Here is a 57,356-nt window from a genome sequence, read left to right as displayed (position 1 = left end):
AGCTCAGCGAGCCGCTGACGCAAATCGCCGTGGCCTCACCCAAGTACCTGAAACTGCGCGGCGCCCCACTCAAACCTGTGGAACTGCTGCAACACAGTTGCGTGAATTGGCGGCGCTCGGGCGAGGCCGGTTTGTACAAGTGGCGCTTTCAGAATGGCGAGACGCCGTTTGAGCTGAGCGTGAAAGGCTCGCTGGTGGTCAGCGATTGCGCGGTGGCCTTGCAATCGGCGGTCGATGGCCTTGGCATCACGGTGTGGATTCGTGAATGGATCAAGGCCGAGCTCGACAACGGCAAACTGGTGCCGCTGCTGGAAGAATGGGCGACGCCCTTCCCCAGTTTTTACCTGTACTACCCCAGCAACAAGCAGATGTCTTCGGCGCTGCAGGCGTTTATCGGGGCATTGCGATCAGCTCACTGAACGAAGCAAGCATGAGTCGCACAGCGCGACTCATGCTCAGGCACATCAACCTACCTGCACCGCGCCCTGACCGATTCGCTCGGCGCCGCCGCCATACAGCACCGCCTTCACTGCCAGCACGATGAACGCCAGCACGGCGCAGATCAGCCCGCACCAGATTGTACCCGGCAGGCCATAGGCTTCGATGAACAGGCCGCCTATCCAGGCGCCGACGGCGATACCACCGTTGGCGGCGGAGACGTACAGGCTGGTGGCAAACGATTGGGCTTCGGGCGCGGCGGTGGTCAGCCACATCTGCGTGATGACCATGCCGCTGGTATGAATCGCACCCCAGAGGAACACGATCACCACCATCGAGCCGATCGACGCACTGCCGAAGGCGTACAGCACCAGGTAGGCCAGGCTCAACAGGATCGGGAACATCAGCACGGTTTTCACCAGGTTGCCTGAGAGCAGCCTGCCGGCGTAGAGATTGCCCAACACCCCGCCGACACCAAACAGCACCAGCATCGCGCTGATGCTGTCGTTGTCCATGCCGGTCTGGTTTTTCAGGTACTCGGCGGCATAGCTGTACACGGCGAACTTGGTCATGAACACCAGCACCGTCGCGACAATCGCCAGCCACACCGCCGGCTTGCGCAGGATGGACAACTGGCTGCCAAAGGATTCCGGGGCGTTGTGCTGACGCGGCAGACGCAGCAACAGGCCGACGGCGGCGAGCAGGGTCGCCACGGCGCAGAACAGGATCGACACTTCATAGGAGAAACGCCCCGCCAGCCAGGCGGTCAGCGGCACACCAAACACCAGGCCCAGGGTCGTACCGATGAACGCCACGGTGGTCGCGTGGGTGGCGCGCTCTTTGGGATAAAGCGAAATCGCTGCCGCGAAAGCTGCGGAGAAAAACACCGGGTGCAGCATCGCCGGCAAAATGCGCAGCGCCATCAACGTCGAATAGTTCGGCGCGTAGGCGGAAAACACGCTGCACAAGGAAAAACACAAGAGCGCTGCGACCAGCACTTTCTTGCGGTTGAAGCGTGAAAACACCAGCACCAGAAACGGGCCGAACAAGGCAACGATGATGGCGAACAGGCTCATCAACAGCCCAGCCTGGGCCACCGTCACCTGAAATCGCTCAACGATCAGTGGCAGGATGCCGACGACGCCCAGCTCCAGCGTATACAGGCCAAACAGGCCCAGAATGATGAACGGCATGACGCTCATCGGGTTGGGTGAACGGGTCATCTGGATGTCATTCCTTGCAGGAAAAAAAGCGGGCAAGGCCTTACGGCGCTTGCCCGAAGAAAATGGCGGTCAGGCGATCAAGCCTTGGCGAAGTCGATCACGACCTTGCCGAATGCACCGCGGTAAACGTGGGCGAAGGCTTGCGGCACTTCAGTGAAGGCGTACGTGGCATCGATGACCGGCTTGATCCCGTGATGATCGATCATGCGCACCATGTCTTCCATGGCACGGCGTGGGCCGACTGCAACGGCGACGATCGACGCCCGGCTGCCCAGCAGCGGCATGATCGAGGTGCGCACTTCGTCGGATTCGAGCAAGCCGATGATCGACACGCGACCACCAGGAACGACCGCTTGCAGGGAGCGACCGAGGTTATCGCCACCGGCCATTTCCAGTACATGGTCGGCGCCACGGCCGTCGGTCATCTCCAGCACGGCGGTGTGCCAGTCCGGGGTTGTGCTGCGATTGATGCCGTGGGTGGCGCCGAGCTTGATGGCGTGGGCGATTTTTTCATCGCTGCTGCTGGTAACGATGACCTTGGCACCGCTGGCGGCAGCCAACTGCACGGCGAACAGCGAGACGCCCCCCGTGCCCTGCACCACCACGGTTTGCCCGGCGTGCAAATGCCCTAGTTCGATGAGTGCCATCCACGCCGTCAGTGCGGCAATCGGCAAGGTGCTGGCTTCGACGGCACTGAGGTTTTTCGGTGCACGCACACACCACTCTGCCCGTGTCACGACGTATTGAGCGAGCATGCCCTGGATCGGACCACCCTGGGTCGGCATCTCGGCCCAGGTCTTGGGATTACCATCGATCCAGTTTGTAATGTAGGTCGACAGCACACGCTCCCCGACTTTGAAGCGTGTCACGCCCTCACCCACCGCGACGACAATGCCGGCCATGTCGGAGGCTGGCGAGAACGGGAATTGCAGCGTCGCGGTCATGCCGTTTTCGACCACCTGGGTATCCCGGTAGTTCAACGACACCGCTTCGATTTTGACCAGGATTTCCCCGGCCTTCGGTTGTGGACGGGCGGTATTGACCAGGCTCAGGTTGTCCAGGCCAAACGCGGAAATTTCCCAGCGATTCATTACTTCAGTCATGGCGGCTATCTCGGGCAGGTATCAGTGATGCCTATCTTAGGGACCGTCATGCAGTGGATTAAGTAGGTGAGCGTTCCGTTATCTACGGAACTTTTGTTCCGTAATTCCCGCACATTGCCTGCGGGACATTGCGAAAAAACCGGTTAACATCAGGCATCGTGCATCCGTCATCGAGAGCCAGAATGGACAGCCTTAACACCCTGAATGTTTTCGTGTCCGTGGCCGAAACCCGCAGCTTCGTGGCCACCGCTCGCCTGATGGGTGTCTCGGCCTCGGCCATTGGCAAAAGCATCGTGCGCCTGGAAGAGCGGTTCGGCGTCAGGCTGTTCAACCGCAGCACACGCAGCGTGACCCTGACCGAGGAAGGCCACCGGTTCCTTGAGCGCAGCCAGCGCATCCTTGCGGAAATAGAAGCCGCCGAGGCCGAGTTTTCCCAGACCAGCACCCTGCCCCGTGGCCGTTTGAAAATCAGCCTGCCGCTGGTCAGTGACCCGTTTATTCCGACGCTGGCGCGGTTTCGCATTGCCTACCCCTCTATCGAGCTTGACCTGACGTTCGACGACCGGCGTGTCGAGGTGATAGAGGAAGGTTACGACGCGGTGTTGCGCAGCGGTGAGCTGCCCGATTCGAGCCTGACGGCACGGCACCTTGGCGACTACCAGATGATCCTGGCTGGCGCGCCAGACTACTTCCAGCGCCATGGCATCCCGGAACAGCCAACGGATCTGTTGCGCCATACCTGCATCCAGTTTCGTTTTCCCAATACCGGCAAACTGCAGGTCTGGCCGATCCGCCGCAACGACCAGGAACTCGATTTGCAACTGCCTACCTCAGTGGTGTGCAACAACCTCGAGGCCCGGGTCGGCTTTGCGGTCCAGGGTGTCGGTATCGCCTACCTGCCCGACTTCGCCATTCGCCAATGGCTCGACTGCGGCAAGCTGGTGAGCGTACTCACGGACTGCTCGGAGACGGGCACGTTCCAGATCATGTGGCCTTCGGGCAAGCACCCCTCGCCGAAGCTGCGGGTGTTTATCGACTTTCTGAAGGAACAGCTGTTTCCGGCTGCCTGACACCAATCATTGCTCAACACCGCTATCCCTGTGGGAGCGAGCTTGCTCGCGATGGCAGTGTGTCAATCAACTCAAGTGCCGAATGAGACATTGCAATCGCGAGCAAGCTCGCTCCTACGGGACTTGTGAGCAGGCACACCCTGAAAATGAAACACATCGTGTAACAACTAAAGTCGGCGACACTGACCAACGGAACCGGAAAATTAAGTTTCGACTAAGGTTGCCTCTTTATTGTTCGACGCTTTCGGGCAGTCGAGCATTTCGCAGATGGGCAACGTCGAGCAAGTCATCAAACCGCGTTTCAGCATTGTGCTGGTCAATTACAAAACCCACGACCTGACGAAGATCTGCCTCGACCTGCTGCACGACCACGTGACCAAGGCCGGCATTCCGGTGTGGGTGGTGGACAACGACTCGGCCGATGCCAGCGTCGAATACCTGCGCAGCCTCGACTGGATCAACCTGATCGAGCGCGAATCACCGGGCAAGGAATTGGGCCATATCGCCCACGGCAAAGCCCTGGACATGGCCCTGGCGCGGATCAACACCGACTACCTGTTCCTGATGCACACCGACACCTTCGTTTTCGACGCCCGGGTGTTCGCGATGATGATGGACTACTGCGAACGGGACGCGAAAGTGGTCGCCGTCGGCTGCACCGAGCAACTCAACCGTGGCCTGGTGCGAACCGCCTGGCGCTTCAGTTCACGCTTTGCAAAACACCACGTGCGGCGCATGAAACAGTCGCTCGGCCTGCGCTCGAAAGACCCCAAGCCGTACCGGGAAGTCCACCTCAAGAGCTTCTGCACCCTGTGGAACACCAAACGCATGAAGCAACAGGGCCTGCACTTCCAGCTCGACGACCGCGTACCCGGCTACACCCTGCAAGACCGCATGATCGATCTGGGCTACAAAGTGGTGTTCCTCTCCCCCGGCAAGATCTTCAAATACCTGGACCACATCCAGTCCGGCACCGTGTCTGCCGCTGGCGGGTATGGCGAGAATCACCGTCGTACCAAGATGTACGAGGATATTCTCAAGCGCTTTGACGGGATGAAGTCGTCGACGTCCTGATCGGATTCCCGGAGCCAAACATCCTGCTTGGGAGCCAGCCTGCTCCTGTCAAAACAAAAAGCCCACTGACCGAGCCCGGTTCAGGGGGCTTTTTGCATCGGACTACCGGGTGATGCCCAGCTCACTGATGCAGAATGAAGGACGCCAGACCTTGCAGCTCCTCCGGGCTCAACTGAGCGAACGGCGGCATTGGGATTTCCCCCCACTTGCCGCTACCGCCCTGTTGAATGCTGGCGATGACCTTGGCCTGCGCCTGCGGGTCACTGGCATATTTGGCCGCCACATCGTGATAGGCCGGACCGACGACCTTGTGATCCACTGCGTGGCACGCCAGACAGCCGTTGTTCTGCAGCAATGTCATTGGCTCAGCCTTGGCGACAGTTGCCGCCGGCACCGGATTTGAAGCGGCCTGCACATCGGCATCGCTCGCCTTGGCACTGCCATAGGTCGTCGCGAGGTAGGCACCGATGATGGTCACATCCTGATCGCTGATCGGCGCGCCGTACACGTGCTGCATCTTGCTCGCCTCCCCGGTCCACTGCGCCAGGCTCATGCCCGGCGGCTGATAGTTGATGTAGTCGGCGGAGTGGCAGGTGGAGCATTTCTGTTGGGCCAATGGATAGCCCGGCAGCGAACTGGGTTTGAACGCCGCCGTTTCCGCCGGCAAGGTGATCGACAGCGGCGCGGCGCCTGCCATGCCCACCAGGCAAAACTGTGCCGCGCAGGCCAGCTGCATCATGCGTTTAACAAGGTTCATGCAAGGCTCCTCAGGCGACCGTAACGTGCAGGGTTTCGACGACGTGGCGGCGATAACCACCGGGGTTCCAATCGGCTTGCAACGGTTGCGTCTCGCCCGCGGTGTTGCTGGCTCGCACCATCAAGGGCGTGGCGCCCTTGCTGGTAAAGCTGACCGGCAGCGACCATTCACGGAAAGAGAAGCGCCCAAGGTCATCCCCCAGCGTGGCTTCGCGCCAGCTCTTGCCGTTGTCGATGGACAGCTCCACCTTGTTGACCCCGGCCCCTCCATCGAAGGCAATGCCCTTGAGCAGCACTGATTTGTTCAACGGCAAGACCGCGCCGTGTTTAACGCTGGTGATGAAACTGCGCACTGGCAATTTGGAGATCGGCAGGGTTTTCGCCGGCGTCGTGCCGGGGGCGACGCAGAAACAGTCGTTATCCGGAACCCGATAACCTTTAGCCATGAAGAAGCCGTCGAACGTATGGTCGAGCACTTCGATCTCGCTCAGGTGCTTGACCCAATAAGTGCCGAAGTAACCGGGCACCACCAGGCGAATCGGGTAGCCATTGAGGAAAGGCAGGTCGGTACCGTTCATCGACCAGGCAATCATCGGCTCACCGTCCATGGCGTGGCTGATGTCCAGCGCCTTGATGAACTCCGGCGTGCTCGGCAGCACCGGCTTGTCCAGCCCACGGAACGTCACTTGCTGTGCCTGGGCCTTGACCCCGGCCTTTTCCAGGACTGCCTTGAGCGGCACCCCTATCCAGCGAGCATTACCCATGGAACCATTGCCCAATTGCGCGCCGAACACACGGGGCATCGAGAAGCCGCGGCTGTTACCTGAGCACTGATTGACCGCGACCACTTCTACCGGCGCTGCGAGTGCCTTGAGTTCGGCGAGGGACAATGACAACGGCGAATTGACCGCGCCCTTGATCGTCAGGCGGTAAGTGTCGGGGTCAATGCTGGTGGGGAAATTGGCCAGGTGGTAACGCACGAAAAAGGCGTCATTGGGCGTGATCGGCCCTTCGTTGAACACCGTAAACGGCGTCTCCAGGTGTGGCGGACGGGTGGTCACCAAGGTCAATGGACGCTTCTGCGGGTATTGCACCAGCGGCCGCGGGCCTGCGGCAAAGGTCACTTCTTCAGCGCCGTCATCGGCCTCACTGGCGGCGCGGGCAAGATTGGCCAAAGGCGATGCCGCCAATGCCAGGGTGAACGCATCACGCAGCACTCGGCGGCGGCTCGGCGTGCTGTTACCTACAAAACTGAACTTCATCTTGCGCTCTCTATTGATTGTTTTATCGAGATGCAACTGACAGGGCGCCATTAGGGGCGCAGACGCACAGGACTCCATGTACCGTTGCGGTTTTGCTTCACGGTTCGACTTCGCACAACGAGCCAGTATCGTCACCCGCCAGCGGGCGGCTTTTCATTGAGCGTCAATGACTTTGCATTTGATGACAGCAGGTTTCGCACGAATGCTGACCGACACCTGTAGGAGCCAGCATGCTGGCGATGGACTCAAAGGCCCCGCGTTCCTTCAGGCTTTACTCATCATCGTTAACCACCATCGCCAGCATGCTGGCTCCTACAGCCCAACAAAAAGCCCACTGACCGTCTCCGGTTCAGTGGGCTTCTTCGTGTCAGGCGTCGGGTTACAGCGCCATGTCACTCGCCGCATTCGCCTTTGGCGCTTTGGCGTCGGTATCGACGGTCACTGGCTTCACGGCCGGAGGCAGCACTGCCGGTGGAGGGGTCAGCTCCAGCACCTTGGCGGTGTAGGCCCATTCCTGTGCCACTTTCTCCGGGCTCACGTTCAGTTGGGTGCCGTAGCTCGGTACGATCTGGTGCAGTTTTTCCTGCCACTCAGGGCTCGCGACCTTGTCCTTGAAGACCTTCTGCAGCACGGTCAGCATGATCGGTGCAGCGGTCGAAGCGCCTGGGGAGGCGCCCAGCAGGCCGGCGATGGTGCCGTCCTGTGCGGCGACGATTTCGGTGCCCAGTTTCAACACGCCACCGGCGGCTTCATCACGCTTGATGATCTGCACGCGCTGGCCGGCTTGCCACAGGCGCCAGTCTTCGGCCTTGGCGTTCGGGAAGTATTCCTTCAGGGCGTTCATCCGATCTTCGTCAGACAGCATCAACTGGCCTGCCAGGTACTCCACCAGCGGGTATTCCTTGATGCCGACCTTGGTCATTGGCCACACGTTGTGCGTGGTAGTGGTGGTCAGCAGGTCCAGGTACGAACCTTCTTTCAGGAACTTGGTGCTGAAGGTGGCGAATGGGCCAAACAGGATCACGCGCTTGCCGTCCAGCACGCGGGTGTCCAGGTGCGGAACCGACATCGGCGGTGCGCCAACGGAGGCTTTGCCGTAGGCCTTGGCCAGGTGTTGCTCGGCGATGGTCGGGTTCTCGGTCACCAGGAACGAGCCGCCCACCGGGAAGCCGGCGTATTCCTTGGCTTCAGGGATACCGGACTTCTGCAGCAGGTGCAGGGCACCGCCGCCGGCGCCGATGAACACGAACTTGGCGTCGGTTTCAGACTTGCTGCCGTCTTTCAGGTTCTTGTAGCTGACGCGCCAGCTGCCGTCGGCGTTCTTGCTGATGTCCTGCACTTCGCTGGACAGCTTCAGGTCGAACTTCGGCGTGGTTTGCAGGTGCGCAACGAACTGACGGGTGATTTCACCGAAGTTCACGTCGGTGCCGATCGGGCTCCAGGTGGCGGCGACTTTCTGGCTAGGATCACGCCCTTCCATCATCAGCGGCACCCACTGCTTGATCACAGCCGGGTCTTCGGAGTACTGCATGCCGGCGAACAGCGGACTCGCCTGCAGGGCTTCGTAGCGCTTTTTCAGGAACTTGATGTTGTCATCGCCCCACACGAAGCTCATGTGCGGCGTGGAGTTGATGAACGAACGCGGGTTCTTCAGCACGCCTTGCTGAACCTGCCAGGCCCAGAATTGACGAGAGATCTGGAACGCTTCGTTGATTTCAACGGCCTTCGGGATCGACACGTTGCCCTTGTCGTCTTCCGGCGTGTAGTTCAGTTCAGCCAGGGCGGAGTGACCGGTACCGGCGTTGTTCCAGCCGTTGGAGCTTTCCAGGGCGACGCCATCGAGGCGCTCGACCATTTCCATCGACATGCCAGGTTCCAGCTCGTTGAGCCAGACACCCAGGGTGGCACTCATGATGCCGCCGCCAATCAGCAGGACATCGACTTTCTTCGCTTCGGCCTGGGCTGTCGAGATCCCCATCGACAAGGCCAGCCCGAGCAAGGCTGTGTTCACTTTCTTAAACATCTGTAGCACCTAATGATAAAACGCAATCCGCCCCTTGTTCCTCGCGCCCGCTGCCTCATGTTTCACGGCAGTCACGGGTGGCGGTACTCGAGAATCGCAGGGTGGGCACACAAGGCCGACGAACCGCATCGACCTCCGTTTAATGTCCCTTCTGAACTGACTTTTTATCTTTATTGGCTTCAGCTACTTGAGCGACAGTGATCCGGTTTGCACGCCTGCGGGGCCTGCAAACTGAATAGGTCAAACCAAGTTGGCGCGAAGAATATCACGTAGTGGCAAACCCGCGCGTCTGTTGCTGACTCACAAGTCCCGGGGCAGGCTCCCAGCGCCTCTATACTCATGCTGTTTAATCCCAAGAGTGTGTGAGGATGTGTCATGAGCGACAAAGACGATCTGCGCAAATACTCCTCCGAGGTCATCGACGGTGTCGAAGCCGCCCCCGCCCGCGCCATGCTGCGAGCCGTGGGGTTCACCGACGAAGACTTCAAGAAACCGCAAATCGGCATCGCCTCGACCTGGGCCATGGTCACCCCCTGCAACATGCACATCGACAAGCTGGCGCTTGAAGCGGAGAAAGGTGCGAATGCGGCGGGCGCCAAAGGGGTGATTTTCAACACCATCACCATTTCCGACGGCATCGCCAACGGCACCGAAGGCATGAAGTACTCGCTGGTCTCGCGGGAAGTGATTGCCGACTCCATCGAAATGGTGGTCGGTTGCGAAGGCTTTGATGGCCTGGTCACCATTGGCGGCTGCGACAAGAACATGCCCGGCTGTCTGATCGGCATGGCGCGGCTCAATCGTCCGTCGATCTTCGTCTACGGCGGCACCATTCGCCCGGGTGCCGGGCACACTGACATCATTTCCGTGTTCGAAGCCGTGGGCCAGCATGCCCGAGGCGATATCAACGAGATCCAGGTCAGGCAGATCGAAGAAGTGGCCATCCCCGGCCCCGGTTCCTGTGGTGGCATGTACACCGCCAACACCATGGCCTCGGCCATCGAGGCGCTGGGCATGAGTTTGCCCGGTTCCAGCTCCCAGGACGCGATTGGTGGCGACAAGGCGTCGGACAGTTATCGTGCCGGGCAACAGGTCATGGAGCTGCTGAAACTCGACCTCAAGCCGCGGGACATCATGACCCGCAAGGCCTTTGAAAACGCCATACGCGTGGTGATCGCCCTCGCCGGCTCGACCAACGCCGTGCTGCACCTGCTGGCCATGGCCAACGCGGTGGATGTCGAGCTGACCCTGGATGATTTCGTTGAGCTCGGCAAGATCTCTCCGGTGGTCGCCGACCTGCGCCCCAGTGGCAACTACATGATGAGTGAGCTGGTGGCCATCGGCGGCATACAACCATTGATGAAGCGCATGCTCGATGCCGGGATGTTGCACGGAGATGTGCTGACCGTCACAGGCAAGACCCTGGCGGAGAACCTGCAAAACGTGCCCGATTATCCGCCGGGCCAGGACGTCATCCTGCCGTTCGACCGCCCGGTCAAGCAGGACTCGCACCTGGTCATTCTGCGCGGCAACCTCTCGCCCACCGGCGCAGTGGCGAAGATTACCGGCAAGGAAGGCTTGCGTTTCGAAGGCACGGCACGGGTCTATCACGGAGAGGAAGGCGCGCTGGCCGGGATCCTCAACGGCGAAGTGCAGCCCGGTGAGGTGATCGTGATCCGCTACGAGGGGCCCAAGGGTGGCCCGGGCATGCGCGAGATGCTCTCGCCAACCTCGGCGGTCATGGGCAAGGGCTTGGGCAAGGACGTGGCATTGATCACCGACGGGCGTTTTTCCGGCGGCTCCCATGGTTTTGTGGTCGGGCATATCACACCCGAGGCTTTTGAGGGCGGGCCCATTGCGCTGATCGAGAACGGCGACCGGATCATCATCGATGCACAAACCCGGCAAATCAGCGTGGACGTGACGGATGCTGTGCTCGCCGAGCGCAAGTCGCGCTGGGTGCGGCCGCAGCCCAAGTACAGGCGCGGGGTGTTGGCCAAGTATGCGAAGACCGTGTCCAGTGCGTCTGAGGGGGCGGTGACGGACAAGTATCTTTAGGCTGCGAGGGATGGGTTGTCTGAACCATGGCCATCGTCGGAACGCCGCCCGGAGCAAGCTCGCTCCCACAGGTTTCACAGGCGCTCACAAATTTTGTGGACAACCCCAATCCCTGTGGGAGCGAGCTTGCTCGCGATGACGGAGTGTCGGCAACAGGGATTATGAAAATCGCCGCCCCGAACAAACCCGCTCCCATAGGGATCTGTGCTGATCAGCCACCCTTCCACTCCCGCGGACTCAATCCGGTCTTGCGCCGAAACGCCCGGGCCAGCGCCGAGGGACTTTCGTAGCCAACCTCCTCTGCAATCAGCGCAATCGGCCGCCCCTCGCGCAGGCGCTTCTGCGCCAGGCTGATGCGCCAGCTCACCAGGTAATCCACCGGTGTCTGCCCGACCACCCGGCGAAAGTGTTCGGCGAAGCTGGCTCGCGACATGTTCGCCGCCACTGAAAGCTCGGCCACGCTCCAGGCCTTGGCCGGGGTTTCGTGCATCAGGCTCATAGGCCGCGACAGTCGCGCATCGGCCAGCCCGGCCATCATCCCCGGTTGCTGACCACGGGTACTGAGGATGTGCCGCAGCAGCAGAATCACCAGCAACTCGAACAAGCGGTCCATCACCGCCTCACGCCCGCACGAACCCTCGAACGCTTCGTTGAACAACCACTCCAGCGTCCCGGCCAGAGCCGGAATCTCATCGAGCTTGAGCACCAGATACTCCGGCAACGCCGCTGCCAGGGCATTGCCCGCGCCACCATCGAAATCCAGGGTCGCGCAGACCAACTGCGTGTCAGAGGTGTCAGTCGCGAACATCCGATGGTGATACGGCCGGGGGAAAAAGATCAGGGTCGGCTCGGTCAGGCGCATGTCCGGCCCATCGTTCAGCCGAAGCATCAGCTCACCCCGCTGAAGCAGGTGCAGATGCCCGCTGGCCTGACGACCGTCGTAATCGGCGGTGCCGCAAAAGGTGCCGCTGTGGAAGGTGCCGGCATTGACGCCGAAGTGATTGAGCAAGGTGGACAGGCGATCCATGACGATCTCTCGGTAGCAGATCTGGACGATCTGTCGCATATCATCGACGCTATGCACCCAATACGCCAGTGCCTTTGCCTAACATGAGCTCCGTATCCAGCGCATACCGCGCTGCACACCACGGAGTTACACCATGACCCGCATTGCCCCGATCAGCCTGGAACACGCCACCGACGCCACCCGCCCGCTGCTGGAAGGCGTGCAGAAGAAAATCGGCTTTCTGCCCAACCTGTTCAAGGTATTGGCCCGCTCCCCGGTAGCGCTGACCACCTATCTGCAAGCCTCGGCAACGCTGGCCAAAACCACCCTGAATGCCACGGAAAAAGAAGCGGTGTACCTCGCCACTTCGCAAGTCAACGGCTGCGACTACTGCCTGGCGGCCCACACTTTTTTCGCCGGCAAGGTCGGCCTCTCGGCCCAGGACATCCTCAGCGCACGCCACGGCGAACTGAATGCGATTGCCGCCCTCGCCCGGCAGATCACTGAAAGCCGTGGTCATTTGAGCGCCGAGCAGATCGCCGCCGCCCGTGCCGCCGGCATCGATGACGGCAAGATCATCGAAGTCGTCGCCCTTGTCGCCACGCAGACGCTGACCAACTACCTCAACAACCTCGCGTTGACCGAGATCGACTTCCCGGCCATCGACGCCTGAATCACCTGAACAACGGAGTACCCGACATGAGCACCGTCACCCTGTACACCACCGACACCTGCCCTTACTGCCGCAACGCCAAGGCCCTGCTGGCGAGCAAAGGTGCGTTGACCCATGAGATCAACATCGACCGCGAGCCCGGCAAACTGCAGGAAATGCTTGAACGCAGTGGCCGCCGCAGCGTGCCGCAGATCTTCATCGGCGACACCCACATCGGCGGCTTTGATGACCTGGCGAAGCTGGATCGCCAGGGTGGATTGATGTCGATGCTGGCCTGAACCGGTCAGGTATTGGTCTTCAACCGGGTCCACAACCGCGTGCTCAACCGCGCGATGGCGGCGGGCAGGTCTTCGACGGTGAACAGCTTGTCCATCACGCTTTTCGGCGGATAAATCGCCAGGTCCTGCTTCACCGCCGGATCGACCAAGGCATCCGCCGCACTGTTGGGGTTGGCGTAGTGAATGCTGTTGCTGATGTTGGCGATCACCTTCGGTTCCAGCAGGTAGTTCATGTAGGCGTAGCCGTTCTTCTCGTGGGGCGCGTTTTTCGGCATGACCACCATGTCGAGCCACAGAGTGGAACCCTCATCCGGGATCGAGTAGGCAATATCGATCCCGTTTTTCGCTTCCTTCGCGCTGGCTGCCGCCTGCACGATGTCGCCGTTGAAGCCGATCACCGCACAGACATTGCCGTTGGCCAGGTCGCTGATGTACTTGGACGCATGGAAGTACTGGATGTAAGGGCGGATCTTCATCAGCGCCTGTTCGGCCTTGGCGTAGTCGGCCGGTTCATGGCTGTGGGGTGGCAGACCCAGGTAGTTGAGGGTGATCGGCATGATCTGGGTCGGGTTGTCGATGATCGCCACCCCGCACTCGCTGAGCTTCTTGATGTTGTTCTCGTCGAAGAACAGCTTCCACGAATGGGTGACGTCGGTGGTGCCGAAAATCGCCTTGATCTTCTCGACGTTGTAACCGATACCCGCCGTGCCCCACATGTAAGGGAAGCCGTACTGGTTGCCCGGGTCGTTGACCTCAAGCTTTTTCAGCAGCGCCGGGTCGAGGTTCTTCCAGTTCGGCAGCTGGCTTCTGTCGAGCTTCTGGATCGCGCCGGCCTTGATCAGGCGCGAGAGGAAATGGTTCGACGGGCTGACCACGTCATAACCGGTGTTGCCGGTCATCAGTTTCGACTCCAGCACTTCGTTGCTATCGTGGATGTCGTAGGTCGCCTTGATCCCGGTGGCCTTGGTGAAGCTGGGCAGGGTGTCGTCGGCGATGTAGCCGTTCCAGTTGGAGATGTTCACCGTTTCATCGGCGTAAGCGACGCCGGAACAGGCCGAGAACAGGGCCACAAGGGAAAGCATGGGGACGCGCATGTTGAATCACCTTCGATGGGAAGTGCTGTTGTTCTTGTCGTGAGGTTCGGTTTTTCAGACTTCGGTTCGGGCCCGGACGCTTTCCACGCGCATACGCAGCATGGCACCGATGTCGAGCAGCGGCTTGGGCGGCAGCCAGCCGGGTTGGGCGCGCTCGATGACCGAGTGCAGCAAGGGTGACTTCCGCCCCGAAGCCAGCTCCGCGAGCAAGCGCCCCCACAACGTGCCCCGGGCGACGCCCGAGCCGTTGCAGCCGGCCACGGCGTACACGCCCTCCTCGACCTTGGCGAAATAAGGCTGGCCGGAGCGCGAGGCACTCAAGTGGCCGGTCCAGCTGTATTCGATGTCCTGCTCGCCGAGCATCGGAAAGCGCCGTTGCAGGCCCAGCACATGGTGGCGACGGCGATCCGCAAGCTCGCTCAATGACAAATCCCGGGCGCGATATTCGGCGGTGTTGCGGATCATCACCCGGCGATCCGGGGTCAGGCGTACCGTGGCGCCCAGCGGGCGCGTGGACAGCACGCCCCAGGGTGCCGGCGCGCCGAGGCTGTGGTATTCGGCGTCGCTGAGGGGCCGGGTGAGGCTGGCGCTCAGTTCCATGGCAAAGGTGCCGCTGTCGTCGATGCCGGCGCGGGGGATGAAGGCGTTCAGACAGACCAGGACATGCCTGGCCTCGATGCAACCGTTCTGGCTGCGGGCACTTATTCGGCCGTCACTCAGGCGTTGCAGCCCGCTAATGTCGGTGTTTTCGTAGACCGTGACTTTCTCTGGCAAGGCATCGAGCAATCCCTTCACGTATTTGGCCGGTTGCAGCAAGGCATTGCCGTTACCGCACCAGAGGCCGGCTTGATAGTGCCGGGTGCCGAGCTTCTCGGCCAACGCCGCGCCCTGCAAAAACACCGCGCTGGCGCCCACCGCGCGCAAGGTCTGCAATTTGGCCTCGACCTGGCTGAGCTTGCGCGGGTCGCTGACGGCGAAGAAATAGCCCGACTCCCTGAAGTCGCACTCGATGCCGAGCCGGGCTATCTGCTTGCGCACTTCGTCGGCTGCCGCGCGACCGATGGCCGTGTCCGTTTCATAGCCAGCAAAGCCGCCGCTGCCAAGCAGCTCACTGGTGGCGGGATGTTCGTGGGCCACCACAAACCCTGAGTTACGCGCCGAAGCGCCCTGGGCCGCACGCTGCCGGTCGACCACTGTTATGCGGGCTTGCGGATGCAGGTCGGCCAACGCATGGGCCGCACTGAGGCCGGTGATACCGCCACCGATCACCAGCCAGTCGGCCTGCTTTGTGCCCTTGAGCGGATCGCGCACGGGGGAACACCCCGCTTGCGCGATCCAGCCACAGATATTTTCCATGCCTCACCTCATCTTGTTGTTCTGCGACCGGCCACCGCGCATGCGCTATTTTCATGACAGCTTTGCGTGGCAGGTAGCGATGGTTAGAATCTAATGAGCAAATCCATCACCATCCAACGTTATTAATTCATCGAGGCATTCCGAAAACGCATGGACAAGATTCGTCATGTGCCGTCGCTACAAGGGCTGCAAGCCTTGGTGGAAGTGGCTGAATCAGGCAGCTTCACTCAGGCTGCTCTCAAGCTGTGCCTGACCCAAAGCGCGGTGAGCCGGCAGATACAGCAACTGGAAAGCCATTTCGGCGTGGCCCTGTTCGTGCGCAGCAGCCGCAGCATTCAATTGACCCCGGAGGGCGAACAGGTGCTGGCCAGTGCCCGCGCCATCCTCGATCAACTGCGCAGCCTTGAAGACCGGCTGGCCCCGCAACAGCGCCCGTTCCGCATCCGCATGCACGTGTCGCTGGCAGTACGCTGGTTGCTGCCAAGGCTGAGCGAGTTCTATCGCCATCACCCGGACGTGTCGCTGTCGATCGAGACGGTTGCGACCGAAGTGGTGGAGCCGGCCAGCGACAGCGATGCCTACATCCTCTATCTGCCGCAGCCGTCCGCTGCGCCGGATTGCCTGACCCTGTTCGAGGAAGCCCTGGTGCCGGTATGCGCCCCGGGTTTGGGCAGCGCAGAACGACCACTGGCATCGCTGGATGACCTGTCGGGATTTGCCCTGCTGCATCGCTCCAGTGACCAGAACGACTGGAGGCACTGGTTGAATGCCCACGGTGGCAAGTCGCTGGCGGACTACCGGCACATTCCCTTCAACCTCGACGAACTGGCCCTCGACGCCGCCGCCCGTGGCCTGGGCGTGGCCATGACCGACCTGACGCTGGCCGGTGAGTCGATCGAGCGCGGTGTGCTGGTCGTGCCGTTTGGCGAACCGTTGAAGACCCGCGGCATCTACTCGCTGTGCCTGCAACCCTCCGCCGCCGCGCACCCGGCCTGCGCGGCAGTGATGCAGTGGTTCACAGGGCAGGCCTCGCACTAACCCCATCAACCCTGTGGGAGCGAGCTTGCTCGCGATGACGGAGTAACAGCCAGCTAATGGGCCAACTGACACACCGCTATCGCGAGGAAGCTCGCTCCCACAGGGGCATCGGCTGTCCTGCGTGCTTTCATTACAGCTTTGTAATCGAGTTGTTGGTCGGCTGTCCGGATCCACCCGTTAGCCTGAGCTCACTGTCAGGCAATCGACCGGCAGCCACCTGAAGAGAGAGACTCGACATGAAACTGTTCATGCTTGGATTTGCCGCCCTGCTCGCCACCGGTTCAGCCTTTGCCGCCAACGATGCCAACACCTCGGTCATCCACGACAAGGACGGCTTCTACGTTCCCGTGGACGTCGCCAAAGTCGTGTCCATGACCGATCTCACCGGGCAATGCGGTGTGGTGCCGGCACAGTTCAAATACATCGATCACCAGGGTCGCCAGCACGAACTGGACTACCAGGTCGAAGGCACCAGTTGCCTGGGCGAGAACTGAGCCGGTGCCGGTATTCGTCGTGGATCGGGCTACACTAGCGCCATTGATTTGTCCCCGTAGCCCGACCGATCCAGGCACCACTCCATGAACATTCTCGTCGTCGAAGATGAACCCAAGGCCGGCAACTACCTACTCAACGGCTTGCAGGAACTGGGCTACACCGTGAACCTCGCCCGCGACGGCATCGATGGCTTGCACCTGGCCCTGGAACACGACTTCGACGTGATCGTACTCGACGTCATGATGCCGAAAATGGATGGCTGGGAAGTCCTGCGCCGCTTGCGCAAGGAGGCCGACACGCCGGTGCTGTTCCTCACGGCCCGGGATGACATCGCCGACCGCGTCAAAGGCCTGGAACTGGGCGCCGACGATTACCTGATCAAGCCCTTTTCCTTTGCCGAACTGGTCGCCCGCTTGCGCACCCTCACCCGCCGTGGCCCCACCCGGGAAGAGGAACACCTGCACGTCGACGACCTGCAGATCGACGTGCTCAAGCGCCGCGTCAGCCGCGCCGGTAACCGCATCACTCTGACCAATAAAGAATTCGCCCTGCTGCACCTGTTCGCCACGCATCAGGGCGAGGTGCTGTCGCGCTCGATGATCGCCTCGCGGGTCTGGGACATGAATTTCGACAGCGACACCAACGTCGTCGATGTCGCGGTGCGGCGCCTGCGCATGAAGATCGACGACCCGTTCCCACTCAAACTGATTCACAGCGTGCGCGGTATCGGTTACCGCTTCGATACCCAACCTTGACTGCCCACATGAATGCGATGACGCCGCTGAAATCCGCTTCCCGCCTCAGCCACTCGCTGACCCTGCGCCTGGCGCTGGTGTTTGCCCTGCTGGCGTTTGTCTCGCTGGCCTTGCTCGGCGTGGCGCTGTACCGCGACCTGGAGCGCGAACTGATCCGCCGTGACGACATCGGCCTGATCAGCCGCATCGACCAGTTGCGCACCTTTCTCAACGACAGCAACACCCTCGACCTGATCCGCGCCAAGCCAGCGCTGTTCCAGAACATGATGGGCAACCACGAGGCACTGCTGACCATCGGCACCCCCGGCAAACCGCCGATTCTGGTGGTCAACCCGGGCAACCTGCCGACGCCGGAGTTGACCCCGGTGGCCATGGATCACCGCCTGACCCTGGCCGACGTGCAGCATTTGCCGAGCATCAACGGCGTGCCGTTTTCCGCGTTGGCGGCCACCATCGACTCCGGCGACCTGGGCAGCCTGCAAGTGGTCACCGGGCGCCTGATGACCGAGCGCACCGCGGTACTCGCCGATTACCGCCTCAACGTGTATCTATTCGCCAGTGTCGCGGCGATTCTGCTCTCCCTGTCCGGATATGTGCTGGTGCATCGTGGCCTGCTGCCGGTGCGGCGTCTGGCGCGGCACACGCAGAACATCGATGTCGGCAACCTCAATGAACGCCTCGACAGCCAGGGCGCACCGCTTGAATTACTGCCGATGATCGACGGTTTCAACGCCATGCTCGATCGCCTCGACAAGGGTTTTGTACAACTGGGTCAGGTGTCGACCGACATGGCCCACGAACTGCGCACGCCGATCAACAACCTGCTCGGCGAAACCCAGGTGGCGCTGCAGCAGAACCGCAGCATCGACGCCTACCAACAACTGCTGGCGTCCAACGTCGAAGAACTCGAACGCCTGGCGCGCATGCTCGACAACATGCTCTTCCTGGCCCGTACCGATCCGCGCAGCGCCCTGCGCCAGCGCCAGGAACTGGATGCCGCCGATGAAATGCAACGCATGGCCGATTACTTCGAAGGCCCGGCCACCGATGTCGGTATCTGCATCAACGCCCAGGGCAGCGGCCTGATCTGGGCCGAGCCAATGTTGCTGCGTCGGGCCCTGGCCAATCTGTGCGCAAACGCCATCAAATACGGCGCGCCACAGTCCGAGCTGGTGATTCGCGCCAAGCCGACGGCCGATGGCATCCGCGTACAGGTGCGCAATCACGGCCCGACCATTGCCGCCGAGCATTTGCCGAAACTGTTCGAGCGCTTCTACCGGGTCGACGAATCCCGCGAACGCTCCAGTCAGTCCAATGGCCTGGGCTTGTCGATCGTCGCGACCATCATGCAACTGCACAACGGTGCCTATAAGGTCAGGAGTGCCGACGGCATCACCAGCTTCGAGCTGTTCTTCCCGGCACGGCAGCAGCATGAGTGATGCATCGCCCCACACAGATCCGACCAAACAACGCTCGGCGGCGCCCATCATGGCCTAACCTCATAGCCTGAGTGACTAAAGGGTCGGGATGCCAATGGGCAAAGCATTGAAGTCAGTGGTCTTCGTCGTACTCCTGTGCCTGATGGCCCAAGGCGGATGGGCTTGGGCAGCCATCATGTCTGACGACATCTCCCCGCAACCCGCCACCACCAACATCGGCGTGACTGCGAACGATTTACTGACGCTGCAAGACCAGCTCAACAACCTCAAGCAACAGGTGTCCCTGGCCAGCAACTACACGCAGCTGGAGGGCGCGCAAGATCTGGCTCAGACGCTGATCCAGGACGTCGACCGCCTGACCGCCTCGATACTACCGGCCCAGGCGCAACTGCAAGCACAGCTCAACGTGCTGGGGCCGGTTCCACTGGACGAAAACCCGCTGGTGAGCTCGGCCATTTCGACACAACGGGCAGCACTCAGCGAGCAGAAGGACAAGGTCGACGGTTACCTGAAAACCCTGGCGGTGTTGAAGCAAAGTGCTGCCGATCTGATCACCCAGATTGCCGGGATTCGTCGCAGCCTGCTGGAAGCCGAGGTCACCCAGCAGACCCGCAGCATCCTCAATCCCGAATTTTGGTCGCCGTTGTTCGACCTGCCATCAGACGATTATCAGCGTTTTGCCGCCCTGCTCCAGCAGCTCGAAGTGACCCACCAACTCGCCTGGCAACCGGGTCAGCGCTTGTTCACGGTCATCTTGCTGTTACTCGCCCTGGCGGTCTGGACAGTCGGGCGACGCTGGGCTGGACGCGGGCTGGCCTGGTTGTGCATTCATCGCATGCCCGAAGGTCGCTTGCGCCGAAGCGCCCTGGCACTGGCGTCGGTCCTGGCGACGGTGCTGTCGGCCAGTATCGCGATACAGCTGCTGCATTACGTCGGCACCCGGCAGATACCCTATACGCCGCTGGTGGCGGACCTGGCGCAGTATCTGGAGAAACTGGCCTACACCTGCGTCTTGATCACCGGCCTGAGTCGGGCGCTGCTGTCGATCAAACACCCTTCGTGGCGCCTGCCGGATATCTCCGACCCGGTGGCGCTGGCCATGGCGCCCTACCCCATCTGGCTGGCCGGCGTGTTGCTGGTGCTGGTGACGCTGGTGCAGATGAGCAATGTCACCGGCATGAGCGCCGGCGTGGTGATGTTTGGACGGGGCATCGTGGCACTGGCAGTCACCCTGATACTGGGCTCGTTGCTGTTGCGGGTGACCAAGGTCCGCCGGGCCATGGCGATCGCCGGTGATCTACCGCAAAGCGCCGGCACCCTGACCGGGTTGATCTACGCCTTTGTCGCCGGGGCGTTGGTGGTGTCCATGCTCGCCCTGCTCACGGGGTACGTGACCATGGCCCGATTCATCACCTATGAACTGGTGTGGATCTTCATCATTTTCTCCGGTTTCTATCTGCTCACGCAGTTGCACGTCGACACCTGCGACTACGTGTTTTCGCCAAAGAGCCCGCCCGGCAAGGGCTTCAAGCAGATGCTGGGGATCAGTAACCCGCGTCTGGAACAGATCTGCACCGTGCTGTCCGGTGGTGGTCGCGCCGCACTGATCCTGATCGCGGTGATTGCCCTGTTTGTCGGTGGCGTGGGCACGACCCTGAGCCAACTGGTCACCAACACCCTGAACATCCTCGGCGGTGAGGGCCTGCGCAAATTCAACATCGTCCCCGACAACCTGATGCATGCCTTGCTCGCGCTGGTGATCGGCATCTACCTGATCCGCACCTTTCGCCGCTGGCTGGACAACGAGTTCCTGCCGAAAACCGAAATGGACCCGGGCATGTGTGCCTCCCTCAGCACACTGTTCGCCAACCTCGGTTACGCCGCGGTGGTGCTGCTGACGCTGTCTTCGCTGGGGATCAAGTGGACCAACCTGGCGTGGATCGTCAGCGCCCTGTCGGTGGGTATCGGCTTTGGCTTGCAGGAGATCGTGAAGAACTTCATTTCCGGCCTGATCCTGCTGACCGAACGCCCGGTCAAGGTTGGCGACCTGATCAGCATCAGCGGAGTCGAGGGCGATATCCGCCGCATCAACGTACGAGCCACGGAAATACAACTGTCCGACCGCTCGATCATGATCGTGCCGAACTCGCACCTGATCTCACAGAACCTGCGCAACGTCACCCTTGGCGGCAGTGCCCAGGGCGTGGTCACACTCGAATTGTTGTTGCCGCTGGACATCGATCCGGAGCAGGTGCAGAACCTGCTGCTGGAGGCCTACACGGTGCATGAAGGCATACTGGAGAAACCGGCACCCTACGTGCGCTTCAGTCAGTTGAAACCGGAAGGCATCACGCTGACCATCACCGGCTACGTCGCCAGCCCGCGCACGGTCGGGGCGATCAAGAGCGAGCTGTTGTTCGAGATTCTCAAGCGGCTGGGTGCCGCCGGGATTGAACTGGCGAAATCGCCCACCACTCCATGACACAAAACAATGTGGGAGCGAGCTTGCTCCGGGCGGCGTTCCGACGATGGTCGCCAACGATAACGAGGGATGTCTGAAAGCCCGCGTTGTATTGGAGTCCATCGCGAGCAAGCTCGCTCCCACAGGTCAATCATTGATCAATGGGCGATGCACACCGACTTGAGCTCGGTGTAAGCCTCGATCACCGCACGGCCGAACTCGCGGCCCATGCCCGATTGTTTGACGCCACCGAACGGCATCGCCGGGTCGAGCAGTACGTGAGCGTTGACCCACACGGTGCCGGCTTCGATGCGCGGTACCAGGTTCATCGCCTTGCTCAAATCGTTGGTCCACAGGCTGGCAGCCAGGCCGTAGCGGTTGTCGTTGGCCAGTTCGATCACGGCGTCTTCGTCGTCGAACGGCATCACGCCCAGTACCGGGCCGAACACTTCTTCGCGGGCCACGGCCATGCTGTGGTCGATGTCCGCCAGAATGGTCGGTTGCACGAAGAAGCCATCACCTTGCAGCAACTCGCCTCCGGTCACCACGCGGGCACCTTCCTGGCGGGCCAGTTCGATGTGCTTGAGCACGCTTTGCTGCTGCTTGCGCGACACCAGTGGGTTGATCGCCGCCTCGCAGTTCATGCCATCGCCAATCGGCATCGACGACACGGCAGCGGCCAGCGCCTCGACAAACTTGTCGTGGATCGAGCGGTGCACGTAGAAGCGCGAAGCCGCAGCGCAGACCTGGCCGTTGTTGAGCAGACCACCAAGGATCGCGCCCTGTACGGCTTTTTCGATGTCGGCATCGGCGAGCACGATCATCGGGTTCTTGCCACCCAGTTCCAGGGAGAAGCGCGTCATGTTGGTCATGCACGCCACGCCGACGCTCTTGCCGACTGCGGTGGAGCCAGTGAACGACACCTTGCTCACCAACGGGTGCGAAGTCAGCACGCCACCCACCGAGGCACCGCCACCTGTAACGACGTTGAACACGCCCGCCGGAATACCGGCTTCCAGCGCCAGCTCAGCCAGGCGCATGGCGGTCAGCGGGGTTTCCATTGCCGGTTTGATGATCACGGTGCAACCGGTGGCCAGCGCCGGCATCAGTTTCCAGGCGGCGATCAGCAGCGGGAAGTTCCACGGCACGATACCGACGACCACACCCACCGGCTCGCGCTTGGTGAACGCGGTGAACTTGGCGCCCGGCGGCAGCGGGATCGACACGTCGAAAGTCTGGCCTTCGATCTTGGTCGCCCAGCCGGACATGTAGCGCATGAATTCCACGGTGGCATTGAGGTCCAGCGCGCGGGCCATGTTGATCGACTTGCCCTGGCTCAGGGTTTCCAGCTGTGCCAGCTCTTCAGCGTGCTCTTCCACCAGGCGGGTGAAGTTCAGCAGGATGCGTTCACGGTCGGCCGGACGCAGTTTCGACCACACGCCGGACTTGAAGGCCTTGTGCGAGGACTGCACGGCTTGCTCGACGATTTCCAGGGGTGCGTCCATGGTTTCGCACAGGGTCTGGCCGGTCGCCGGGTTGACCACGGCAATGCTCTCGCCTTCGGCGAACACCCACTGACCGTCGATGAAGCAGCCGTGACGGCGTTCGATAAAGGCAGACACCTGGGGCAGGATTTCAACGTTGCTCATAAATCACCTTTTATTCAGACGAATTGTTCAGGCACGCATCCGGCCTGATCAGTGTTGTTCCTTGAGGAAGCAGGCGACCGCTTCACGATCGTCGGCCGATGCCAGGCCCATGTACGGCATGTAGGTACCGGGCACGTAGGCCTGCGGTTGGGTGATGAACTGCGTGATGTTCTCGGCCTGCCAGCTGATGTCCTTGTCACGCATGGCCTGGGAATAGCTGAAACCGGCCAGCGAACCGGACTTGCGCCCGACCACACCGTTGAGGTTTGGCCCCATCATGCCGGTCGTGCCCTTGGTCACCGCGTGGCAGACGCTGCATTCAGTGGCAAACACTTCGGCGCCATGAGCTGTGACCGAGCTGCACTCGGCAGCGGACACCGCCTGAACCAGGGCAAAGGAAAGCAAAGCGGCGAGAGGCAAACGCAACGACGTGAACATAAGAAACGACCTTGAAAATCCGCGCGTCCATCACCGGATGAACGCCAACACAAAAAATGCCGAGGCAACGGTGCTTCGGCAGGCTGGAAGGGATTGTCGATGGTCGGCGGCACGCAGGTTTTGCCCTGCGTGCCAGTTGTGTTGGCGGTTGTGCCAAATCGATCAGTTCACATACCGCTTGCAATACTCCCCCGGCGAAACCCCGAAGCGCGCCTTGAACGCCGTGGAGAAATGGCTGGAATCGTTGAATCCCCAGGCATACGCCAACGCACACAACTTGCCCTCGCCCGTCATCTGCCGCAGTTGCTCGGCGCAGCGGTCCAGGCGGCGGTTTTTCACGTACTGCGCGACGACCAGGCCGTGTCGGGAAAATACCCGGTACAAGCCGCGTACCGAGACGCCGATCTGCGTCGCCAGCCATTGCGGGCACAGCGCTTCATCAGCGATGTGCTGATCGATAACGCGCAGGGCCTTGCGGAAGGTGCGTTCCTGCAACGAGTCATCCACTTCGCTCGCGCCCATGGCCGGACGCAGCAAACTGATGAGCGCGTCGAGTGTGGCTTCGCTTTCGGCCAGGCTCAGGCGCTGTTGCGTGGCGCCGAGGATCAAGTGTTTGGCCAGTCCTGCCATCGACGCCGCAGCCGGAATGCGTTGCGCCGGCTCTACAGGGGCGTAGCGCGATTGCTGCTCGACCTTTTCGCGGGGCAGGATCAACGACAACTGACGGGCGTTATTGCGATAGACGAAATTGCTCGGGCACGTCGAGTCGATCAGCGTGATGTCCCCGGGCAACAGGGTGATGCAACGACCCTGCTGTTCCATCACTGCTTCGCCCGCCAACTGGAAGGCCGCGTAGTAGTGCGAACCCGCGCTCTGTTCGATGTCATGCCGGGTGCGAAACAGTTGCGTCTGCGCCACCTCGACAAAGCTCATTTTCAGTTCGCCGCTGCGGTACTCATCGATGGAGCCCTCGAACTGTGGGCCCAGCCGGTTGGCGCTGAAGCGTCCGCAGACCTGGCTGACCTTGTCGAGCCATTGATCAAAACCCTCGACCTGTTGTGCATTGTTCATGACTGCCTCACCCATCGCATTAGTCGCTGCGCTGCGTCCTGCAGGTTTCGTTCCGACCTGTTCCAACGCGCAATACCAAGGGTTGCGGGGCTTGCGCGTGCTCACTCTCGACGCAGCCAAGTTGACCGCGCACCAAAATCCGCCGGCATGGCACCGAGCCACAAATCTGGCATGCACAACCAACTAATTGGCAAACAGGGAAAAGGGCGAAGAAAAGTCGGGCCTTAGTATCTAAAAAGACCGCAAACCTGCGCTCAAGAACAAGAACGGATGCCACACAATGCTCAAGTCCCCCTTGCTTCGTCTCTCGACGCTGGCGCTGATGGTCAGTGCCGGCCAGGCCAGTGCCTACGAACTCTACGCCGATAGCGACAGCCATCTGAACGCCACCCTCGAAGCCGCGTTCGGCATTTTCCATAGCCAGGAAAACTACGCCCTGTCCGGCCGTCTCGATGAAGGTTCTTCGTCGTGGCGCGAGGGCTACATCAAATATGGTTTGAGTTTCGACAAGGGACTGGCGGGCGCTGGCACTGCGTATGGCGCGGGCAACCTGCTGAGTTCCGGCACCTGGGGTGACGGCGATGCCGCCGGTTTCAGCGACGGCACGGAGCGCACCACCAAATTCGAAGACGCCTACCTCGGCTGGCGTTCAGCCGACCTGTTCGCGCCACTGGGCAAGGACGGTGTCGACCTGTCTTTCGGTCGTCAGAACATCGTGGTCGGTGACGGTTTCCTGATCGACGGCGACGCCTTGAACATGGGTAAAGGCCTGGCCGACGGTGAGTTCAACCGCGGCGGTTCCTACTACCTGGCCGCCCGCAAAGCCTTCGACGAGACCGCCGTATTGCGTCTGGGTGGCAAGGAAGGCTGGCGCAGTGACCTGATGTGGCTCAAATCCGACAACCGCGCCCAGGCCGAGACCGAAATGTATGTCGGCACCCTGGAGCACGTGGCCGAGGCCGGCACGGTCGGCCTGACCTACATCAAGACCACCGACATCGACGAGCAGTACGCCTCGCCGCTGCAACTCGAACGCGACGGCATGAAGACCTACAGCCTGCGTGCGACCGGCAATGCCGGGGTCAAGGACCTGTTCCTCTCCGGTGAGTACGCCAAGCAGGACAAGCCCCACGCCGACAACGAAGACGCCTGGTACCTGGAAGCCGGCTGGACCTTCTCCGAGGCGATCTGGACCCCGTACGTCAGCTACCGCTACAGCCGCTTCTCGGAAAACTACGACACCCTGTTCTACGGCATGAGCCGTGGCTACGGCACCTGGTTCCAGGGTGAAGTGGCGGGCAACTACGCCGGGCCGTTCAACAGCAACTCGCGTATCCAGAACGTCGGCCTGAAAGTTTCGCCGGCGGCGAACCTGAACCTCGGCGCGCTCTATTTCCACTACGACACCATCGACCGCAGCCTGGGCAATACCGACGGTCACGAAGTCGACCTGTACGCCGAATGGCACGTCAACGATCACCTGACCGTGATGCCGCTGGTGGGTATCTATCAGCCGGACAAGAGCGCTGAAAACGGCGGCACGCAACTGGGCAACAACGACCAGAACGTCTACGCCCAGCTGCTGTTCGTCACCGGTTTCTAAACTCGGTCATGGGCAACGGTGCTGCCGTTGCCCATGTGGAAAAAGGTATTTCCAATGCACAAGAGATTCCTGACGATCCAGAGCAAGATCGCCCTCCTCGCCGGCTTGTGCCTGCTGTTGGTGGTCGGTTTGCTGATGGGGTTGTCTCTGTACCAGACCCACAAGAGCAGCCGGCAAGTGGCCGAGGCCAGCGGCGACATGCTCGCCGGTGCGGCCAAGGAACACATGCAGGCCCTGGGCAAAGTGCAGGCCATGCAGGTGCAACGCACCTTCACCCAGACCCACGAATACGGCCAGGGGTTATCGCGCTATGTGCTGTACCTGCGACAGCTGCAGCATCAGGGCAGCCTGACCCGCCAACAACTGCGCCAGGAGCTGAGTAGCCAGCTTCACCAGGCCCTGATCGACAAGCCCGACCTGCTCGGGCTTTATGTCATTTTCGAACCCGGTGGACTGGACGGCGCCGATGGCGACTTCGTCAACCAGGCCGAGCTTGGCAGCAACGAAACCGGACGTTTCTCGCAGTATTGGGTACAGAGCAAACCCGGCGAACTGCAAGCGGTGATCGGTGACGAAGGCCTGCTGGCGAACACCGAACCCGGCCCCAGCGGCGCCCCCTACAACGCGTTCTACACCTGCGCTCGCGACACCCGGCAAGCCTGTGTGCTGGAGCCGTATTTCGACGACGCCTCCGGCACACGCAAACTGGTGACCAGCGTGGCCTTTCCGCTGCTGGAAAACGGCAAGGTCATCGCTGTGCTCGGGCTCGACATCAACCTCGCCGCCCTGCAACAGAACAGCGCCACCAGCGCCCGTCAGTTGTTCGACGGCAACGGCCAGATCAGCATCATCAGCCCGCGCGGGGTAATTTCCGCCAACAGCCAGGACGTCAATCGTCTCGGCCAGCCGATGGACAATCGCGAGGTCATGGACGCCCTGCATCAGGGCCAGCCCAAGGTGTTCGTCGACAGCCAGCAGATCAAGGTACTCGAACCGCTGGAGCCGATTGCCGGTGCGGCGCCTTGGGGCGTGCTGGTCGGTGTGCCACAGCAGGTGTTGCTGGCACCGGTGACTACCTTGCAAAAAGAACTCGATGCCCAGGGTGTGCAAAGCACGGCGCTGGAATTGTTGCTCGGTGGTGGCTCCGCCCTGCTCGGCCTGCTGTTGATCTGGTACACGGCGCAGCGCATCACCCGGCCACTGAAAGTGCTGACCGGGGTCATGGAAGATATTTCCCTCGGTGAAGGTGATCTGACCCGGCGCCTGCAAGTGCAGTCCCGGGATGAAATCGGTCAGTTGGCCACCGCGTTCAACCGCTTTGTCGAGCGTATCCACCAGTCAATGCGCGAAGTGTCGTCGGCGGCACAGGGTGTCAATGAAGGCGCGCGCCGGGTCCTGGTTGCCTCGAACTCGTCGCTGAGCAATTTCGACGATCAATCGACCCGCACCAACAGCGTGGCGGCAGCGATCAACCAGTTGGGCGCCGCCGCACAGGAGATCGCCCACAACGCCTCCGACGCCTCGCACCAGGCGTCCAATGCCCGCCAGCAAGCGGAAGACGGCCGGCAGGTGGTGCAGCGCACTATCGAGGTGATGAACGAACTGTCCGGCAAGATCAGCGCCTCCTGCGCCAACATCGAAGTGCTCAACAACAAGACCGTGAACATCGGGCAGATCCTCGAAGTGATCAAGGGCATCTCCCAGCAGACCAACCTGCTGGCGCTCAACGCAGCGATCGAGGCGGCACGGGCCGGTGAAGCGGGCCGTGGTTTTGCCGTGGTCGCCGACGAAGTGCGCAGCCTCGCCGGACGCACCCAGACCTCGGCGCTGGAGATTCAGCAGATGATCGAGGAGCTGCAGGTCGGCGCCCGGGAATCGGTCACCACCATGACCGAGAGCCAGCAGCACAGTGAGGAAAGCGTCACCATCGCCAACCTCGCCGGCTCGCGCCTGGGCAGCGTGACCCAGCGCATTGGCGAGATCGACAACGTCAACCAGTCGGTTGCGGCGGCCACCGAAGAACAGACCGCGGTGGTCGAAGCGCTGAACGTCGACATCACCCAGATCAACACCCTCAACCAGCAAGGCGTGGAGAACCTGCAATCGACCTTGCGTGCCTGTACTGAGCTTGAGCAACAGGCGGGACGTTTGAACCAGTTGGTGGGGAGTTTTCGGATCTGAGGATTGCGGTGCCTGAAATGCCGCCATCGCGAGCAAGCTCGCTCCCACAGTGGATCTCCGTCGTTCACAAATACTGTGTTCACTGAAAATCCCTGTGGGAGCGAGCTTGCTCCGGGCGGCGATCCGACGATGAGGCCGGTACAGCCAACATTTCCCGCACCTGACACCCCGCCATCGCCAGCAATCCGTCCCCCCCACAATAGATCACGCAGTCCACACATCCTGTGCTCAGCGAAAAACCCTGTGGGAGCGAGCTTGCTCCGGGCGGCGATCCGACGATGAGGTCGGCACAGCTGACATTTCTCGCGCCTGACACGCCGCCATCGCCAGCAAGCCCTCACTCCAATCTGGCACCCACAATCAACCACCTGGCATGGGCGCACACATGCCGGCGGGTTTTCCGGGCGTAGTATCGAAGCCAACCCCAAGGCTCTGGCCGGGCCAACAGGCCGGTTGCCCATGGGTGCAAAACAACGCTGAACCCCTCCATTTCTCACTAAAACAATAATTCGGCCTTCGGGCCGCAGGAGACTTGTGTGCTTAAGAAAAGTGCGTTGGGCTGGCCAAAGATTGCCGGTCTCGGAATTGCGTTGGTGGTGGCCGGGCAGTTTTCCGGCTGGAACTTCGGCCTGATGGCGGGCGGCTGGATGAACATGCTGATCGCGACGCTGTTGATGGCCCTGCTCTGCGGTGGCCTGGCGTTGTGTGTGGCGGAGCTGTCCACGGCCTTGCCCAGCGCCGGCGGCGTGTTTGTCTATGCGCAAAGCGCGTTCGGACCGTTCGTGGGTTATCTGGTCGGTGTCGCCTGTGCCTTGGCGTTGACCATCGGCACCGGTGCCGCCGCCACCTTTATCTGCGCCTACACCGAATCGATTTTCGGCCTCGGTGGCTGGACGGTGAAAATCGCCCTGTTTGCCGTGATCATCGGCATCCACATGCGCGGCGTCGGTGAGGCCATGGGCCTGACCTTCATCGCCGGTGTGATTGCCGTCGTCGCCTTGCTGACCTTCGGCGTGGCCATGGCGCCGCACGTTGAACTGGCCAACCTGATGAAACTGCCGGTCAACGTTTCTACGCCGGTCAGCCTGGGCGGAATCTTCGCCTGCGTACCTTTCGCCATCTGGTTGTTCATCACCGTCGAGCAAACCGGTTCGGCGGCCGAAGAAGCCCACAACCCGGGTCGGACCATGCCCCGCGGCATTCTGGCGGCGGTCGGTACCTTGCTGGTGACGGCGCTGGTGGTGCTGGTGTGCGCACCCGGTGCCGGTGGTGTCGAACTGGTCGGTTCGGCGGGCGATCCGCTGTACGCGGCGATGTCCGGCAACAGCGCCTTCGGTGACGGTTCTTGGCTGGCCAAGGTGATCGGTTGCGGCGCGGTGTTCGGCCTGATCGCGACCTTCTTCTCGCTGGTCTACGCCGCGTCCCGCCAGCTGTTCGCCATGGCCCGCGACGGCCTGTTCCCGAAATGGCTGGGCAACACCGGCAAACGCGGCACGCCTTACCCGGCACTGTTGCTGATCGCCGTGATCGGTCTGCCGCTGTCCGCCGTCGACCCGGCCACCGTGATGCTCGCTGTCGTGCTGCTGCTCAACGTTTGCTACCTGTTCATCTTCGGCGCCTACCTGCATATCAAGCGCAACCAGCCCGACCTGCCACGACCGTTCACCCTGATCGGCGGCAAGCTGGTCGCCTGGCTCGGCCTGGCCCTGACGCTGGTGGTGATCGCTGCCTGCTTCCAGCTCGACATCAAGATGCTGATCGCCCTCGCGGTGACCTTCACCCTGTGCATCCTCAACTTCCTGTTGCGTAACCGTTCGCCATCCTCTGCCCTGGAGACCCCCGACCATGCCTGAAGCCACCCTGTTGCAACGCCGCCATCGCGTGCTGGGCAGCGCCTCGCCACTGTTCTACGACAAGCCATTGCACCTGGTCCGCGGTGAAGGCGTCTGGCTGTTCGACGTCGACGGTCGACGCTACCTCGACGTGTACAACAACGTACCTTGCGTCGGCCACTGCAACCCGCACGTGACCGAGGCCATGCACCGTCAGGCGACCACCCTGAACATCCACACCCGCTACCTCGACGAGCAGGTGGTGCGTTACGCCGAGCGCCTGACCGCGACCTTCGGCGAACCGCTGGACACGGCGATGTTCACCTGCACCGGCAGCGAGGCCAACGAACTGGCGCTGCGCCTGGCACGCTTCGCCAGTGGCGGCACCGGCATCATCGTCAGTGACTACAACTACCACGGCAACTCGGCATCGCTGGCCGAAGTCACCACCGCACTGCCTTCGCCCGAGCCCTTCGCCGCCCATGCCCGCGCCGTGCCGATCCCGTGCCTGTACCACGCACCGGCTGGCACTACCGAGGCGCAACTGGCCGAGCAATACGCGGCCAACATCGCTGCGGCCATCGCCTCGATGCAGGCACAGGGCATCCGCCCTGCCGCCCTGCTGATCGACACCCTGTTCGCCAACGAAGGCCTGCCCCGGGTGCCGGCCAGTTTCGTCAACAAGGCCGCGGCGCTGATTCGTGCGGCGGGCGGACTGTTCATCGCCGATGAAGTGCAGTCCGGTTTCGGCCGCACCGGCGATCACCTGTGGGGGCATCAGGCCCACGGCGTGGTGCCGGACATAGTCACCCTCGGCAAACCCATGGGCAACGGTTACCCCCTGGCCGGATTGATCACCCATAAAACCCTGGTCGAGTCCTTCGGCCGTCACGCCATGTACTTCAACACCTTCGGTGGCTCGCCGGTCGCCGCCGCCGTCGGCATGGCGGTGCTCGACGTGATCGAGCAGCAACAGCTGCTGCTCAACGCACAAACGGTCGGTGCCTATGTGCAGCAACGCCTGCAAGCACTGGCCGAAAAGCATTCGATCATCGGCGACGTGCGCGGCAAGGGGCTGTTCTTCGCCATGGAGCTGGTGCGTGATCATCGGACCAAGGAGTCCGCCGGACTGGAGGCGCGCAAGGTGGTCAATGACATGCGCGAGAACGGCGTACTGATCAGCAAGATCGGCGCCGGCGACAACATTCTCAAGTTGCGCCCGCCGCTGGTGTTCAGCCGCGACAACGCCGACCTGTTCGTTGACACCCTGGATAACGCGCTCAGCGCGATTTGAGGCCCTGCCATGTCTGAATTTCACGCCCTGCCCCATGACCAGCAAGTCGCCCGCTTGCATGACCTGGCACGCCACGCCCTGCAGCACTGGGACGGCGAATTCGCCGACATCGAACTGGTAAAGTTCCGCGAGAACGCCGTATTTTCCGCGCGCCGCCACGACGGTCAGCGCGTCGCCCTGCGCATCCACCGCAACGGCTATCACTGCGAAGCCGCGCTGCGCTCCGAGCTGCAATGGATGGAAGCCCTGGAGGGCGCCGGCATCACCGTGCCGCAAATCATCCGCGCACAAAATGAAAGCCATCTGATCGAAGTCACCCATCAGGCCATCGGCGAAGCGCGTCACATCGACATGCTCGCCTGGCTGCCGGGTGCAACCGCCGGCACTTCCGAGGCCGGCGTGCAGGCCGATACCGAAGTGGATTTCCTGTTCAACGAAGCCGGCGCGCTGGCCGCGCGCATTCACCTGCACTCGGCGGACTGGCAGCAGCCGGACGAGTTTGTCCGACATGCCTGGGATGAAGAAGGCCTGATCGGCGCCAATCCGTTCTGGGGCCGATTCTGGGAGCTGGAGCAGCTCAGCGACGAGCAGCGCGATCTGCTGCAACAGGCACGGCGCACGGCGCGCAAGGACCTGCGCCAGTACGGCCGGCATCTGGGCAACTTCGGCATGATCCACGCCGATCTGGTGCCGGAGAACCTGTTGATCGAAGGGCCGCGTTTGCGCCTGATCGACTTTGACGACGCCGGGTTCGGCTGGCACATGTTCGAACTGGCCACCGCGTTGTACTTCTGCCTGGATGACCCGCGTTACGAGCAGATCAAGGCCGCACTGCTCGAAGGCTACAACGCGGTCAAACCGCTGACCGAGGCTGATCGCAAGACCCTGGCGCTGTTCCTGATGCTGCGCGGCACCACCTACCTGGGCTGGATTCACACCCGCCAGGGCACGCCGACCGCGATTGAAATGGCACCGATGTTGATTGACCGGGCTTGCCTGTTGGCGCGGGCTTATTTAGAGGCCTGACAGACCGCCATCGCTACGGTGCGGCGATCCGCCAAGCCGGCTCCTGCAGGTTCAACGCAATACCTGTGGGAGCGGCTTGTTCAACTCCCCGATCTTCTCCAGTCGCGCCCGAACGATATTGCGGCTGATATTGAGCAAGCGCCCGGTCTGCAACTGGTTGCCATGGCAGAAGCGGTAAGCGGCGCGAAAAATGGTCTCTTCGATGTGCTCGTACAGGTCGGGAATATTCTGTTCGAACAGTGCATTGAGTGCAGTTTCCAGGTCTGCCGGGCCGGTGATCGCAGGCGCCGTATGAACCGCCTGATCCTGCTCGTGGCGGATGCCCGAAGAACGCATGTCCACCAGATGCAAATCCGCCGGCGCAACCCGTTGGTTACGGCACACCAGCAAGGCATGGTGAATGGAGTTTTCCAGCTCGCGGATGTTGCCCGGCCAGCTGTGTTCCAACAGTTTGCGCTCCGCTTCGTCACTCAGTGTGGCGCGGTTATAGCCCAGGCGCTGGCAGTGTTCTTCGAGGAAAAATTCGGCCAGCGGCAGGATGTCCCCCGGGCGTTCGCGCAGCGGTGGCAGGCGAATCGTGGCGACGTGCAAGCGGTAGAACAGGTCTTCGCGAAAATGTCCGGCGACCACGGCGTCGGCCAGATTGACGTTGGTCGCCGCGACCAACCGCACGTTGATCGGAATCGGTGTGCGCGAGCCCAGGCGCACCACCTCGCGCTCCTGCAGCACCCGCAGCAACTTGACCTGCATGTTCAGCGGCAGATCACCAATCTCATCAAGAAACAGCGTGCCGCCATTGGCCGCTTCGAACCAGCCGGCCTTGGTCGTGGTGGCGCCGGTGAAGGCGCCTTTTTCGTGGCCGAACAGTTCGCTTTCCACCAGGGTTTCGGCGAAGGCGCCACAGTTGACGGCCACGAATGGCTCGCGGCCCCGGCGGCTCAGATGGTGAATGTGCCGGGCCACCAGCTCCTTGCCGGTGCCGGTTTCGCCGATGATCAATGTGTTGGCCTCGCTCGGCGCCAGACGCTCGATGCGGCTGAGCAGTTCCTGTGAGCGCGGGTCCTTGAACACCAGAACGGTGGCCCGCACCGACTTGGTCAATTCGCGGGCATTTGGATGAGTGATCAGCGACATGGTGCATTCCTGGCAGTAAAAGCGCATTTGCATAGTGCACGAAGTCACATAGACTAAAAAATTATTAATTAATATTTATATATTCCAATATTGAATATAAACAAAACTGCTAGTGCCTTGTTGCTGGAGCAGCAATGAGTGCGCATCGCCCTGCTGGCAGATCAGCACCCGTCTCTTTCACCAACGCCCGCCCCTGCCCCTCAAGCCACGTCCTGCGGGGCCTGTAGCCATTTCCCCACGCAGTGGCATGCAATCTGCTCTCTCCCCTCCAATGCAAGCCCTCTCTGTAGGCGGCGCAGAGGGAATGATTTTGAAATTCGAATCGGGAGAGATTTCAATGAAACAGTTCTGGCGTAACAGCCTGGTCACTTTGACCGCTTTGCTGCTCAGTGCCACTGCGCTGGCCGAGCAGCCACCCGCCTCGGTAAAGATCGCCATCGTCGCCTACACCCAGGGTGGCAAGCCGGTGTTTGGCGGCATCGCCGGGCGGGTGATCGAGGACGGTTGGCTTGAACAGCAACTGAGCCAGCGTGGGGTCAAGCTCGACTGGATCGCCCTGCCCCACGCCGGCGCCGGCCCGCAGATCAACGAAGGCTTCAGCAACAACAGCATCGACTTCGCCGTACGCGGAGACCTGCCCTCGGTCATCGCCGGTGCGGGCGGTGTGCCGGGCAAATTGATCGTGCCCGGTGGCAGCGGCAACAATATCTACCTGGTGGTCCCGAGCGGTTCCGATGCCAAGAGCATCGAGGACCTCAAAGGCAAACGCGTGGCCCTGCATCGCGGCCGTCCCTGGGAGTTCGCTTTCAGCAACTTCCTCGCCAGCAAGGGCCTCAAGCTCGATGACTTGAAGATCGCCAACCTCAATCCACAAGTCGGCGCGGCGGCCGTTTCCGCCGGCAAAGTGGACGCCGCGGTCTTGCTCAGCGAGGCCTACGCCCTGGAAGACAAAGGCGTGGGCAAGATCATCTGGTCGACTAAAGAAGGCGCCAACGACTGGCGCCTGGTCTCGGATCTCTGGGGCACCGACAGCTTCGTCGCCCAGCACCCGGACATCACTCAGTTGCTGGCGACGGCGTGGGTCAAAGCGGCGTGGTGGATTTCCCAAGAACAGAACCAGGATGCCTATTACCAACTGTCCTCACGCGCCGGCACCGCTGAAAGCGTGCTGCGTCGCGATGACCAGAACGACCCCGTGACCTGGAAAGACCGCTGGGCGCCGAAAAGTGATGAGCAACTCAAAGCCCACTATCAGGCACTGACCGCCTACGCCCTGGCCAACCACCTTATCCGCAACACCTACGACATCAGCCCGTCGTTGGCCACCGGTTTCACTCACCAGGCGCTGATCGATCTCAAGCTCACCGACTACTGGCCGGCCCTCCGTGGCCAGGTCAGCACCCTTCCATGAAAAGACCATCTGCAAGCCCTGCGTGCAGTAAGACGGAGCCCTCATCATGAGCATTGAATTTTTCACTCGCCTGCCCCTGCACGGCGAAACCCAGTTTCTTCCCGGCGACCCGCGCAACCGTGGCGACTGGCATCGCGGCGGCCCGAGCACAGGCGCCGTCTCGGGGTTCAGCGTCGGCGATCACTTTACCTATATCGATTACCTCGGACAGATTGCCAAGGCCGCTGAAATCAACGGTTTTGGTGGCGCGCTGATGGTCAACGCGCCCTCCGGCGAAGAGCCCTGGACGGTCTGCTCACTGCTGGCCCGGGAAACCCGCACGCTGAAATTCGTCACCGCGTTCCAGCCCTATCACTACACACCCTGGGTGGCTGTGCAGCAGGCCGCGACCTACCAGCGCGCCACCGGCAATCGCCTGGTGTGGAACATCATCAATGGCGGCTCCGATGCGATCCAGCGTCAGGTCGGCGACTTCAGTGATCACGATGAGCGCTATGAGCGGGCCATCGAGTTCATGGACGTGGTCAAGGGCTATTGGCACAACGAGAACTTCCACTACGAGGGCAAGTTCTACCAGGCCGAGGGCGGTGGATTGCGCGGCCCTCTGAAGAAAGCCCAATTGCCGCTGATCTGCACCGCCGGCTCATCGATTGCGGCTCGGGAATTCGCGGCCAAACACGCCGATTTCTATCTGATGCGTGCCGAGCACCCGGATGAAATTGCCGCGTTGATTGCCGACATTCGTGAACGCACACTCAAGCATGGCCGCAGCGATATCCGCTTCGGCCTGTCCATTGATGTGATCGCCCGGGAGACCGAGGAACTGGCCCGCACCGAGGCGCGGCGTTTCTTCGACGAAGGCATCGCCAAGGGCGCGGTCAAGGCGGTGGCGGCGCATGCCGGGCTGCGCACCGCACGCAAGCTCAGCTATGAGAACGAGTTCGCACAGAAGCGCGAAACCCAGAGTTTCGAGGACTTCTTCATTCACCCCAACGTCTGGACCGGCTTTGGCTACATCGGCATTCCACCGGGGTGTGCGCTGGTGGGCAGCTACGAAAACGTCGTGGCACGGATTCGTGAATACAACGCCATCGGCATCGACCTGTTCTTCCTCGCCGGCTACCCGCACCTGGAGGAAGCCTATCGTTTGGGCGAGCACGTCCTGCCGCACTTTCGCGGCGAGCGTGCCGAGCTGAGTCGTCTTTCGGATGCACCGCTGGAGCTACGTTCCGCCAACAGTCCGGCCTTGCGCGGCACGGCTGCATCGGGTTGATCGCGAGGAGCCGCGGCCTGACAGGGATGTCCTCAAGGCTCCAGCCCGATCCCCCGCAGTATGACGCTGGTCACCGTCTGCACCGCCCGCTCGAATTGCATGTCCGACAGTGCCTGGTGATCATTGAGAATGTTCACCTGGTGATCGAAGTCGGCGTAGTGCTGGGTCGAGGCCCAGATCATGTACAGCAGGCTTGCAGGCTCCACCGGCAGGATGCGTTTGTCCTCCACCCACTGACGGATTTTCGCCTCTTTCATCTTGGCCCAGTCGTACAGGCTTTCGTCCAGCGCCGTGCCCAGGGTGGGGGCGCCGTGGATGATTTCATTGGCCCAGACTTTCGAGCCATAAGGCCGGCTGCGGGAGTGGTTCATCTTGGCGCGGATGTAACTGCTGAGCACCACCCGCGGGTCGTCGAACATTTCAAAACACAAGGCATCCTGCTTCCAGACCTCCAGCAGGTCGAACAGCACGGCGCTGTAGAGTTCGGTCTTGGTGCTGAAGTAGTAATGCAGATTGGAGCGCGGCAGTTGCACTTCGGCCGCGATGTCGGCCATCGCGGTGCCGCCGAAGCCTTTTTCGGCGAAGACTTTTTCCGCCGCCAGCAGAATTTTCTCGACGTTACTGCGACGAATCTCGATCTTGTGATTGCCCATGTGGGCTCCCCGGCAACAACGTTGAGCAAGACTAGCATCCGCTCTGGATCGCGGCGACAGGCGCAAAGGAAACTTCGTACAGCGCCGCGCCTGTGGCTAAACTGAGCACACATTGAATCTGCCACTGAGGTCTCCACGATGCTGCTCAAGAAAACCCTGACCGCCGTTGCCCTGTTCGGCTCGCTGCTCGCCGCGTCTTCGGTGTTCGCCCATGCTCACTTGAAGAGCGAAACACCGGCGGCCGACAGCACGGTCAGTGCACCGGTTGATCTGCGCCTGGTGTTTTCCGAAGGCGTCGAGGCCAGTTTTACCAAAGTCATCTTGACCAAAGATGGCAGCCCCATGAAGGTAACCCTGGCCACTGAGGGCAGCGACAAGAAGACGCTGGTAGTGACACCCGAAAAGCCGCTGACGGCCGGAACCTATAAAGTCGAGTGGCATGCCGTATCGGTCGACACCCACAAAAGCGAGGGCGCCTATGCCTTCAAGGTTGGTCAGTGATTCATGACGAGTGCGCTGGTGCTGTGCCGCTTCCTGCATTTTGTCGTGGTGTTGATGCTGTTCGGGGCCTGGGTGTTCAGGCCCTTGCTCTTTGGCCGTGAAAGCACGCTGGACCCGCTATTGGGACGCGTCAGCCGCTGGCTCGCCTGCGTGGCGCTGGTCAGCGGTGCGATCTGGTTGCTGCTGATTACCGCGAGCATGGCCGGCGACTGGGCCGCTTCCTTCGATCCATCGACCATCGGTCTGGTGCTGAACAACACCTTCTTCGGTCAGGTCTGGCGCTGGCACCTGCTGCTCAACGCATTGCTGGTGGTGCTGCTGTTCACGTCACAGAGCAAGAGCCTGCCCTTGCGCCTTGTACTTGCCACGCTGCTGGTGGCAACCCTGGCACCGGTCGGCCACGGCGCCATGCTCGACGGCACAGCCGGCCATTTATTGATTCTCAATCAATTCATTCACCTGGTCTGCGTCGGCAGTTGGCTGGGCGGCTTGATGCTGTTGGTGATGATCCTGCGGCAACCCGACGGGCAGGCCATTCGGGTGATATTGCAGCGTTTCAGCGGCGTCGGTTACGCCTTGGTCGGCGGTTTGCTGATCACCGGGCTGATCAACGTGCGGGTCCTCACCGGGACGTTCTGGCCAACACCGCTGTTCAGCGGGTTCGCCCTGATCCTGTTGATCAAGGCCGCACTGGTCGTCGCCATGCTGGGCCTCGCGCTGTTCAATCGCCTGCGCATCAATGACTGCGAACAACGCCTGACGACATTGCGCGCCAGCGTTCTGCTGGAATGGCTGCTGGGGATGGGCGCCGTGGCCGCTGTTTCCCTGCTTGGTACCCTGCCGCCCATGTGAGCGTCAGGCACGCACCAGCATGTACAGGGCAACGATCAGGCAAACGCTGGCAAAGCCGACCTGCAACGCCCGCGCCGGCACGCGGGCGCAGAGTTTGCGGCCGATGATCATGCCGACAATGCTGGTGGCGATGAAGGTCGCCCCGACACTGTCGATGCGCACCCCGGCGTGAAACGCGCCGACCACACCGATGGCGGAAATCAGGCTGATCACCATCAGCGACGTGGCGATGATGCCGCGCATCTGCACATCGGTCAGTTGCTTGAAGGCCGGTACGATCAGAAAGCCGCCACCGACGCCGAGCAGCCCGGACACCACCCCGGTCACCGCGCCAAGAGCCGCCAGGGTCGCGGTGCATTTGGCGGTCCAGGAGAAACGCCCGGTCTGTTGATCGAGCATGCAGTTTTTCTGGCCCCAGTTGGCATGGCCATGGTCGCTTGGCCCTTCGTCCACCCGTTCACGGCGTAGCATGCGCCAGGCCACCATGACCATCAGCAGGCTGAACAGGACCATCAGGACCTTTTCCGGCAACTGGTGGGCAAAGTAGATGCCGACCGGCGAAAACACCGCACCCAGTGCCGCGATCAACAGTGCCGCGCGATACCGCACCAGGCCATGACGCAGACCGTCGATGGCGCCGACCGCCGCCGCGCTGCCCACCGCAAACAATGCCACGGGGGCCGCCTGGGTCATGCTCCAGCCCAGGCCCAGCACCAGTGCCGGCACAGCCAGGATGCCGCCACCGGCACCAGTCAATCCCAGCACCAACCCCATCACCACGCCAAACAGACTTGCCAGCAACATAGGGATTTCTCAGTCGACCCTGGACGAACGCGTCAGCCACTCGCGGCCCTTGAGCATGCCATTCCAATAAAACCACGGTAGCAGCGTTGCCTTCAGCCACCAGGCCGAACGGCGCGCTTTTGTCGGGTCCAGGGGAAAGGTCGGCAGCAATTTGCCGGCGTAGCCGAACTCGGCGAGGATCACCTTGCCCTTCTCCACCGTCAGCGGGCAGGAACCGTAGCCGTCGTACTTCAACGGCAGCGGTTGTTGCTGGCGCAGGGCGAGCAGGTTTTGCGCCACCACGACGATCTGCTTGCGTACGGCGGCTGCGGTTTTGGCGTTGGTTGTGTTGCAGATATCGCCCAGGGCAAAGACGTTCGGGTAACGCGGATGCTGCAAGCTGTGCGGGTTGACCTCGCACCACCCGGCCGCGTCGGCCAGCGGGCTTTGTGCGATGAAATCCGGCGATACCTGCGGCGGTACGACGTGCAGCAGATCAAAGGTTTTCGCCACGCGGCTGACGTTACCCTCGGCATCCTTGATCTCGAACCAGGCGGTTTTCCCCGGGCCATCGACCTTGACCAGATTCGAGTTGAATGCCAGTCGCGCGTTGTACTTCTCGATGTACTTCATCAGTGGCGGCACGAAGGTCGCCACGCCGAACAGCGCCGCGCCAGCCAGATTGAATTCAACGTCGATCTTGTTCAATGCACCTGTCTTGCGCCAGTGATCGCAGGACAGGTACAGGGCCTTTTGCGGCGCCCCGGCGCACTTGATCGGCATCGCCGGCTGGGTGAACAGAACCTTGCCGCCGCGCAACTTCTGCACCTGCTCCCAGGTGTAGGGGGCGTGCTGAAAGCTGTAGTTGGAGGTCACGCCGTGTTGGCCGAGGGTGTCCTGCAACCCTTCGATTTTCTCCCAGGCCAGGCGCAGGCCGGGGCAGACGATCAGGTTTTGATAGCTGAGTGTGCGCTGGTCGCTGAGGCTGAGCCGGTGGTTGTCGGCATCGATGCCGTTCACGCTGGCCTGAATCCAGTTGGCCTGGCGGGGCATCACCGATTTCATCGGCCGCACCGTGTGTTTCACGTCAAAGGCACCGCCGCCGACCAGTGTCCACGCCGGTTGGTAGAAGTGTTGAGCGCCGGGCTCGACCACGGTGATGTTCAGGTGTGGATCACGCTTGAGCAGGCTGGCGACCAGGCCGATACCTGCCGTGCCGCCGCCGATGACCACGATGTCTGCACTGATGGATGGGCCCCAGTGTTGATCGTTCATTGCTTGTTCCTTTTGCTGCACGCAAAGAGTGTTTTCAGTCACCACGGATATCAGTGTTCGGAAGGCTGTTGTTCCCAGCTCTTGAGCACGGCCCCGCAATACAGCCCGGACAGGGTTTTCATCACCTGGATCACTTCGTGACTGGCCAAACCGTAAAATATGTACTTGCCTTCACGACGGGTCGCAACGAGCCCCTCGTCGCGCAGGATGCCCAATTGCTGGGACAACGTCGGCTGGCGCACGCCGGTCATTTTTTCCAGCTCGCCGACGTTGCGCTCGCCCTGGGTCAATTGGCACAGGATCAGCAAACGGTCCTCATTGGCCAAGGCCTTGAGCAACGCACAGGCCTTGGAGGCCGAGGCGCGCAGTTGGGCGACTTCACATTCGGTCAGACTGGATTGCATTTGCAGGATGCCTTCAACGTCACTTAAGCTGTTAACATTATGTTTTTATATAAAGTGTTGCAAGCCAAGACTGACATTTCCTCCCCTGCACAGGTCCGTGTCCATGCCCGCGCTGATTGAAGCCTTCCTTGACCCCGCGTCCTCAACCTACAGCTACGTGGTCTACGAGGCTGACGGTGGCCAGTGTGCGATTGTCGACCCGGTGCTCGACTACGACGGCGCCGCCGGGCGCACGGCGACCACCCAGGCGGACAAGATCATCGCCTTCGTCCGCGCCCATCGCCTGCAGGTGCAATGGCTGCTGGAGACCCACGCCCATGCCGATCACCTGTCCGCCGCGCCTTACCTGCGCCGGGAACTGGGTGGCAAGATCGCCATCGGCGAATCGATCAGCAAGGTTCAGGACGTGTTCAAGACGTTGTTCAACCTGGAGCCCGGGTTTCGCGTTGACGGCTCGCAGTTCGACCAGCTGTTCGCCGCCAACGAATCGTTCATGATCGGCAACCTCAAGGCCACTGCCCTGCACGTGCCGGGCCACACTCCGGCGGACATGGCCTACCTGATCGATGGCGAGCAGATTCTGGTCGGCGACACCCTGTTCATGCCCGACGTCGGCACCGCCCGCTGCGACTTCCCCGGCGGCAACGCCAACCAGCTGTACGCCTCGATCCATAAACTGCTGGCCTTCCCTGCCAGCGTGAAACTCTACGTGTGCCACGACTACCCGCCCGCCGGGCGCCAGTCGCAGTGTCAGAGCACGGTGGGTGAGCAACGCCAGCACAACATTCATGTGCATGACGGAATCGATGAAGCGGCATTCGTCGAAATGCGCACGCGGCGCGATGCCGGCTTGGGGATGCCGACCTTGCTGCTGCCGGCGATCCAGGTGAATGTGCGTGCGGGGAATTTGCCGCCGGCTGAAGATAACGGCGTGACGTACCTGAAAATTCCCGTGAACAAACTCTAAACCGGTAGGAGCGAGCATGCTCCGGGCGGCGTTCCGACGATGGTCGTTAACGATAACGCGTGCTCTCAGGTTGAACGCGTTGCCTGGGAGTCCATCGCGAGCAAGCTCGCTCCCACGGTTTGCCAGGTCATTCAGCTACCCAGGGTCAAACCATTGGCCGGCAACGGCAACGCGGTCTTATAGCGCACCTGCTTGAGCGCAAAGCTCGAACGGATGTTCGCCACCCCCGGCACCTTGGTCAGGAAGTCCATCATGAAGCGCTCCAGCGACTGGATGGTCGGCACCAGCACGCGGATCAGATAGTCCGGGTCGCCGGCCATCAGGTAGCACTCCATCACCTCGGGGCGATCGGAAATCGCCTCTTCGAAATGCTGCAACGCCTCCTCCACCTGCTTCTCCAGGCTGACGTGAATAAACACGTTCACATGCAGCCCCAGCAGGTCGGCATCGAGCAGCGTCACCTGCTCGCGAATCAAGCCCAGCTCTTCCATGGCCTTGACCCGGTTGAAGCAAGGTGTGGGCGACAGGTTCACCGAGCGCGCAAGGTCGGCGTTGGTGATACGCGCGTTCTCCTGAAGGCTGTTGAGAATGCCGATGTCGGTACGGTCCAGTTTGCGCATGAGATAAAACCACCTGTTTTTTATGTTTATGCAGATTTTTTATCTGCAAATGATCTTTAACGCAACGAAACAGAGAGAAATATTCTTCCGGGCCGGGCCTATGATTGTTGTAGGACAAGATTTCTTTTATCGAAGAATGACGGTCAGCTCACTACAAGAAATTCACAAGATCGAGCGTAGAAGCCATGAACCAAGCGTACGAACCGCTGCGCCTGCACGTTCCCGAACCTTCGGGCCGCCCAGGGTGCAAAACCGACTTCTCCTACCTGCGTCTGACCGACGCCGGCACGGTGCGCAAACCTTCCATTGACGTAGAACCTGCCGACACCGCCGACCTGGCCCGTGGGCTTATTCGCGTGCTCGACGATCAGGGCAACGCGCTCGGCCCCTGGGCCGAAAACGTGCCGGTCGAGATCCTGCGCAAGGGCATGCGCGCCATGCTCAAGACGCGCATCTACGACAACCGCATGGTCGTCGCCCAACGTCAGAAAAAGATGTCGTTCTACATGCAGAGCCTGGGCGAAGAAGCCATCGGCAGTGCCCAGGCCCTGGCCCTGAACATCGATGACATGTGCTTCCCGACCTACCGCCAGCAAAGCATCCTGATGGCCCGCGACGTACCGCTGGTCGACCTGATCTGCCAGTTGCTGTCCAATGAGCGCGATCCGCTCAAGGGCCGTCAGTTGCCGATCATGTACTCGGTCAAGGACGCTGGTTTCTTCACCATTTCCGGCAACCTCGCCACCCAGTTCATCCAGGGCGTGGGCTGGGGCATGGCCTCGGCGATCAAGGGCGACACCAAAATCGCTTCGGCCTGGATCGGTGACGGCGCCACCGCCGAGTCGGACTTCCACACCGCCCTCACCTTCGCCCACGTCTACCGCGCGCCAGTGATTCTCAACGTGGTCAACAACCAGTGGGCCATCTCCACCTTCCAGGCGATTGCCGGGGGTGAAGCCACCACTTTTGCCGGGCGTGGCGTCGGTTGCGGCATTGCCTCCCTGCGGGTCGACGGCAACGATTTCTACGCGGTATACGCCGCTTCCGCCTGGGCCGCCGAGCGCGCCCGTCGAGGCCTTGGCCCGACCATGATCGAATGGGTCACCTACCGCGCCGGTCCGCACTCGACCTCCGACGATCCGTCCAAATATCGCCCTGCCGATGACTGGAGCCACTTCCCGCTGGGCGATCCGATCGCACGCCTCAAACAGCACCTGATCAAGGTCGGCCAGTGGTCCGAAGAGGAGCACGCCGCGGTCAGCGCCGAACTGGAAGCCGAAGTGATCGCCGCGCAGAAACAGGCCGAGCAGTTCGGCACCCTGGCCGGTGGCCAGATCCCGAGCGCCGCGACCATGTTCGAAGACGTCTACAAAGAGATGCCGGAGCACTTGAAGCGCCAGCGTCAGGAGTTGGGGATCTGACATGAACGATCACAACAATAATATTGAGCTGGAAACCGCCATGACCACGACCACCATGACCATGATCCAGGCCCTGCGCTCGGCCATGGATGTGATGCTTGAGCGTGACGACAACGTCGTCGTATTCGGGCAGGACGTCGGTTACTTTGGCGGTGTGTTCCGCTGCACCGAAGGCCTGCAGACCAAGTACGGGACTTCCCGGGTCTTCGACGCACCGATCTCCGAAAGCGGCATCGTCGGCACCGCGGTGGGCATGGGCGCCTATGGCCTGCGTCCGGTGGTGGAAATCCAGTTCGCCGACTACGTGTACCCGGCCTACGACCAGATCATTTCCGAAGCCGCACGCTTGCGCTATCGCTCGGCCGGCGAGTTCACCGCACCGATGACCTTGCGCATGCCTTGCGGCGGCGGCATCTACGGTGGCCAGACCCACAGCCAGAGCATCGAGGCGCTGTTCACCCAGGTCTGCGGCCTGCGCACGGTGATGCCATCCAACCCCTACGACGCCAAGGGCCTGTTGATCGCCTCCATCGAAAACGATGACCCGGTGATCTTTCTGGAGCCCAAGCGCCTGTACAACGGCCCGTTCGACGGTCACCACGAACGCCCGGTGACCCCATGGTCGAAACACCCGGCCGCACAGGTGCCGGACGGTTACTACACCGTCCCCTTGGACGTGGCCGCCATCGCCCGTCCCGGCAAGGACGTGACCATCCTGACCTACGGCACCACCGTCTACGTGTCACAAGTGGCCGCCGAAGAAACCGGCATCGACGCCGAGGTCATCGACCTGCGCAGCCTGTGGCCGCTGGACCTGGAGACCATCGTCAAGTCGGTGAAGAAAACCGGGCGTTGCGTGGTGGTCCATGAAGCCACGCGCACCTGCGGCTTCGGCGCCGAACTGGTGTCGCTGGTGCAAGAGCACTGCTTCCACCACCTGGAAGCGCCGATCGAGCGCGTCACCGGTTGGGACACCCCCTACCCGCACGCGCAAGAGTGGGCGTATTTCCCCGGTCCGTCCCGAGTGGGCGCGGCTTTGAAACGGGTCATGGAGGTCTGAATGGGCACGCACGTCATTAAAATGCCGGACATTGGTGAAGGCATTGCAGAAGTTGAACTGTCGGTCTGGCACGTCAAGGTCGGCGACCTGGTTGTCGAAGATCAGGTACTGGCCGATGTGATGACCGACAAGGCGATGGTCGATATCCCCTCGCCGGTCCACGGCAAGGTCATTGCCCTGGGTGGCCAGCCGGGTGAAGTCATGGCGGTGGGCAGTGTGCTGATCAGCATTGAAGTCGAAGGTGCGGGCAACGTTAAGGAATCGGCTGCACCAGCGGCTCCGGTTAAAGAAACGCCTGTGGCGGCGCCGAAAGTCGAAACCGTGATCGAAAGCAAACCGGCTGCTCCTACCCCGCGTCCGGCTGCGGCGTGCCAGGGACCGATGGTCGCCCGCGAAGCCGATGAGCGTCCGCTGGCCTCCCCGGCCGTGCGCAAACATGCACTGGACCTAGGCATCCAGCTGCGCCTGGTGCGCGGCACCGGCCCGGCCGGTCGGGTGCTGCACGAAGACCTCGATGCCTATCTGGCCCAGGGTCAGTCCAATGCGTCGTCGGTCAGCAGCGCTTACGCCCAGCGCATCGACGAAGAGCAGATCCCGGTGATCGGCATGCGCCGCAAGATTGCCCAGCGCATGCAGGACGCCACCCAGCGCGCCGCGCACTTCAGTTATGTCGAGGAAATCGACGTCACGGCGGTGGAAGAACTGCGTGCCCACCTCAATGAAAAACACGGTACTACCCGCGGCAAGCTGACCCTGCTGCCGTTCCTGGTGCGTGCCATGGTCGTCGCTCTGCGCGACTTCCCGCAAATGAACGCGCGCTACGACGACGAAGCCCAGGTGATCACCCGCGTCGGCGCCGTGCATGTCGGCGTCGCCACCCAGAGCGACGTCGGCTTGATGGTGCCGGTAGTGCGTCACGCCGAAGCGCGCAGCCTGTGGGACAGCGCGGCGGAAATCGCCCGTCTGGCCAGCGCAGCACGCAATGGCAAGGCCAGCCGCGATGAATTGTCCGGCTCGACCATCACCCTGACCAGCCTCGGCGCCTTGGGCGGCATCGTCAGCACTCCGGTGCTGAACCTGCCGGAAGTGGCGATTGTCGGCGTGAACAAGATCGTCGAACGGCCGATGGTGATCAAAGGCCAGATCGTGATCCGCAAGATGATGAACCTTTCCAGCTCCTTCGATCACCGCGTGGTCGACGGCATGGACGCGGCGCTCTTCATCCAGGCCATCCGTGGCTTGCTCGAACAACCCGCTACCCTGTTTGTGGAGTAAGCCATGCAGACCTTGAACACCACACTGCTGATCATCGGTGGCGGTCCTGGCGGCTATGTAACGGCGATTCGCGCCGGACAATTGGGCATTGCGACCATTCTCGTCGAGGGCCAATCCCTGGGCGGCACCTGCCTGAACATCGGTTGCATACCGTCCAAGGCACTGATTCACGTCGCCGAGCAGTTTCAGCAAACCCGACACCACAGCCAGCACTCGGCGCTGGGCATCACGGTTTCGGCGCCGACCCTCGACATCGGCAAGAGTGTCGAGTGGAAGGATGGCATCGTTGATCGCCTGACCACTGGCGTCGCGGCGCTGTTGAAAAAGAACAAGGTTCAGGTCGTCACTGGCTGGGCCAAGGTCATCGACGGCAAGACAGTGGAAGTCGGCGACACGCGTATCCAGTGCGAGCACCTGGTATTGGCCACCGGTTCCAAAAGCGTGAACCTGCCGATGCTACCGATTGGCGGGCCGATCATCTCCTCCACCGAAGCTTTGGCGCCGACTTCGGTACCGAAGCGGCTGATCGTGGTCGGGGGTGGTTACATCGGCCTGGAGTTGGGCATTGCCTATCGCAAGCTCGGTGCCGACGTCAGCGTGGTCGAGGCTCAGGAACGCATCCTGCCGGCCTATGACGCGGAACTGACTCAACCGGTACACGACGAGCTGAAAAAGCTGGGCGTAAAGCTTTACTTGAAGCATAGCGTGCAAGGCTTTGATTCAAAAGCCAATACCTTGCAAGTCAGCGACCCGAATGGCGACACCCTGAACCTTCAAACCGATCAGGTCCTGGTGGCTGTCGGCCGCAAGCCCAACACCCAGGGCTGGAACCTCGAAGCGCTGAACCTGGACATGAACGGTGCGTCGATCAAGATCGACCATCGTTGCCAGACCAGCATGCGTAACGTCTATGCCATCGGCGACGTGGCCGGCGAACCGATGCTCGCGCACCGGGCCATGGCCCAGGGCGAGATGGTCGCCGAGTTGATCAGCGGCAAGTCCCGCGAGTTCAACCCTGCCGCCATTGCCGCCGTGTGCTTCACCGACCCGGAGCTGGTGGTGGTCGGCAAGACCCCGGACGAGGCCAAGACGGCAGGTCTGGACTGCATCGTGTCGAGCTTCCCGTTCGCCGCGAACGGCCGGGCGATGACGCTGGAGTCGAAAAGTGGCTTCGTGCGCGTGGTCGCCCGTCGTGACAATCATCTGATTGTCGGCTGGCAGGCGGTGGGTGTCGGGGTGTCCGAGTTGTCGACAGCCTTTGCCCAGAGCCTGGAAATGGGTGCGCGGCTGGAGGACATCGGCGGCACCATTCATGCCCACCCGACCTTGGGTGAGGCGGTGCAGGAAGCCGCGTTGCGGGCTCTCGGCCACGCCCTGCACCTGTAGTACACCGACCTTTGTGGCGAGGGAGCTTGCTCCCGCTGGGCTGCAAGGCAGCCCCAAAACCGAACAGCGCTGGTCTTCCTGTCCGCCGCGGTGTCCGGTTTTACCGGTGCTGCGCACCGGGACGGGAGTAAGCTCCCTCGCCACAGGGTTTCATTCGGCGGCCTATATGATGAGCAGGCTAAGAAATATGCCCGTCATCCGATAGTCCGGGCTGCGAAATGGACCCGGAATGAAGTATTGTTGTGCCCATCCGGAAAAAACGTCAGAAGCCTTGAACCGTTTCGGCGGTTGTTAAGTGATAGAGGGTGTCATGGGTAACGAAAGCATCAATTGGGACAAGCTGGGTTTTGACTACATCAAGACCGACAAGCGCTATCTGTCGTACTTTCGCAATGGCGAATGGGACAAAGGCACCCTGACCGAAGATAACGTGCTGCACATCAGCGAAGGTTCCACTGCCCTTCACTATGGCCAGCAATGCTTCGAGGGCCTGAAGGCCTATCGTTGCAAGGACGGCTCGATCAACCTGTTCCGCCCGGACCAGAACGCCGCACGCATGCAGCGCAGCTGCGCACGCCTGCTGATGCCGCATGTGTCCACTGAGCAGTTCATCGAGGCGTGCAAGGACGTGGTTCGCGCCAACGAGCGTTTCATCCCGCCTTACGGCACCGGCGGTGCGCTGTACCTGCGTCCGTTCGTGATCGGCGTGGGTGACAACATCGGCGTGCGTACTGCGCCTGAGTTCATCTTCTCGGTGTTCGCGATCCCGGTCGGTGCCTACTTCAAAGGCGGCCTGACCCCGCACAATTTCCAGATTTCCAGCTTCGACCGCGCCGCGCCACAAGGTACCGGTGCGGCCAAGGTCGGTGGCAACTACGCCGCCAGCCTGATGCCGGGTTCCCAGGCGAAGAAGGCGCACTTTGCCGACGCCATCTACCTGGACCCAATGACCCACAAGAAGATCGAGGAAGTCGGTTCGGCCAACTTCTTCGGGATCACCCACGACAACAAGTTCGTGACCCCGAACTCGCCTTCCGTGCTGCCAGGTATCACCCGCCTGTCGCTGATCGAGCTGGCCAAGACCCGCCTGGGTCTGGAAGTGGTCGAAGGCGACGTGTTCATCGACAAGCTGTCGGACTTCAAGGAAGCCGGTGCCTGCGGTACCGCTGCCGTGATCACCCCGATCGGTGGCATCAGCTACAACGACCACCTGCACGTGTTCCACAGCGAAACCGAAGTCGGCCCGGTCACCCAGAAGCTCTACAAAGAGCTGACCGGCGTGCAAACCGGCGACATCGAAGCTCCAGCCGGCTGGATCGTCAAGGTCTGACCTGACGCCGGATGCACAAAAGCCCCCGTTCGGGTGACCGATCGGGGGCTTTTTTTCGGTTTTTTGCAGGAGCGAGCTAGCTCCTACGCAATAGCGTTGAGCGATGGCCTTTTCGGCTGTGATCGCCTGCCTGTGTCCTCAATCGCCGAGGGCAGCTCAACCCCCAAACGTCCGCCGATTTCCTTGCGCCCTAACGCCGTCAGCGCCAGCGCCCGACTGTCCAGGTCCTGGGTCAGCCATTTGCGCTTGAGCGCCATTTGCAATAACGCCGCGCCCAACGATCCACCCAGATGCGGGCGGCGCATGCTCCAGTCCAGGCATGGGCAGGCAAAACGCCGACGCTGCGCGCTCAAGTCCTGCACCTCGATGCCCAGCGTCTCGAACATTGCCGTACCGCTGTCGCTCAAGCGATAGGCGCGTTCGTCGGTTTCCTGCAGCCAGCCGGCTTCAAGCAGGCGGTCGTGCAGCAGCACCGCCAGGGTTCCGGCCAGGTGGTCGTAGCAAGTCCGGGCGAATTGCAGGCGATCCGGCGTGTTGGGCTTGAAGGTCGGCGCTGTGTTCTGGCCAATCACCATCAAGGCTTCCAGCGCCTGGGCCACTTGCTTGTCCGCCAGGCTGTAGTAGCGATGCCGACCTTGCGCGTGCAGGCGCACCAAGGCCAGGTCCTTGAGTTTGGCCAGGTGGGCGCTGGCCGTCGATGCGCTGACCTCGGCCACCGCCGCCAATTCAGTGCTGGTGCGGGCGTGGCCATCCATCAGCGAACAGAGCATTTTCGTTCGCGCAGGTTCTGCAATCGCCGCCGCCACCCGGGAAAGGCCCAGGTCGTGTTGTTCTGCACTCATATTTCGCTCCCGGACGAATCATCGCCCCCTTGGACTGCAGATAGTAGCAACACTTTCCCACAACAAAAGGCTGCAACCCCATGGACCCGATCAGCGCTGCAACCCATGCCGATCCGTATCCTTATTACGCACAACTGCGCGCCGCGGGTGGATTGATGTTTGATGCTGCCCTGAACCTGTGGGTCGCCAGCAGCGCCCAGGCGGCGGCCGCCGTGCTTGCCCATCCAGACTGTCACGTCAGGCCCCAGCAGGAACCGGTGCCCAAGGCCATTGCCGACGGCATGGCAGGCCAGGTGTTTGCCCAGTTGATGCGGATGAACGAAGGCGAACGCCAGCGCTGCCCACGGGCGGCGATTGCACCGGGGCTGGAGCTGATTGACAGGCAGGCCGTCGAAGCATTGGTCAGTGCTCGATTGATGACTGCGGATGCTGCAGGGCTGTACAACGCCATGTTCCGTGGGCCGGTGGGTGTAGTCGCGGCACTCTTGGGGTTTTCGCCGGCACAAGGGCGCATCATCAGTGAACTGAGTGCAGACTTCGTCGCCTGTCTGTCCCCCCTCAGCAGCGCGGAGCAACTGGCAGCGGCCCATGCAGCCGCGGAGCAGCTGGGCGGTTACTTTGTTGAGCTGCTCGATGAGCAAACTACGCGAAGTCCATTGCTCAGTGGCATCTGCGAGCGTTTTGCCGCTGCATCAAGCGATCAACAGACGCTGATTGCCAACCTGATCGGCCTGCTTTCGCAGACCTATGAAGCCACTGCCGGATTGATCGGCAATAGCGCGCTGGCCCTCATGCAACACCCGGCAGCACGCGCCGAAACCACCCGCGTCGATGACCTCGTGGCCGAAGTGCAACGTTGTGATCCGTCGGTGCAAAACACCCGCCGTTTCGTCAATGCACCGTGCAATGTCGAAGGTGCAAGCCTCAAGCCGGGCGATGTGATCCTGGTGTTACTCGCCTCGGCCAATCGCGACCCGCAACTCAATGACGACCCTGACACTTTCCGGCTGCAGCGGCCGAACCGGCGCAGCTTCACGTTCGGCGCCGGGCGTCATCAATGCCCGGGGCAAACACTGGCCCTGTACATTGCCGGCGCCACGCTGAAGCAGATATTGGCGCTGTCACCTTTTCCCAACGGTCTGTCCTGGCACTATCGCCCGTCGCTGAACGGCCGGATTCCTTTGTTCAGCGATGCACCACAAGCCTGATAGCGCTCAATCGTCGCGGGTCAGCACTTCCAGCAACTCGATCTCGAAGATCAGGTTGGAGTTCGGCGTAATCTTGCCCATGGTGCGTTCGCCATAGGCAAGGTACGCCGGCACCAGCAGCTTGCGTTTGCCGCCGACCTGCATGCCGATGATGCCCTGGTCCCAGCCCTTGATCACACGGCCTGTGCCGATCACGCACTGGAACGGCTTGCCACGGCTGTAGGAGGAATCGAATTCCGTGCCGTCTTCCAGCCAACCCCGGTACTGAGTGGTGATCAATGCGCCTTTGACGGCGGCTTTACCGTCACCCGCCTGAAGATCGATTACCTGCAGCTCGTCATTCATTGATTTCACTCGTATGCTCTCTCGCCCAACAGGGCCTGACGGGCGCCGTTTTCCCAGATTTGCCTGCTATTGGCAACTGTTCTTGCCCGGATCCCGTCGTTTAGAGCTGTTAGCCCACAGGGTCTGATGGATAATAGCCACTTGCCACCCTTTCAATCCTACGGTGCCATGCCATGACGGCCACCTGTCAATGACCCTGTTCTGGACCAGCCTGACCTGCGGCTTGATGTTGCTCGCACTGATCGCCGTGCTGATTCGGCGCGAACGGGCGTTGCGCAGGCAACTGGCCGAGTACCGGGCCATCATCCACGACCTGTCCGAAGGGCAGAACATCCGCCAGGACGGCGACGCCGAGCGTTTCAAGCGCAGCCAGTACTTCGCCCGCATCGGCACCTGGGACTGGGATGTCGACACCGACCGGCTGTACTGGTCGGAGGCGATTTTCGCCATGTTCGGCTTCAAGGTCGGCGAAGTGACGCCCTCCTACGCCCTGTTCTGCTCCTGCGTGCACCCGGATGATCGGGCCCGGGTGCGTGCCGGTGAGTTGCGCTGCCTGCAAACCGGTGAAAACCATGACGAGGAATACCGCGTGGTCTGGCCCGACGGCACCATTCGCTGGCTGCGCGAGACCGGCAACGTGGTCAGGAATGAGCTCGACGAGACAATAAAAATGATGGGGGTGGTACGCGACATCACCGAGGAAAAGGCCTCCGCCAGTTACCTCAAGTTCCTCGCCCACTACGACCCGCTGACCGGCCTGCCCAATCGGCTGGTGCTCGAAGAACGCCTGGCCGCGGCGCTGGAACAGGCGCGAAGCAGCGGCACGCGGGTGGCCCTGGTGTTCATCGACCTCAACGGTTTCAAGGCGATCAACGATCGCTACGGCCATGCGGCCGGCGATGACGTGCTGGTGACGATGGCCAAGCGCCTGAAGCGCATTTTGCGCGTCGGCGACACCGCCGCGCGCATCGGCGGCGACGAATTCGTGGTCATCCTCCAGGGCCTGCCGTCGGGCAAATGCCTGCAGGACGAAGCGCGCAGCATCTGCCAGAACATCTTCGTCGAGCTGTCGCCGCCGGTCAGCATCGGCCATGACCAGCGCCACATCGGCACCAGCCTTGGGGTCGCGGTGTTCCCCGACCATGCACCGAGCATGGATCGCCTGCTGCACATCGCTGACCTGGCGATGTACGAAGCCAAGCGCAGCGGCAACAATCAATACCGGCTGGGTCGCGAATATTCGGTGCGTGCGCACAACGAGTAGTGGCGCCCATCGCCTTCATGCAGCGCAGCCTTTATTCTTGTCGATCTTCGCTGTACCGCGTGTTGGAGTGTCCCCATGCCCCATGAAGGCAACCTGCTGCAAGCCGCCGTCGTATTCCTCTGCGCGGCTGTGCTCATCGTCCCCCTGGCCAAACGCCTGCAACTGGGCGCCGTGATCGGCTATCTGCTGGCCGGTGTGATCATCGGCCCGTCCATGCTGGGCCTGATCGGCAACCCGCAAAGCGTCGCGCACATCTCGGAGCTGGGTGTGGTGTTGCTGTTGTTCATCATCGGCCTGGAACTGTCGCCGCGACGCCTGTGGGTGATGCGCCGAACGGTGTTCGGCGTGGGCCTGGCACAGGTGCTGCTGACCGGTTCGGTGATCGGCGTGGTGGCGTTGATGGTGTTCGGCCAGCCGCTGAACAGCGCTATCGTCCTCGGCCTTGGCCTGGCCCTGTCTTCCACCGCGTTCGGCCTGCAAAGCCTGGCCGAACGCAAGGAGCTGACCAGCCCCCACGGGCGCTTGGCGTTTGCGATCCTGCTGTTCCAGGACATCGCCGCCATTCCGTTGATCGCCATGGTGCCGTTGCTCGCCGGGGGCAATCACCACACCACCGCCGCTGAAGACCTGAACCACGGCCTGCAAGTGCTGGCCAGTATCGCAGTGGTGGTGATCGGTGGACGTTATCTGCTGCGCCCGGTCTTCCGCATCGTCGCCAAGACCCGGCTGCCGGAAGTCTCCACCGCCACGGCATTGCTGGTGGTGATCGGCACGGCGTGGCTCATGGATCTGGTGGGGATTTCCATGGCGCTGGGCGCCTTCCTCGCCGGCCTGCTGCTGGCGGACTCCGAATACCGGCATGAACTGGAAGCACAGATCGAACCCTTCAAGGGCCTGCTGCTGGGCCTGTTTTTCATGAGCGTGGGCATGGGCGCCAACCTGAGCCTGCTGTTCAGCACACCGATTGCGGTGTTGGGCCTGACCCTGCTGCTGATCGCCATCAAGCTGCCGCTGCTGTTTGTCGTCGGCCGCCTCGCCGGTGGGCTGAGCAAGGTCAGCGCCATTCGCCTGGGCATTGTGCTCGCGGCCGGTGGTGAATTTGCCTTTGTCGTGTTCAAGATCGGCGCCGAGCAAGGTCTGTTTGCCCCAGGACTGCACGACTTACTGGTGCTGACCATCACCCTGTCCATGGCGGTGACGCCCTTGTTGTTGCTGGTGTGCGCGCGACTGGTCAGCCCCAGGGTGCAACCGGTGGAAGTTCCCGAGCAGTTCCGCACGATCGATGCCGATACGCCGCGGGTGGTGATCGCCGGCATGGGCCGCATGGGCCAGATCGTTGCGCGGATCCTGCGGGCACAGAACATCAAGTTCATTGCGCTCGACACCTCGGTCGAAACCATCGAGCTGTCACGCAGCTTCGGTGGCGTGCCGGTGTTCTATGGCGACCCGATGCGCCCGGAAATCCTCAGTGCCGCCAAGGTCGAGCAGGCAGAGTACTTCATCATCGCCACCGACGATCCGGACACTAACATCAAGACCGCGGAACTGGTGCGCAAGCTCTATCCGGACATGAAAATCATCGCCCGCGCCCGTAACCGCCAGCACGTTCACCGCCTGCTGGACGTCGGCGCGCAGCCGATACGCGAGACCTTCTACTCCAGCCTGGAAATGAGCCGGCAAACCCTGATCGGCCTGGGGTTGACCCCGGCCCAGGCCGAGGCACGGGTCAAGCGTTTCAAGCAGCATGACGAAGAAGTGCTCGAGGCCCAGCATGCGGTGTATGACGACGCGGTGAAGGTCAAGCAGACCGCGCAGGAAGCCCGGGCGGAGCTGGCCAAGCTGTTTGAGTCGGATCAGTTGGAAGAACAGGCCGCCAAGGATTGAGGTGACCGATAGGCCTCATCGCAAGCACGCCGGCTCCTGCAGGGACTGCATCAATCCTGTAGGACCTGGCTTGCTGGCGATGAACGTTAACGCGGTGCATCGGATAAACCACTATTTTCAAGGACCCCACATGGCTAGCGAGCAATCCCCCGCCCTCAAGGAAATCTTCAACGCCGAACGCCTTGAACATATCGCCAGCGAAATGGCGGTGGTCTATCCAGCGTTTGACGCCAAGGCTTTTCTCAAGCTTGCCAAAACCGGCCTGGCGGACCTGTCAGTGATGCAACGCATGGCCCGCGTCAGTGAATGCCTGCACGCGGTCCTGCCGCTGGACTTCGCTGCGTCCGTGGACGTGCTGCGCGCCCTCGCCCCGCGCCTGAACAGCGCTTTCGTCAGCATGTGCCTGCCGCACTATGTCGCCCGTTACGGCGCTCAGGCCTTCGATGAGTCGATGCAGGCCCTCAAGTACTTCACCGCCTTCGGTTCCTCCGAGTTCGCCATCCGCCACTTCCTGCGCAGTGACCTGCAACGCTCGCTCAAGCTGATGCACGATTGGTCGCTGGACGACAACGAACACGTGCGGCGCCTGGCCAGCGAAGGCTGCCGCCCACGCCTGCCCTGGTCGTTTCGCCTGGAAGCCGTTCAGGCCGACCCGAGGCTCGCTGCCGGCATCCTCGACAACCTCAAGGCCGACCCTAGCCTGTATGTGCGCAAATCCGTGGCCAATCACCTCAACGACATCACCAAGGACCACCCCGAGTGGGTACTGACCCTGATCGAGGGCTGGTCGCTGGACAACAAACACACCGCATGGATCGCCAGGCATGCGTTGCGCAGCCTGATCAAACAGGGCAATCAACGCGCCCTGGCGATCATTGGCGCGGGCGCCAAGCCAGAAGTCGAGATCGTTGGGGTGAAGGTCGAACCGCCGGTGATTGGCCTGGGGGAAAAGATCACCCTGTCGTTTACGCTCAAATCCACGGTGCCGGACAGCCAGCGCCTGGTGATCGATTACGCCATCGACTACGTCAAGGCCAATGGCAGCACGTCGGCCAAGGTGTTCAAGCTCAAGGCGCTGACCTTGCCTGGCAACGCGACCGAGACCATCAGTCGAGGCCAGCAGATCAAGGAGCAGACAACCCGCCGGCATTACGCCGGTCGCCATGCGGTGCACATCATGGTCAATGGTGAGCGGCTGGCCAGTACTGCGTTCGAGATCAAGACTTGAATCCATAGATCAACGTTGTCTGTTCTGACGATGGCGTCCGTTCAGGCACCACCAGACTCGGGGCCCAACAGCAGGCCCTGCTCCTGCTCACAGAGCTGCACCACGTAATCCCACAACACCCGCAAACGCACGGACTTGTGCAGCTCGCGACGGGTGCTGATCCAGTAGCTGCGCAGGATACTTTCTTCCGGCAACAACGGCACCAGCGCCGGGTCGCCAGCGGCCATGTAGCACGGCAGCACGGCGATCCCCAGTCCGCTGCGCGCCGCCTCTTGCTGGGCAATGACGCTGGTGCTGTGGAACACCACCTGCGGATTGCGGCAGAAACTGTTGAGGAACATCAGCTCCTGGCTGAACAACAGATCGTCGACGTAGCCGATCCACGCATGTCGCCCCAGGTCTTCGCGGCTGCGCAGCGGCGGCGAGCGGTCCAGGTAATCCCGACTGGCATACAGCGCCAGGCGATAGTCAGTGAGTTTGCGGGTGACCAGCATGTCAGCAGCCGGTCGCTCCAGATGGATACTGATCTCCGCTTCACGATTGAGGATGCTGACAAAACGCGGCACCGCGACCAGCTCCACTTCCAGCCCCGGGTAGCGCTCGAACAGGCCGATCATGCGACTGGCAAGGAACTTGATACCCAGCCCTTCCGTCACCCCGACGCGGATCTTGCCCAGCGGAGCCGTGGACTGGGTGATTTCCTCCTGGGCCAGCAACGCGACGTTTTCCATGGCCTCGGCGTGTTTAAGCAACGCCTCGCCGGCCGGTGTCAGCTCATAGCCCTGGGCGTGTTGCACGAACAGTGCAGTGCCAAGACTCTTTTCAATGGCCTCGATGTGCCGCGCCACCGTGGCATGGGTGGTGTTCAAGCGCCGCGCCGCCGTGAGCAAACGCCCGCTACGCTGTAGCTCGAGAAAAAACCGCAGGTCATTCCAGTCGAACATGGCTCGTCCCTGATCGTCGAGGGGGATAGCGTTGTTTAAAAACGCACAGCAGCTGCGTAAAAACTAACATTCTTTTGACGAAAGCTAACAACTAGGATGACAGACAACAAGAACAACAAGACGAGGTCAGGGATGCAGTCTGTGCTTGATGAGTTCGACTACATCGTGGTCGGGGCTGGACCGGCCGGATGTTTGCTGGCCAATCGCCTGTCGGCCAACCCGCAACATCGCGTGTTGCTGCTCGAAGCCGGTGGCCGTGACAACTATGCGTGGATTCACATCCCGGTGGGCTATCTGTTCTGCATCGGCAACCCGCGCACCGACTGGTGCTTCAAGACCGAGGCGCAACCGGGCCTGCAAGGCCGTGCGCTGAGTTACCCACGGGGCAAGGTGCTGGGTGGCTGCTCGTCGATCAACGGCATGATCTACATGCGCGGCCAGGCCGGCGACTATGACGGCTGGGCCGCCGAGGGCAACCCCGGCTGGGGCTGGCAGGACGTGTTGCCGTTGTTTAAACAGAGTGAAAACCACTTTGGCGGCGCCGCGGAATTTCACGGTGCTGACGGCGAATGGCGAGTGGAACGCCAGCGCCTGTCGTGG

At 61.7% G+C, this 57,356-nt stretch carries 50 protein-coding genes and 2 pseudogenes (2 of these 52 running past the window's edge); 32 read left to right on the top strand and 20 right to left on the bottom strand.

Annotation, left to right across the window (positions count from 1 at the left end):
- Positions 1-419, top strand: the 3' portion of a protein-coding gene (locus EIY72_RS15900) for a LysR family transcriptional regulator (protein ID WP_093220069.1). The gene continues 475 nt to the left of window position 1, outside the view; the window shows 419 of its 894 coding nt (coding positions 476-894); the start codon falls outside the window, past its left edge; its stop codon occupies positions 417-419.
- Positions 420-464: 45 nt separating this feature from the next.
- Here the strand turns inward: EIY72_RS15900 and EIY72_RS15895 are convergent, their stop codons facing one another.
- Positions 465-1,661 carry an MFS transporter gene (locus tag EIY72_RS15895; protein ID WP_197678833.1) on the bottom strand — a complete coding sequence of 399 codons (1,197 nt, stop codon included), beginning with the start codon at positions 1,659-1,661 and terminating at the stop codon, positions 465-467.
- Positions 1,662-1,738: 77 nt separating this feature from the next.
- A complete protein-coding gene (locus EIY72_RS15890) occupies positions 1,739-2,764 on the bottom strand; it encodes a zinc-dependent alcohol dehydrogenase family protein (RefSeq protein WP_093220066.1) in 1,026 nt (341 codons plus the stop codon).
- Positions 2,765-2,946: 182 nt separating this feature from the next.
- On the opposite strand from EIY72_RS15890, the gene EIY72_RS15885 reads away from it, so the two are divergent.
- On the top strand, positions 2,947-3,834 hold the full coding sequence (locus tag EIY72_RS15885) for a LysR family transcriptional regulator (RefSeq protein ID WP_093220062.1): 888 nt from the start codon (positions 2,947-2,949) through the stop codon (positions 3,832-3,834).
- 267 nt (positions 3,835-4,101) lie between these two features.
- Positions 4,102-4,908: a glycosyltransferase family 2 protein gene (locus tag EIY72_RS15880; protein WP_093230490.1), complete on the top strand. Its 807-nt coding sequence runs from the start codon at positions 4,102-4,104 to the stop codon at positions 4,906-4,908.
- 121 nt (positions 4,909-5,029) lie between these two features.
- Here EIY72_RS15880 and sorB read toward each other — a convergent pair whose 3' ends face one another.
- The 3 genes from sorB to mqo form a co-directional block, all read right to left on the bottom strand.
- Positions 5,030-5,665, bottom strand: a complete 636-nt coding sequence (gene sorB, locus EIY72_RS15875; RefSeq protein ID WP_093220058.1) for a SorB family sulfite dehydrogenase c-type cytochrome subunit — start codon at positions 5,663-5,665, stop codon at positions 5,030-5,032.
- Positions 5,666-5,675: 10 nt separating this feature from the next.
- The gene (sorA, locus tag EIY72_RS15870) at positions 5,676-6,926 is read right to left on the bottom strand and encodes a SorA family sulfite dehydrogenase catalytic subunit (RefSeq protein WP_093220054.1); all 1,251 of its coding nucleotides are present in this window, start codon (positions 6,924-6,926) and stop codon (positions 5,676-5,678) included.
- A 379-nt stretch (positions 6,927-7,305) separates the two neighbouring features.
- On the bottom strand, positions 7,306-8,949 hold the full coding sequence (gene mqo / locus EIY72_RS15865; RefSeq protein WP_093220050.1) for a malate dehydrogenase (quinone): 1,644 nt from the start codon (positions 8,947-8,949) through the stop codon (positions 7,306-7,308).
- Between the two features lie 375 nt (positions 8,950-9,324).
- Here mqo and ilvD point away from each other — a divergent pair, with 375 nt between their 5' ends.
- Positions 9,325-11,007 carry a dihydroxy-acid dehydratase gene (gene ilvD, locus EIY72_RS15860; RefSeq protein ID WP_093220046.1) on the top strand — a complete coding sequence of 561 codons (1,683 nt, stop codon included), beginning with the start codon at positions 9,325-9,327 and terminating at the stop codon, positions 11,005-11,007.
- 211 nt (positions 11,008-11,218) lie between these two features.
- On the opposite strand, the gene EIY72_RS15855 is transcribed toward ilvD, so the two are convergent.
- On the bottom strand, positions 11,219-12,034 hold the full coding sequence (locus EIY72_RS15855) for an AraC family transcriptional regulator (protein WP_093230487.1): 816 nt from the start codon (positions 12,032-12,034) through the stop codon (positions 11,219-11,221).
- Positions 12,035-12,167: 133 nt separating this feature from the next.
- Between EIY72_RS15855 and EIY72_RS15850 the strand changes: the two genes are divergently transcribed.
- Both EIY72_RS15850 and grxC read left to right on the top strand, forming a co-directional pair.
- A complete protein-coding gene (locus EIY72_RS15850) occupies positions 12,168-12,686 on the top strand; it encodes a carboxymuconolactone decarboxylase family protein (RefSeq protein ID WP_093220041.1) in 519 nt (172 codons plus the stop codon).
- 26 nt (positions 12,687-12,712) lie between these two features.
- Positions 12,713-12,964: a glutaredoxin 3 gene (gene grxC, locus EIY72_RS15845; protein ID WP_093220036.1), complete on the top strand. Its 252-nt coding sequence runs from the start codon at positions 12,713-12,715 to the stop codon at positions 12,962-12,964.
- Between the two features lie 5 nt (positions 12,965-12,969).
- Here the strand turns inward: grxC and EIY72_RS15840 are convergent, their stop codons facing one another.
- Together EIY72_RS15840 and EIY72_RS15835 are read right to left on the bottom strand one after the other, a co-directional pair.
- Positions 12,970-14,058: a polyamine ABC transporter substrate-binding protein gene (locus EIY72_RS15840; RefSeq protein ID WP_093220034.1), complete on the bottom strand. Its 1,089-nt coding sequence runs from the start codon at positions 14,056-14,058 to the stop codon at positions 12,970-12,972.
- Between the two features lie 54 nt (positions 14,059-14,112).
- Entirely contained in the window at positions 14,113-15,414 is a 1,302-nt protein-coding gene (locus EIY72_RS15835) for an NAD(P)/FAD-dependent oxidoreductase (protein ID WP_093220030.1), read from the bottom strand.
- Positions 15,415-15,564: 150 nt separating this feature from the next.
- On the opposite strand from EIY72_RS15835, the gene EIY72_RS15830 reads away from it, so the two are divergent.
- From EIY72_RS15830 to EIY72_RS15810, 5 genes are all read left to right on the top strand, one after another.
- Positions 15,565-16,452, top strand: a complete 888-nt coding sequence (locus EIY72_RS15830) for a LysR substrate-binding domain-containing protein (RefSeq protein WP_093220026.1) — start codon at positions 15,565-15,567, stop codon at positions 16,450-16,452.
- Positions 16,453-16,688: 236 nt separating this feature from the next.
- Entirely contained in the window at positions 16,689-16,946 is a 258-nt protein-coding gene (locus tag EIY72_RS15825) for a DUF2790 domain-containing protein (RefSeq protein WP_093220022.1), read from the top strand.
- A gap of 84 nt (positions 16,947-17,030) precedes the next feature.
- Positions 17,031-17,702, top strand: a complete 672-nt coding sequence (locus tag EIY72_RS15820) for a heavy metal response regulator transcription factor (protein WP_093220013.1) — start codon at positions 17,031-17,033, stop codon at positions 17,700-17,702.
- An 8-nt stretch (positions 17,703-17,710) separates the two neighbouring features.
- On the top strand, positions 17,711-19,141 hold the full coding sequence (locus EIY72_RS15815) for a heavy metal sensor histidine kinase (RefSeq protein WP_093220009.1): 1,431 nt from the start codon (positions 17,711-17,713) through the stop codon (positions 19,139-19,141).
- A gap of 94 nt (positions 19,142-19,235) precedes the next feature.
- The gene (locus tag EIY72_RS15810; protein ID WP_093220005.1) at positions 19,236-21,623 is read left to right on the top strand and encodes a DUF3772 domain-containing protein; all 2,388 of its coding nucleotides are present in this window, start codon (positions 19,236-19,238) and stop codon (positions 21,621-21,623) included.
- Between the two features lie 137 nt (positions 21,624-21,760).
- Here EIY72_RS15810 and EIY72_RS15805 read toward each other — a convergent pair whose 3' ends face one another.
- The 3 genes from EIY72_RS15805 to feaR form a co-directional block, all read right to left on the bottom strand.
- Positions 21,761-23,251: an aldehyde dehydrogenase family protein gene (locus tag EIY72_RS15805; protein WP_093220002.1), complete on the bottom strand. Its 1,491-nt coding sequence runs from the start codon at positions 23,249-23,251 to the stop codon at positions 21,761-21,763.
- Positions 23,252-23,299: 48 nt separating this feature from the next.
- Entirely contained in the window at positions 23,300-23,689 is a 390-nt protein-coding gene (locus EIY72_RS15800) for a c-type cytochrome (RefSeq protein WP_093219999.1), read from the bottom strand.
- A 162-nt stretch (positions 23,690-23,851) separates the two neighbouring features.
- Positions 23,852-24,760 carry a transcriptional regulator FeaR gene (gene feaR / locus EIY72_RS15795; RefSeq protein ID WP_093230484.1) on the bottom strand — a complete coding sequence of 303 codons (909 nt, stop codon included), beginning with the start codon at positions 24,758-24,760 and terminating at the stop codon, positions 23,852-23,854.
- Positions 24,761-25,040: 280 nt separating this feature from the next.
- Here feaR and EIY72_RS15790 point away from each other — a divergent pair, with 280 nt between their 5' ends.
- The 6 genes and pseudogenes from EIY72_RS15790 to EIY72_RS15770 all read left to right on the top strand — a co-directional run bounded on the left by EIY72_RS15790 (position 25,041) and on the right by EIY72_RS15770 (position 32,696).
- Positions 25,041-26,363 (top strand): alginate export family protein, encoded by a 1,323-nt coding sequence (locus EIY72_RS15790; RefSeq protein WP_093219995.1) that lies wholly within the window; start codon positions 25,041-25,043, stop codon positions 26,361-26,363.
- 33 nt (positions 26,364-26,396) lie between these two features.
- Positions 26,397-27,146 (top strand): annotated as a pseudogene (locus EIY72_RS30355) (cache domain-containing protein); the annotation flags it as partial.
- A 360-nt stretch (positions 27,147-27,506) separates the two neighbouring features.
- A pseudogene (locus EIY72_RS30350) lies at positions 27,507-28,544 on the top strand (methyl-accepting chemotaxis protein); the annotation flags it as partial.
- Between the two features lie 536 nt (positions 28,545-29,080).
- Complete coding sequence (locus EIY72_RS15780) at positions 29,081-30,397, top strand: amino acid permease (RefSeq protein ID WP_093219987.1); 1,317 nt, start codon at positions 29,081-29,083, stop codon at positions 30,395-30,397.
- Positions 30,390-31,670, top strand: a complete 1,281-nt coding sequence (locus EIY72_RS15775) for an aspartate aminotransferase family protein (RefSeq protein WP_093219982.1) — start codon at positions 30,390-30,392, stop codon at positions 31,668-31,670. The genes EIY72_RS15780 and EIY72_RS15775 overlap by 8 nt, the downstream gene beginning before the upstream one ends.
- Before the next feature lie 9 nt (positions 31,671-31,679).
- Complete coding sequence (locus EIY72_RS15770; protein ID WP_093219978.1) at positions 31,680-32,696, top strand: phosphotransferase enzyme family protein; 1,017 nt, start codon at positions 31,680-31,682, stop codon at positions 32,694-32,696.
- A 51-nt stretch (positions 32,697-32,747) separates the two neighbouring features.
- Here EIY72_RS15770 and EIY72_RS15765 read toward each other — a convergent pair whose 3' ends face one another.
- Entirely contained in the window at positions 32,748-33,830 is a 1,083-nt protein-coding gene (locus tag EIY72_RS15765; RefSeq protein ID WP_093219973.1) for a sigma-54 interaction domain-containing protein, read from the bottom strand.
- A gap of 337 nt (positions 33,831-34,167) precedes the next feature.
- On the opposite strand from EIY72_RS15765, the gene EIY72_RS15760 reads away from it, so the two are divergent.
- Positions 34,168-35,241: an ABC transporter substrate-binding protein gene (locus tag EIY72_RS15760; protein ID WP_093219968.1), complete on the top strand. Its 1,074-nt coding sequence runs from the start codon at positions 34,168-34,170 to the stop codon at positions 35,239-35,241.
- A gap of 46 nt (positions 35,242-35,287) precedes the next feature.
- Positions 35,288-36,514: an LLM class flavin-dependent oxidoreductase gene (locus EIY72_RS15755; RefSeq protein ID WP_093219963.1), complete on the top strand. Its 1,227-nt coding sequence runs from the start codon at positions 35,288-35,290 to the stop codon at positions 36,512-36,514.
- Between the two features lie 32 nt (positions 36,515-36,546).
- Here EIY72_RS15755 and EIY72_RS15750 read toward each other — a convergent pair whose 3' ends face one another.
- Complete coding sequence (locus EIY72_RS15750) at positions 36,547-37,167, bottom strand: TetR/AcrR family transcriptional regulator (protein ID WP_093219958.1); 621 nt, start codon at positions 37,165-37,167, stop codon at positions 36,547-36,549.
- A gap of 138 nt (positions 37,168-37,305) precedes the next feature.
- Between EIY72_RS15750 and copC the strand changes: the two genes are divergently transcribed.
- Both copC and copD read left to right on the top strand, forming a co-directional pair.
- Entirely contained in the window at positions 37,306-37,668 is a 363-nt protein-coding gene (gene copC, locus EIY72_RS15745) for a copper homeostasis periplasmic binding protein CopC (RefSeq protein ID WP_093219954.1), read from the top strand.
- Positions 37,669-37,671: 3 nt separating this feature from the next.
- Positions 37,672-38,520 carry a copper homeostasis membrane protein CopD gene (copD, locus tag EIY72_RS15740; protein ID WP_093219950.1) on the top strand — a complete coding sequence of 283 codons (849 nt, stop codon included), beginning with the start codon at positions 37,672-37,674 and terminating at the stop codon, positions 38,518-38,520.
- Between the two features lie 3 nt (positions 38,521-38,523).
- Here the strand turns inward: copD and EIY72_RS15735 are convergent, their stop codons facing one another.
- Genes EIY72_RS15735 through EIY72_RS15725 form a run of 3 tightly spaced genes read right to left on the bottom strand, consistent with a single transcriptional unit; the run spans position 38,524 to position 40,982 of the window.
- On the bottom strand, positions 38,524-39,324 hold the full coding sequence (locus EIY72_RS15735; protein WP_093219947.1) for a sulfite exporter TauE/SafE family protein: 801 nt from the start codon (positions 39,322-39,324) through the stop codon (positions 38,524-38,526).
- 9 nt (positions 39,325-39,333) lie between these two features.
- Positions 39,334-40,578 (bottom strand): NAD(P)/FAD-dependent oxidoreductase, encoded by a 1,245-nt coding sequence (locus EIY72_RS15730; RefSeq protein WP_093219940.1) that lies wholly within the window; start codon positions 40,576-40,578, stop codon positions 39,334-39,336.
- Between the two features lie 50 nt (positions 40,579-40,628).
- On the bottom strand, positions 40,629-40,982 hold the full coding sequence (locus EIY72_RS15725) for an ArsR/SmtB family transcription factor (protein WP_093219934.1): 354 nt from the start codon (positions 40,980-40,982) through the stop codon (positions 40,629-40,631).
- A 103-nt stretch (positions 40,983-41,085) separates the two neighbouring features.
- Here EIY72_RS15725 and EIY72_RS15720 point away from each other — a divergent pair, with 103 nt between their 5' ends.
- Positions 41,086-41,949 (top strand): MBL fold metallo-hydrolase, encoded by an 864-nt coding sequence (locus EIY72_RS15720; RefSeq protein ID WP_093219931.1) that lies wholly within the window; start codon positions 41,086-41,088, stop codon positions 41,947-41,949.
- A gap of 131 nt (positions 41,950-42,080) precedes the next feature.
- Here EIY72_RS15720 and bkdR read toward each other — a convergent pair whose 3' ends face one another.
- Positions 42,081-42,569, bottom strand: a complete 489-nt coding sequence (gene bkdR / locus EIY72_RS15715; RefSeq protein ID WP_016985245.1) for a Bkd operon transcriptional regulator BkdR — start codon at positions 42,567-42,569, stop codon at positions 42,081-42,083.
- A gap of 185 nt (positions 42,570-42,754) precedes the next feature.
- Between bkdR and EIY72_RS15710 the strand changes: the two genes are divergently transcribed.
- From EIY72_RS15710 to EIY72_RS15685, 5 genes are all read left to right on the top strand, one after another.
- The gene (locus EIY72_RS15710; RefSeq protein ID WP_093219927.1) at positions 42,755-43,990 is read left to right on the top strand and encodes a 3-methyl-2-oxobutanoate dehydrogenase (2-methylpropanoyl-transferring) subunit alpha; all 1,236 of its coding nucleotides are present in this window, start codon (positions 42,755-42,757) and stop codon (positions 43,988-43,990) included.
- Position 43,991: 1 nt separating this feature from the next.
- Entirely contained in the window at positions 43,992-45,050 is a 1,059-nt protein-coding gene (locus EIY72_RS15705; protein WP_093219923.1) for an alpha-ketoacid dehydrogenase subunit beta, read from the top strand.
- Positions 45,051-46,325 (top strand): dihydrolipoamide acetyltransferase family protein, encoded by a 1,275-nt coding sequence (locus EIY72_RS15700; RefSeq protein ID WP_093219920.1) that lies wholly within the window; start codon positions 45,051-45,053, stop codon positions 46,323-46,325. It abuts the gene before it with no gap.
- Between the two features lie 3 nt (positions 46,326-46,328).
- The gene (gene lpdA / locus EIY72_RS15695; RefSeq protein ID WP_093219916.1) at positions 46,329-47,711 is read left to right on the top strand and encodes a dihydrolipoyl dehydrogenase; all 1,383 of its coding nucleotides are present in this window, start codon (positions 46,329-46,331) and stop codon (positions 47,709-47,711) included.
- Positions 47,712-48,021: 310 nt separating this feature from the next.
- Positions 48,022-49,041 carry a branched-chain amino acid aminotransferase gene (locus tag EIY72_RS15685; RefSeq protein WP_093219911.1) on the top strand — a complete coding sequence of 340 codons (1,020 nt, stop codon included), beginning with the start codon at positions 48,022-48,024 and terminating at the stop codon, positions 49,039-49,041.
- 83 nt (positions 49,042-49,124) lie between these two features.
- Here the strand turns inward: EIY72_RS15685 and EIY72_RS15680 are convergent, their stop codons facing one another.
- A complete protein-coding gene (locus tag EIY72_RS15680; RefSeq protein WP_093219908.1) occupies positions 49,125-49,883 on the bottom strand; it encodes an ArsR/SmtB family transcription factor in 759 nt (252 codons plus the stop codon).
- An 80-nt stretch (positions 49,884-49,963) separates the two neighbouring features.
- On the opposite strand from EIY72_RS15680, the gene EIY72_RS15675 reads away from it, so the two are divergent.
- Positions 49,964-51,091 carry a cytochrome P450 gene (locus EIY72_RS15675; protein ID WP_093219903.1) on the top strand — a complete coding sequence of 376 codons (1,128 nt, stop codon included), beginning with the start codon at positions 49,964-49,966 and terminating at the stop codon, positions 51,089-51,091.
- Positions 51,092-51,097: 6 nt separating this feature from the next.
- Here EIY72_RS15675 and EIY72_RS15670 read toward each other — a convergent pair whose 3' ends face one another.
- The gene (locus EIY72_RS15670; protein ID WP_093219899.1) at positions 51,098-51,436 is read right to left on the bottom strand and encodes an FKBP-type peptidyl-prolyl cis-trans isomerase; all 339 of its coding nucleotides are present in this window, start codon (positions 51,434-51,436) and stop codon (positions 51,098-51,100) included.
- Positions 51,437-51,626: 190 nt separating this feature from the next.
- On the opposite strand from EIY72_RS15670, the gene EIY72_RS15665 reads away from it, so the two are divergent.
- The 3 genes from EIY72_RS15665 (at position 51,627) to EIY72_RS15655 (ending at position 55,812) form a co-directional block, all read left to right on the top strand.
- A complete protein-coding gene (locus EIY72_RS15665; RefSeq protein ID WP_093219892.1) occupies positions 51,627-52,700 on the top strand; it encodes a sensor domain-containing diguanylate cyclase in 1,074 nt (357 codons plus the stop codon).
- A 75-nt stretch (positions 52,701-52,775) separates the two neighbouring features.
- The gene (locus EIY72_RS15660; RefSeq protein ID WP_093219885.1) at positions 52,776-54,584 is read left to right on the top strand and encodes a monovalent cation:proton antiporter-2 (CPA2) family protein; all 1,809 of its coding nucleotides are present in this window, start codon (positions 52,776-52,778) and stop codon (positions 54,582-54,584) included.
- 130 nt (positions 54,585-54,714) lie between these two features.
- Positions 54,715-55,812 (top strand): DNA alkylation repair protein, encoded by a 1,098-nt coding sequence (locus EIY72_RS15655; RefSeq protein ID WP_093219880.1) that lies wholly within the window; start codon positions 54,715-54,717, stop codon positions 55,810-55,812.
- Between the two features lie 41 nt (positions 55,813-55,853).
- Here EIY72_RS15655 and EIY72_RS15650 read toward each other — a convergent pair whose 3' ends face one another.
- Positions 55,854-56,756, bottom strand: a complete 903-nt coding sequence (locus EIY72_RS15650; RefSeq protein ID WP_093219875.1) for a LysR family transcriptional regulator — start codon at positions 56,754-56,756, stop codon at positions 55,854-55,856.
- Between the two features lie 132 nt (positions 56,757-56,888).
- Here EIY72_RS15650 and EIY72_RS15645 point away from each other — a divergent pair, with 132 nt between their 5' ends.
- Positions 56,889-57,356: the 5' end (the start) of a GMC family oxidoreductase gene (locus tag EIY72_RS15645; protein WP_093219871.1), read on the top strand. 1,179 nt of this gene lie beyond the right edge of the window; only the first 468 of its 1,647 coding nucleotides appear in the window; it begins with the start codon at positions 56,889-56,891; the stop codon falls past the right edge of the window.

The sequence above is a fragment of the Pseudomonas vancouverensis genome (assembly GCF_004348895.1).
Classification (GTDB): Bacteria; Pseudomonadota; Gammaproteobacteria; order Pseudomonadales; family Pseudomonadaceae; genus Aquipseudomonas; species Aquipseudomonas vancouverensis.
This window is presented reverse-complemented; position numbering and strand designations above follow the sequence as displayed.

Coding starts and splice junctions, on each gene's coding strand:
- EIY72_RS15885 (WP_093220062.1), top strand. CDS start 2,947: ATGGACAGCCTTAACACCCTGAATGTTTTCGTGTCCGTGGCCGAAACC.
- EIY72_RS15825 (WP_093220022.1), top strand. CDS start 16,689: ATGAAACTGTTCATGCTTGGATTTGCCGCCCTGCTCGCCACCGGTTCA.
- EIY72_RS15755 (WP_093219963.1), top strand. CDS start 35,288: ATGAGCATTGAATTTTTCACTCGCCTGCCCCTGCACGGCGAAACCCAG.
- EIY72_RS15750 (WP_093219958.1), bottom strand. CDS start 37,167: ATGGGCAATCACAAGATCGAGATTCGTCGCAGTAACGTCGAGAAAATT.
- EIY72_RS15730 (WP_093219940.1), bottom strand. CDS start 40,578: ATGAACGATCAACACTGGGGCCCATCCATCAGTGCAGACATCGTGGTC.
- EIY72_RS15680 (WP_093219908.1), bottom strand. CDS start 49,883: ATGAGTGCAGAACAACACGACCTGGGCCTTTCCCGGGTGGCGGCGGCG.
- EIY72_RS15815 (WP_093220009.1), top strand. CDS start 17,711: ATGAATGCGATGACGCCGCTGAAATCCGCTTCCCGCCTCAGCCACTCG.
- feaR (WP_093230484.1), bottom strand. CDS start 24,760: ATGAACAATGCACAACAGGTCGAGGGTTTTGATCAATGGCTCGACAAG.
- EIY72_RS15820 (WP_093220013.1), top strand. CDS start 17,031: ATGAACATTCTCGTCGTCGAAGATGAACCCAAGGCCGGCAACTACCTA.
- EIY72_RS15700 (WP_093219920.1), top strand. CDS start 45,051: ATGGGCACGCACGTCATTAAAATGCCGGACATTGGTGAAGGCATTGCA.
- EIY72_RS15650 (WP_093219875.1), bottom strand. CDS start 56,756: ATGTTCGACTGGAATGACCTGCGGTTTTTTCTCGAGCTACAGCGTAGC.
- EIY72_RS15710 (WP_093219927.1), top strand. CDS start 42,755: ATGAACCAAGCGTACGAACCGCTGCGCCTGCACGTTCCCGAACCTTCG.
- copC (WP_093219954.1), top strand. CDS start 37,306: ATGCTGCTCAAGAAAACCCTGACCGCCGTTGCCCTGTTCGGCTCGCTG.
- ilvD (WP_093220046.1), top strand. CDS start 9,325: ATGAGCGACAAAGACGATCTGCGCAAATACTCCTCCGAGGTCATCGAC.
- EIY72_RS15655 (WP_093219880.1), top strand. CDS start 54,715: ATGGCTAGCGAGCAATCCCCCGCCCTCAAGGAAATCTTCAACGCCGAA.
- EIY72_RS15765 (WP_093219973.1), bottom strand. CDS start 33,830: ATGTCGCTGATCACTCATCCAAATGCCCGCGAATTGACCAAGTCGGTG.
- sorB (WP_093220058.1), bottom strand. CDS start 5,665: ATGAACCTTGTTAAACGCATGATGCAGCTGGCCTGCGCGGCACAGTTT.
- EIY72_RS15850 (WP_093220041.1), top strand. CDS start 12,168: ATGACCCGCATTGCCCCGATCAGCCTGGAACACGCCACCGACGCCACC.
- EIY72_RS15660 (WP_093219885.1), top strand. CDS start 52,776: ATGCCCCATGAAGGCAACCTGCTGCAAGCCGCCGTCGTATTCCTCTGC.
- EIY72_RS15805 (WP_093220002.1), bottom strand. CDS start 23,251: ATGAGCAACGTTGAAATCCTGCCCCAGGTGTCTGCCTTTATCGAACGC.
- EIY72_RS15760 (WP_093219968.1), top strand. CDS start 34,168: ATGAAACAGTTCTGGCGTAACAGCCTGGTCACTTTGACCGCTTTGCTG.
- EIY72_RS15675 (WP_093219903.1), top strand. CDS start 49,964: ATGGACCCGATCAGCGCTGCAACCCATGCCGATCCGTATCCTTATTAC.
- EIY72_RS15725 (WP_093219934.1), bottom strand. CDS start 40,982: ATGCAATCCAGTCTGACCGAATGTGAAGTCGCCCAACTGCGCGCCTCG.
- EIY72_RS15880 (WP_093230490.1), top strand. CDS start 4,102: ATGGGCAACGTCGAGCAAGTCATCAAACCGCGTTTCAGCATTGTGCTG.
- EIY72_RS15775 (WP_093219982.1), top strand. CDS start 30,390: ATGCCTGAAGCCACCCTGTTGCAACGCCGCCATCGCGTGCTGGGCAGC.
- EIY72_RS15895 (WP_197678833.1), bottom strand. CDS start 1,661: ATGACCCGTTCACCCAACCCGATGAGCGTCATGCCGTTCATCATTCTG.
- EIY72_RS15770 (WP_093219978.1), top strand. CDS start 31,680: ATGTCTGAATTTCACGCCCTGCCCCATGACCAGCAAGTCGCCCGCTTG.
- lpdA (WP_093219916.1), top strand. CDS start 46,329: ATGCAGACCTTGAACACCACACTGCTGATCATCGGTGGCGGTCCTGGC.
- EIY72_RS15665 (WP_093219892.1), top strand. CDS start 51,627: ATGACCCTGTTCTGGACCAGCCTGACCTGCGGCTTGATGTTGCTCGCA.
- EIY72_RS15835 (WP_093220030.1), bottom strand. CDS start 15,414: ATGGAAAATATCTGTGGCTGGATCGCGCAAGCGGGGTGTTCCCCCGTG.
- grxC (WP_093220036.1), top strand. CDS start 12,713: ATGAGCACCGTCACCCTGTACACCACCGACACCTGCCCTTACTGCCGC.
- mqo (WP_093220050.1), bottom strand. CDS start 8,949: ATGTTTAAGAAAGTGAACACAGCCTTGCTCGGGCTGGCCTTGTCGATG.
- bkdR (WP_016985245.1), bottom strand. CDS start 42,569: ATGCGCAAACTGGACCGTACCGACATCGGCATTCTCAACAGCCTTCAG.
- EIY72_RS15705 (WP_093219923.1), top strand. CDS start 43,992: ATGAACGATCACAACAATAATATTGAGCTGGAAACCGCCATGACCACG.
- EIY72_RS15670 (WP_093219899.1), bottom strand. CDS start 51,436: ATGAATGACGAGCTGCAGGTAATCGATCTTCAGGCGGGTGACGGTAAA.
- EIY72_RS15810 (WP_093220005.1), top strand. CDS start 19,236: ATGGGCAAAGCATTGAAGTCAGTGGTCTTCGTCGTACTCCTGTGCCTG.
- EIY72_RS15790 (WP_093219995.1), top strand. CDS start 25,041: ATGCTCAAGTCCCCCTTGCTTCGTCTCTCGACGCTGGCGCTGATGGTC.
- EIY72_RS15840 (WP_093220034.1), bottom strand. CDS start 14,058: ATGCGCGTCCCCATGCTTTCCCTTGTGGCCCTGTTCTCGGCCTGTTCC.
- EIY72_RS15685 (WP_093219911.1), top strand. CDS start 48,022: ATGGGTAACGAAAGCATCAATTGGGACAAGCTGGGTTTTGACTACATC.
- EIY72_RS15800 (WP_093219999.1), bottom strand. CDS start 23,689: ATGTTCACGTCGTTGCGTTTGCCTCTCGCCGCTTTGCTTTCCTTTGCC.
- copD (WP_093219950.1), top strand. CDS start 37,672: ATGACGAGTGCGCTGGTGCTGTGCCGCTTCCTGCATTTTGTCGTGGTG.
- EIY72_RS15855 (WP_093230487.1), bottom strand. CDS start 12,034: ATGGATCGCCTGTCCACCTTGCTCAATCACTTCGGCGTCAATGCCGGC.
- EIY72_RS15720 (WP_093219931.1), top strand. CDS start 41,086: ATGCCCGCGCTGATTGAAGCCTTCCTTGACCCCGCGTCCTCAACCTAC.
- EIY72_RS15890 (WP_093220066.1), bottom strand. CDS start 2,764: ATGACTGAAGTAATGAATCGCTGGGAAATTTCCGCGTTTGGCCTGGAC.
- EIY72_RS15830 (WP_093220026.1), top strand. CDS start 15,565: ATGGACAAGATTCGTCATGTGCCGTCGCTACAAGGGCTGCAAGCCTTG.
- sorA (WP_093220054.1), bottom strand. CDS start 6,926: ATGAAGTTCAGTTTTGTAGGTAACAGCACGCCGAGCCGCCGCCGAGTG.
- EIY72_RS15735 (WP_093219947.1), bottom strand. CDS start 39,324: ATGTTGCTGGCAAGTCTGTTTGGCGTGGTGATGGGGTTGGTGCTGGGA.